The 50,870-nt window shown below is 56.3% G+C and carries 34 protein-coding genes, 1 tRNA gene, 2 rRNA genes, 1 other RNA gene and 1 other annotated feature; of the genes, 12 read left to right on the forward strand and 26 right to left on the reverse strand.

The features are described 5' to 3' along the window. Positions 1–43: 43 nt before the first annotated feature. From QRD42_RS19385 to rluD, 6 genes are all read right to left on the reverse strand, one after another. A 23S ribosomal RNA gene (locus QRD42_RS19385) occupies positions 44–2,949 on the reverse strand. A 208-nt stretch (positions 2,950–3,157) separates the two neighbouring features. Continuing rightward, positions 3,158–3,232, reverse strand: a tRNA-Glu gene (locus QRD42_RS19390). An 85-nt stretch (positions 3,233–3,317) separates the two neighbouring features. Continuing rightward, positions 3,318–4,857: ribosomal RNA gene (locus QRD42_RS19395) — 16S ribosomal RNA — on the reverse strand. Together the 16S and 23S rRNA genes with 1 tRNA gene alongside form the textbook arrangement of a ribosomal RNA operon. 455 nt (positions 4,858–5,312) lie before the next feature. Continuing rightward, positions 5,313–7,886, reverse strand: coding sequence for an ATP-dependent chaperone ClpB (gene clpB, locus QRD42_RS19400; protein ID WP_321987887.1), 2,574 nt, complete (start codon positions 7,884–7,886; stop codon positions 5,313–5,315). Positions 7,887–8,019: 133 nt separating this feature from the next. Further along, positions 8,020–8,751: a purine nucleoside phosphorylase YfiH gene (gene yfiH, locus QRD42_RS19405; protein ID WP_318364919.1), complete on the reverse strand. Its 732-nt coding sequence runs from the start codon at positions 8,749–8,751 to the stop codon at positions 8,020–8,022. After that, positions 8,748–9,728, reverse strand: coding sequence for a 23S rRNA pseudouridine(1911/1915/1917) synthase RluD (gene rluD / locus QRD42_RS19410; RefSeq protein ID WP_072571519.1), 981 nt, complete (start codon positions 9,726–9,728; stop codon positions 8,748–8,750). Before rluD ends, yfiH begins: the two co-directional genes overlap by 4 nt. A gap of 133 nt (positions 9,729–9,861) precedes the next feature. Between rluD and bamD the strand changes: the two genes are divergently transcribed. From bamD to pheA, 4 genes are all read left to right on the forward strand, one after another. Further along, positions 9,862–10,599 (forward strand): outer membrane protein assembly factor BamD, encoded by a 738-nt coding sequence (gene bamD / locus QRD42_RS19415; protein ID WP_072571520.1) that lies wholly within the window; start codon positions 9,862–9,864, stop codon positions 10,597–10,599. A gap of 273 nt (positions 10,600–10,872) precedes the next feature. Next, positions 10,873–11,214: a ribosome-associated translation inhibitor RaiA gene (gene raiA / locus QRD42_RS19420; protein WP_072571521.1), complete on the forward strand. Its 342-nt coding sequence runs from the start codon at positions 10,873–10,875 to the stop codon at positions 11,212–11,214. Between the two features lie 104 nt (positions 11,215–11,318). After that, positions 11,319–11,444, forward strand: a sequence feature (Phe leader region). Further along, positions 11,320–11,367 carry a pheA operon leader peptide PheL gene (gene pheL, locus QRD42_RS19425; protein WP_100250063.1) on the forward strand — a complete coding sequence of 16 codons (48 nt, stop codon included), beginning with the start codon at positions 11,320–11,322 and terminating at the stop codon, positions 11,365–11,367. Its footprint overlaps the feature before it by 48 nt. 25 nt (positions 11,445–11,469) lie before the next feature. Next, complete coding sequence (gene pheA, locus QRD42_RS19430) at positions 11,470–12,630, forward strand: bifunctional chorismate mutase/prephenate dehydratase (protein WP_321987888.1); 1,161 nt, start codon at positions 11,470–11,472, stop codon at positions 12,628–12,630. Here the strand turns inward: pheA and QRD42_RS19435 are convergent. The 3 genes from QRD42_RS19435 to aroF form a co-directional block, all read right to left on the reverse strand. Beyond that, on the reverse strand, positions 12,627–13,499 hold the full coding sequence (locus tag QRD42_RS19435; RefSeq protein ID WP_321987889.1) for an SMP-30/gluconolactonase/LRE family protein: 873 nt from the start codon (positions 13,497–13,499) through the stop codon (positions 12,627–12,629). The two genes, pheA and QRD42_RS19435, sit on opposite strands and share 4 nt — an antisense overlap. 68 nt (positions 13,500–13,567) lie before the next feature. Next, positions 13,568–14,689 (reverse strand): bifunctional chorismate mutase/prephenate dehydrogenase, encoded by a 1,122-nt coding sequence (gene tyrA / locus QRD42_RS19440; RefSeq protein WP_321987890.1) that lies wholly within the window; start codon positions 14,687–14,689, stop codon positions 13,568–13,570. Positions 14,690–14,698: 9 nt separating this feature from the next. Beyond that, on the reverse strand, positions 14,699–15,769 hold the full coding sequence (gene aroF, locus QRD42_RS19445) for a 3-deoxy-7-phosphoheptulonate synthase AroF (protein WP_072571525.1): 1,071 nt from the start codon (positions 15,767–15,769) through the stop codon (positions 14,699–14,701). Positions 15,770–15,986: 217 nt separating this feature from the next. Between aroF and QRD42_RS19450 the strand changes: the two genes are divergently transcribed. After that, positions 15,987–16,361 (forward strand): DUF2799 domain-containing protein, encoded by a 375-nt coding sequence (locus QRD42_RS19450; RefSeq protein WP_318364924.1) that lies wholly within the window; start codon positions 15,987–15,989, stop codon positions 16,359–16,361. 18 nt (positions 16,362–16,379) lie between these two features. On the opposite strand, the gene QRD42_RS19455 is transcribed toward QRD42_RS19450, so the two are convergent. The 9 genes from QRD42_RS19455 to QRD42_RS19495 all read right to left on the reverse strand — a co-directional run bounded on the left by QRD42_RS19455 (position 16,380) and on the right by QRD42_RS19495 (position 24,695). Further along, positions 16,380–17,741 (reverse strand): PepSY-associated TM helix domain-containing protein, encoded by a 1,362-nt coding sequence (locus QRD42_RS19455; RefSeq protein WP_321987891.1) that lies wholly within the window; start codon positions 17,739–17,741, stop codon positions 16,380–16,382. 58 nt (positions 17,742–17,799) lie between these two features. Then, a complete protein-coding gene (locus QRD42_RS19460) occupies positions 17,800–18,201 on the reverse strand; it encodes a DUF2946 domain-containing protein (protein ID WP_321987892.1) in 402 nt (133 codons plus the stop codon). A gap of 145 nt (positions 18,202–18,346) precedes the next feature. Then, positions 18,347–18,694, reverse strand: coding sequence for a 50S ribosomal protein L19 (gene rplS / locus QRD42_RS19465; RefSeq protein WP_002914145.1), 348 nt, complete (start codon positions 18,692–18,694; stop codon positions 18,347–18,349). A 40-nt stretch (positions 18,695–18,734) separates the two neighbouring features. Continuing rightward, entirely contained in the window at positions 18,735–19,502 is a 768-nt protein-coding gene (gene trmD / locus QRD42_RS19470) for a tRNA (guanosine(37)-N1)-methyltransferase TrmD (RefSeq protein ID WP_072571529.1), read from the reverse strand. 45 nt (positions 19,503–19,547) lie between these two features. Beyond that, positions 19,548–20,096, reverse strand: a complete 549-nt coding sequence (rimM, locus tag QRD42_RS19475) for a ribosome maturation factor RimM (protein ID WP_072571530.1) — start codon at positions 20,094–20,096, stop codon at positions 19,548–19,550. An 18-nt stretch (positions 20,097–20,114) separates the two neighbouring features. After that, the gene (gene rpsP / locus QRD42_RS19480) at positions 20,115–20,363 is read right to left on the reverse strand and encodes a 30S ribosomal protein S16 (protein ID WP_072571531.1); all 249 of its coding nucleotides are present in this window, start codon (positions 20,361–20,363) and stop codon (positions 20,115–20,117) included. 253 nt (positions 20,364–20,616) lie between these two features. After that, on the reverse strand, positions 20,617–21,978 hold the full coding sequence (ffh, locus tag QRD42_RS19485) for a signal recognition particle protein (RefSeq protein WP_318364490.1): 1,362 nt from the start codon (positions 21,976–21,978) through the stop codon (positions 20,617–20,619). A gap of 168 nt (positions 21,979–22,146) precedes the next feature. Beyond that, positions 22,147–23,484 carry an MFS transporter gene (locus QRD42_RS19490; RefSeq protein WP_321987893.1) on the reverse strand — a complete coding sequence of 446 codons (1,338 nt, stop codon included), beginning with the start codon at positions 23,482–23,484 and terminating at the stop codon, positions 22,147–22,149. A 38-nt stretch (positions 23,485–23,522) separates the two neighbouring features. Continuing rightward, on the reverse strand, positions 23,523–24,695 hold the full coding sequence (locus QRD42_RS19495; protein ID WP_321987894.1) for a glycoside hydrolase family 172 protein: 1,173 nt from the start codon (positions 24,693–24,695) through the stop codon (positions 23,523–23,525). A gap of 318 nt (positions 24,696–25,013) precedes the next feature. Here QRD42_RS19495 and QRD42_RS19500 point away from each other — a divergent pair, with 318 nt between their 5' ends. Both QRD42_RS19500 and QRD42_RS19505 read left to right on the forward strand, forming a co-directional pair. Further along, a complete protein-coding gene (locus QRD42_RS19500; RefSeq protein ID WP_072571535.1) occupies positions 25,014–25,805 on the forward strand; it encodes an inner membrane protein YpjD in 792 nt (263 codons plus the stop codon). A 19-nt stretch (positions 25,806–25,824) separates the two neighbouring features. Then, entirely contained in the window at positions 25,825–27,111 is a 1,287-nt protein-coding gene (locus QRD42_RS19505; RefSeq protein WP_072571536.1) for an HlyC/CorC family transporter, read from the forward strand. A 47-nt stretch (positions 27,112–27,158) separates the two neighbouring features. Here the strand turns inward: QRD42_RS19505 and grpE are convergent, their stop codons facing one another. Further along, positions 27,159–27,752 (reverse strand): nucleotide exchange factor GrpE, encoded by a 594-nt coding sequence (gene grpE / locus QRD42_RS19510; protein ID WP_158684906.1) that lies wholly within the window; start codon positions 27,750–27,752, stop codon positions 27,159–27,161. A gap of 121 nt (positions 27,753–27,873) precedes the next feature. On the opposite strand from grpE, the gene nadK reads away from it, so the two are divergent. From nadK to bamE, 3 genes are all read left to right on the forward strand, one after another. Then, a complete protein-coding gene (gene nadK / locus QRD42_RS19515) occupies positions 27,874–28,752 on the forward strand; it encodes an NAD(+) kinase (RefSeq protein WP_072571539.1) in 879 nt (292 codons plus the stop codon). Positions 28,753–28,837: 85 nt separating this feature from the next. After that, positions 28,838–30,499, forward strand: a complete 1,662-nt coding sequence (gene recN / locus QRD42_RS19520) for a DNA repair protein RecN (protein ID WP_321987895.1) — start codon at positions 28,838–28,840, stop codon at positions 30,497–30,499. A gap of 453 nt (positions 30,500–30,952) precedes the next feature. Continuing rightward, a complete protein-coding gene (bamE, locus tag QRD42_RS19525; protein WP_072571541.1) occupies positions 30,953–31,294 on the forward strand; it encodes an outer membrane protein assembly factor BamE in 342 nt (113 codons plus the stop codon). Positions 31,295–31,352: 58 nt separating this feature from the next. Here the strand turns inward: bamE and QRD42_RS19530 are convergent, their stop codons facing one another. Together QRD42_RS19530 and QRD42_RS19535 are read right to left on the reverse strand one after the other, a co-directional pair. Continuing rightward, positions 31,353–31,649, reverse strand: a complete 297-nt coding sequence (locus QRD42_RS19530) for an RnfH family protein (protein WP_072571542.1) — start codon at positions 31,647–31,649, stop codon at positions 31,353–31,355. Continuing rightward, entirely contained in the window at positions 31,639–32,076 is a 438-nt protein-coding gene (locus QRD42_RS19535; RefSeq protein WP_199775938.1) for a type II toxin-antitoxin system RatA family toxin, read from the reverse strand. The genes QRD42_RS19530 and QRD42_RS19535 overlap by 11 nt, the downstream gene beginning before the upstream one ends. A 156-nt stretch (positions 32,077–32,232) precedes the next feature. Here QRD42_RS19535 and smpB point away from each other — a divergent pair, with 156 nt between their 5' ends. After that, positions 32,233–32,715: an SsrA-binding protein SmpB gene (gene smpB, locus QRD42_RS19540; protein ID WP_072571551.1), complete on the forward strand. Its 483-nt coding sequence runs from the start codon at positions 32,233–32,235 to the stop codon at positions 32,713–32,715. A 52-nt stretch (positions 32,716–32,767) separates the two neighbouring features. On the opposite strand, the gene QRD42_RS19545 is transcribed toward smpB, so the two are convergent. The 5 genes from QRD42_RS19545 to QRD42_RS19565 all read right to left on the reverse strand — a co-directional run bounded on the left by QRD42_RS19545 (position 32,768) and on the right by QRD42_RS19565 (position 49,816). Further along, on the reverse strand, positions 32,768–33,937 hold the full coding sequence (locus QRD42_RS19545) for an HlyD family efflux transporter periplasmic adaptor subunit (RefSeq protein WP_072571544.1): 1,170 nt from the start codon (positions 33,935–33,937) through the stop codon (positions 32,768–32,770). 10 nt (positions 33,938–33,947) lie between these two features. Further along, positions 33,948–36,080, reverse strand: a complete 2,133-nt coding sequence (locus tag QRD42_RS19550; RefSeq protein WP_318374653.1) for a type I secretion system permease/ATPase — start codon at positions 36,078–36,080, stop codon at positions 33,948–33,950. 9 nt (positions 36,081–36,089) lie between these two features. Beyond that, a complete protein-coding gene (locus QRD42_RS19555) occupies positions 36,090–37,427 on the reverse strand; it encodes a TolC family outer membrane protein (RefSeq protein ID WP_321987896.1) in 1,338 nt (445 codons plus the stop codon). 72 nt (positions 37,428–37,499) lie between these two features. Next, the gene (locus QRD42_RS19560; protein ID WP_321988799.1) at positions 37,500–47,456 is read right to left on the reverse strand and encodes an Ig-like domain-containing protein; all 9,957 of its coding nucleotides are present in this window, start codon (positions 47,454–47,456) and stop codon (positions 37,500–37,502) included. Beyond that, positions 47,435–49,816 carry an Ig-like domain-containing protein gene (locus QRD42_RS19565; protein ID WP_321987897.1) on the reverse strand — a complete coding sequence of 794 codons (2,382 nt, stop codon included), beginning with the start codon at positions 49,814–49,816 and terminating at the stop codon, positions 47,435–47,437. The genes QRD42_RS19560 and QRD42_RS19565 overlap by 22 nt, the downstream gene beginning before the upstream one ends. A 574-nt stretch (positions 49,817–50,390) precedes the next feature. Between QRD42_RS19565 and ssrA the strand changes: the two genes are divergently transcribed. Continuing rightward, positions 50,391–50,753: a transfer-messenger RNA gene (gene ssrA / locus QRD42_RS19570) on the forward strand. Positions 50,754–50,870: the final 117 nt, after the last annotated feature.

Genomic DNA, 50,870 nt, shown 5'->3' on the forward strand with positions numbered 1-50,870 from the left:
AGCTGAAAATCTCTCAAATCCGCCAAAACATCTTCGGCGTTGTAAGGTTAAGCCTCACGGTTCATTAGTACCGGTTAGCTCAACGCATCGCTGCGCTTACACACCCGGCCTATCAACGTCGTCGTCTTCAACGTTCCTTCAGGACCCTTAAAGGGTCAGGGAGAACTCATCTCGGGGCAAGTTTCGTGCTTAGATGCTTTCAGCACTTATCTCTTCCGCATTTAGCTACCGGGCAATGCCATTGGCATGACAACCCGAACACCAGTGATGCGTCCACTCCGGTCCTCTCGTACTAGGAGCAGCCCCCCTCAATTCTCCAGCGCCCACGGCAGATAGGGACCGAACTGTCTCACGACGTTCTAAACCCAGCTCGCGTACCACTTTAAATGGCGAACAGCCATACCCTTGGGACCTACTTCAGCCCCAGGATGTGATGAGCCGACATCGAGGTGCCAAACACCGCCGTCGATATGAACTCTTGGGCGGTATCAGCCTGTTATCCCCGGAGTACCTTTTATCCGTTGAGCGATGGCCCTTCCATTCAGAACCACCGGATCACTATGACCTGCTTTCGCACCTGCTCGCGCCGTCACGCTCGCAGTCAAGCTAGCTTATGCCATTGCACTAACCTCCTGATGTCCGACCAGGATTAGCTAACCTTCGTGCTCCTCCGTTACGCTTTAGGAGGAGACCGCCCCAGTCAAACTACCCACCAGACACTGTCCGCAACCCGGATTACGGGCCCACGTTAGAACACCAGCCATTAAAGGGTGGTATTTCAAGGATGGCTCCACGCAGACTGGCGTCCACGCTTCAAAGCCTCCCACCTATCCTACNCATCAAGGACCAGTGTTCAGTGTCAAGCTATAGTAAAGGTTCACGGGGTCTTTCCGTCTTGCCGCGGGTACACTGCATCTTCACAGCGATTTCAATTTCACTGAGTCTCGGGTGGAGACAGCCTGGCCATCATTACGCCATTCGTGCAGGTCGGAACTTACCCGACAAGGAATTTCGCTACCTTAGGACCGTTATAGTTACGGCCGCCGTTTACCGGGGCTTCGATCAAGAGCTTCGCGTTGCCGCTAACCCCATCAATTAACCTTCCGGCACCGGGCAGGCGTCACACCGTATACGTCCACTTTCGTGTTTGCACAGTGCTGTGTTTTTAATAAACAGTTGCAGCCAGCTGGTATCTTCGACTGGTTTCAGCTCCGCGAGCAAGTCGCTTCACCTACGCACCAGCGTGCCTTCTCCCGAAGTTACGGCACCATTTTGCCTAGTTCCTTCACCCGAGTTCTCTCAAGCGCCTTGGTATTCTCTACCTGACCACCTGTGTCGGTTTGGGGTACGATTCTGTGTTACCTGATGCTTAGAGGCTTTTCCTGGAAGCAGGGCATTTGTCACTTCAGCACCGTAGTGCCTCGTCGTCACGCCTCAGTGTTAAAGTGAACCGGATTTACCTGGAACACACACCTACACGCTTAAACCGGGACAACCGTCGCCCGGCCAACATAGCCTTCTCCGTCCCCCCTTCGCAGTAACACCGAGTACAGGAATATTAACCTGTTTCCCATCGACTACGCCTTTCGGCCTCGCCTTAGGGGTCGACTCACCCTGCCCCGATTAACGTTGGACAGGAACCCTTGGTCTTCCGGCGAGCGGGTTTTTCACCCGCTTTATCGTTACTTATGTCAGCATTCGCACTTCTGATACCTCCAGCAGACCTCACAGTCCACCTTCAACGGCTTACAGAACGCTCCCCTACCCAACAACACATAGTGTCGCTGCCGCAGCTTCGGTGCATGGTTTAGCCCCGTTACATCTTCCGCGCAGGCCGACTCGACCAGTGAGCTATTACGCTTTCTTTAAATGATGGCTGCTTCTAAGCCAACATCCTGGCTGTCTGTGCCTTCCCACATCGTTTCCCACTTAACCATGACTTTGGGACCTTAGCTGGCGGTCTGGGTTGTTTCCCTCTTCACGACGGACGTTAGCACCCGCCGTGTGTCTCCCGTGATAACATTCTTCGGTATTCGCAGTTTGCATCGGGTTGGTAAGTCGGGATGACCCCCTAGCCGAAACAGTGCTCTACCCCCGAAGATGAATTCACGAGGCGCTACCTAAATAGCTTTCGGGGAGAACCAGCTATCTCCCGGTTTGATTGGCCTTTCACCCCCAGCCACAAGTCATCCGCTAATTTTTCAACATTAGTCGGTTCGGTCCTCCAGTTAGTGTTACCCAACCTTCAACCTGCCCATGGCTAGATCACCGGGTTTCGGGTCTATACCCTGCAACTTAACGCCCAGTTAAGACTCGGTTTCCCTTCGGCTCCCCTATACGGTTAACCTTGCTACAGAATATAAGTCGCTGACCCATTATACAAAAGGTACGCAGTCACCCCATAAAGAGGCTCCCACTGCTTGTACGTACACGGTTTCAGGTTCTGTTTCACTCCCCTCGCCGGGGTTCTTTTCGCCTTTCCCTCACGGTACTGGTTCACTATCGGTCAGTCAGGAGTATTTAGCCTTGGAGGATGGTCCCCCCATATTCAGACAGGATACCACGTGTCCCGCCCTACTCTTCGAACTCACAACATGTGCATTTTTGTGTACGGGAGTATCACCCTGTACCCTGCGACTTTCCAGACGCTTCCACTAACACACATGCTGATTCAGGTTCTGGGCTCCTCCCCGTTCGCTCGCCGCTACTGGGGGAATCTCGGTTGATTTCTTTTCCTCGGGGTACTTAGATGTTTCAGTTCCCCCGGTTCGCCTCATGCCACTATGTATTCATGACATGATAGTGCAACGGATTGCACTGGGTTTCCCCATTCGGGTATCGCCGGTTATAACGGTTCATATCACCTTACCGGCGCTTATCGCAGATTAGCACGCCCTTCATCGCCTCTGACTGCCAGGGCATCCACCGTGTACGCTTAGTCGCTTAACCTCACAACCCGAAGATGTTTCACTTCTGATTGCAAAAATTTGAGAGACTCGAACACACCGTTTTCTTTTCTTATTACGGAGAAAAGAAACAGCGTGTCGTTTCAATTTTCAGCTTGATCCAGATTTTTAAAGAGCAAATATCTCAAACGAGACCCNNNNGTCTGTTTTGAGATACTGATTGGTTGTGCCTTTCACTCACACCCAGCAAGTGGCGTCCCCTAGGGGATTCGAACCCCTGTTGCCGCCGTGAAAGGGCGGAGTCCTAACCGCTAGACGAAGGGGACACGAGGTGTCACGACTTCGCAGCCGTCTTGCTCATTACGTTCATCAGACAATCTGTGTGAGCACTGCAAGGCAGGTTCTTTCAGGTAAGGAGGTGATCCAACCGCAGGTTCCCCTACGGTTACCTTGTTACGACTTCACCCCAGTCATGAATCACAAAGTGGTAAGCGCCCTCCCGAAGGTTAAGCTACCTACTTCTTTTGCAACCCACTCCCATGGTGTGACGGGCGGTGTGTACAAGGCCCGGGAACGTATTCACCGTGGCATTCTGATCCACGATTACTAGCGATTCCGACTTCACGGAGTCGAGTTGCAGACTCCGATCCGGACTACGACATACTTTATGAGGTCCGCTTGCTCTCGCGAGGTCGCTTCTCTTTGTATATGCCATTGTAGCACGTGTGTAGCCCTACTCGTAAGGGCCATGATGACTTGACGTCATCCCCACCTTCCTCCAGTTTATCACTGGCAGTCTCCTTTGAGTTCCCGGCCGAACCGCTGGCAACAAAGGATAAGGGTTGCGCTCGTTGCGGGACTTAACCCAACATTTCACAACACGAGCTGACGACAGCCATGCAGCACCTGTCTCACGGTTCCCGAAGGCACTAAGGCATCTCTGCCAAATTCCGTGGATGTCAAGAGTAGGTAAGGTTCTTCGCGTTGCATCGAATTAAACCACATGCTCCACCGCTTGTGCGGGCCCCCGTCAATTCATTTGAGTTTTAACCTTGCGGCCGTACTCCCCAGGCGGTCGACTTAACGCGTTAGCTCCGGAAGCCACGCCTCAAGGGCACAACCTCCAAGTCGACATCGTTTACAGCGTGGACTACCAGGGTATCTAATCCTGTTTGCTCCCCACGCTTTCGCACCTGAGCGTCAGTCTTTGTCCAGGGGGCCGCCTTCGCCACCGGTATTCCTCCAGATCTCTACGCATTTCACCGCTACACCTGGAATTCTACCCCCCTCTACAAGACTCAAGCCTGCCAGTTTCGGATGCAGTTCCCAGGTTGAGCCCGGGGATTTCACATCCGACTTGACAGACCGCCTGCGTGCGCTTTACGCCCAGTAATTCCGATTAACGCTTGCACCCTCCGTATTACCGCGGCTGCTGGCACGGAGTTAGCCGGTGCTTCTTCTGCGGGTAACGTCAATTGCTGAGGTTATTAACCTCAACACCTTCCTCCCCGCTGAAAGTACTTTACAACCCGAAGGCCTTCTTCATACACGCGGCATGGCTGCATCAGGCTTGCGCCCATTGTGCAATATTCCCCACTGCTGCCTCCCGTAGGAGTCTGGACCGTGTCTCAGTTCCAGTGTGGCTGGTCATCCTCTCAGACCAGCTAGGGATCGTCGCCTAGGTGAGCCGTTACCCCACCTACTAGCTAATCCCATCTGGGCACATCTGATGGCAAGAGGCCCGAAGGTCCCCCTCTTTGGTCTTGCGACGTTATGCGGTATTAGCTACCGTTTCCAGTAGTTATCCCCCTCCATCAGGCAGTTTCCCAGACATTACTCACCCGTCCGCCGCTCGTCACCCGAGAGCAAGCTCTCTGTGCTACCGCTCGACTTGCATGTGTTAGGCCTGCCGCCAGCGTTCAATCTGAGCCATGATCAAACTCTTCAATTTAAGTTTGATGCTCGTGAATTAAACTTCGTAATGAATTACGTATGTTCACTCCAGAGACTTGGTATTCATTTAGCGTCTTTCGACGTTTAAGAATCCATGTCCTTGAGTGCCCACACAGATTGTCTGATAAATTGTTAAAGAGCAGTTGCGACGCGCTTTAGCGCTGTGTCGCGAGGTCCCGTATAATACGTTTTCCTCATTCAGAGTCAAGCGATTATTTTGCTTTTCTCTGCTGGTCATTCCCGGAGGAAGACCTTCTGACCCGGTGGCCTGTAAGCCGTTGTTCCGTGTCAGTGGTGGCGCATTATAGGGAGTTATTCCGGGCTGACAAGTCTAAAATTAAAAAAACTTATCGTTCGCACAATATTCATACAAAACGAGCCGGTGAAGCGTATTTTCGCCTGGTTTTTAAACAAAAACGAGCCCCGCAGGGCTCGTTTTCTTCGTTTTGTGAATTACTGCACGGCAACTATTTGCTCATCTTTAACCACCAGCTGGATGGTTTTGCCAGGAATAAGCTCCCCGGACAAGATTTGCTGTGCCAGCGGGTTCTCAATCTGCTGCTGGATGGCACGTTTTAATGGCCGCGCCCCATAAACCGGATCAAACCCATTGGCACTGAGCAATTTCAGTGCCTCATCGGAGATATGCACATCATAGCCCCGATCTTCCAGACGCTGATACAGACGTTGCAGCTGGATCTTCGCAATAGAAGCAATATGGTTTTCACCGAGCGGATGGAAGACCACCACTTCATCAATACGGTTTAGAAATTCCGGACGGAAGTTCTGGCTGACCACGCCCAGCACCACATCCTTCATATGACTGTAGTCCAGCTCGCCGAAACGCTCCTGAATCAGATCGGATCCCAGGTTCGAGGTCATAATGACAACCGTGTTACGGAAGTCGACCGTCCGCCCCTGACCGTCTGTCAGCCGTCCATCGTCAAGTACCTGCAGTAAGATGTTGAACACATCCGGATGCGCCTTCTCGATTTCATCCAGCAGGATGACAGAGTAAGGACGACGACGAACCGTTTCGGTTAAGTAACCGCCTTCTTCATAACCGACATATCCCGGAGGCGCGCCCACCAGACGTGACACCGAATGTTTCTCCATAAACTCGGACATATCGATGCGCACCATGGCGTCATCACTGTCGAACATAAAGTTAGCCAGCGTTTTACAGAGTTCGGTTTTACCCACCCCGGTCGGCCCGAGGAACAGGAACGAACCAATCGGGCGATTCGGATCTGATAATCCGGCGCGGCTACGACGAATAGCGTTAGATACGGCTTCAACCGCTTCGTTCTGGCCGATTACGCGCCCGTGCAACTCCTGCTCCATACGCAGTAATTTGTCACGCTCACCTTCCAGCATTCTGGCTACCGGGATGCCGGTCCAGCGCGCCAGCACTTCTGCGATTTCCGCATCCGTGACTTTATTACGCAGCAGACGCATGGTTTTGCCTTCTGACTGTGTGGCGGCTTCAAGCTGTTTTTCAAGCTCAGGAATTTTACCGTACTGAAGTTCAGACATCCGCGCCAGATCGCCGACACGACGCGCCTGTTCAATGGCGATTTTCGCCTGCTCCAGCTCCGATTTAATGGTCTGCGTACCCGACAGCGACGCTTTCTCCGCTTTCCACTCTTCTTCCAGTTCGGAATACTGACGTTCTTTATCGGACAGCTCATCATTGAGCATTTCCAGACGTTTTTTACTGGCCTCGTCAGATTCTTTCAGCAGTGCCTGCTGTTCCAGCTTCAGCTGGATAATACGCCGGTCGAGACGATCCAGCTCTTCGGGTTTGGAGTCGATCTGCATACGGATGCTGGACGCCGCTTCATCGATCAGGTCGATGGCTTTATCCGGCAACTGGCGATCGGCAATATAGCGGTGTGACAAGGTCGCCGCAGCGACAATCGCCGGGTCCGTAATCTGCACATGGTGGTGCAGCTCATAGCGCTCTTTCAGACCACGCAGGATCGCAATGGTGTCTTCGACAGATGGCTCAGCGACAAACACTTTCTGGAAACGACGCTCCAGCGCGGCATCTTTTTCAATGTACTGACGATATTCATCAAGCGTGGTCGCCCCGACGCAGTGCAGTTCACCGCGTGCGAGCGCCGGTTTCAGCATGTTCCCGGCATCCATCGCGCCGTCGGCTTTACCTGCGCCCACCATGGTGTGCAGTTCGTCAATAAACAGGATCACATTACCTTCCTGTTTAGAGAGATCGTTGAGCACCCCTTTCAGGCGTTCTTCAAACTCTCCGCGATATTTCGCGCCCGCCACCAGCGACCCCATATCCAGCGCCAGTACGCGGCGACCTTTCAGCCCTTCCGGCACTTCACCATTGACGATACGCTGCGCCAGCCCTTCGACAATGGCGGTTTTACCGACGCCAGGCTCACCGATCAGCACCGGGTTGTTTTTGGTACGACGTTGTAACACCTGGATAGTGCGGCGGATCTCTTCATCACGACCGATCACCGGATCGAGCTTGCCCTGCTCCGCCCGTTCGGTCAGGTCGACAGTAAATTTTTTCAGGGCCTGACGCTGGTCTTCTGCCCCCTGGTCATTCACGCTTTCGCCTCCACGCATTTGTTCGATTGCCTGCGTCACATTAGCGGTATTCGCACCGGCGGCTTTCAGTAAGTCTGCCAGCGTACCGCGCGACTCCAGCGCCGCCAGAACAAAGAGTTCTGAGGAAATAAAATTGTCGCCGCGCTTTTGCGCCAGTTTGTCGCACAGGTTCAGTACGCGAACCAGATCCTGCGACGGCTGCACATCGCCGCCGGTGCCTTCCACCTGCGGTAAACGGCTTAACGCCTGCTCAATAGCGGTGCGCAGTTGGCCCGCATTGACGCCAGCAGAGGTTAATAAAGGACGTACCGATCCCCCTTCCTGATTCAGCAAGGCGCTCATAAGATGAAGAGGTTCGATAAATTGATTGTCTTGCCCCAGCGCCAGAGACTGGGCATCGGCAAGAGCAAGCTGGAACTTATTGGTAAGACGATCCAGACGCATAACTCCTCCCATAGAAAACAGGTCAAATTTGCTACTGGAGATTAAATGAGGTCATCCCTCAATTATTCAAGGTTAATGACCTGAATAATATGGAAAGAAAATGACGCGCACTGGATCGTCTTGATTCTTTAGGTTATCTCAGCCAAATGAAACTTGCCATACGCCCGGTGGTCTTGTCGCGGCGATATGAGTAAAATTCGTTCGTTTCTGTGAAGGTGCACCGGTCACCGCCGAAGATCTGGCTAACGCCTGCGCGCGCCAGACGCTGACGCGCCAGCAGGTAGATATCGGCAAGATACTTTTCATCGCGGGCGACAAATGCGGCGTCCGCATTCGGATCTGCTGCCATGAAAGTCTCACGGACTTCCGGCCCCACTTCAAACGCCTGCGGACCAATCGCCGGACCAAGCCAGGCCATAATATTGTCCGGGCTATCGTCAAAGCAGGCCAGGGTGTTTTCAAGCACACCGGCGCATAAACCACGCCAGCCAGCATGAGCTGCCGCGACTTCCGTTCCGGCACGGTTACAGAACAACACCGGCAGGCAATCCGCTGTCATCACGGCGCACACGGTTCCGGGCGTATTGCTGTATGACGCATCGGCACGTTTTGAGGCATAAGGCCCGCCGTCCAGACGCAGCACCTGATCACCGTGGACCTGTTCCAGCCAGACCGGTTTCGATGGCAAACCGCCCGCGGCGAACATCCGCTGACGATTTTCCTCGACGTGCTCCGGGTTATCACCGCAATGCGCACCCAGGTTCAGTGAGTGCCAGGGCGCGAGGCTCACGCCGCCGATGCGGGTCGAACTACAGGCCGCCACGCTCTCAGGCTGCGGCCATTGCGGGATAATCACGTGTGTCATAGCCAGTCTACGCTGTCCTTATGGATCTGGAAGTCAGCTCGCATCGCCTCGATCAAATCGACCATGTCCTGTGGGATAGGCGCATGCCATTCCATTTCGATGCCAGTGATCGGGTGATAAAGACGCAGCATGGTCGCGTGCAGCGCCTGACGGTCAAACTGACGCAGCGCGGCAATAAATTCATCCGACGCGCCTTTCGGCGGACGCGGACGACCACCGTACAGCTGATCGCCCACCAGCGGATGGGTAATGTGCGACATATGCACACGGATCTGGTGTGTACGTCCGGTTTCCAGACGCAGACGCAGACGCGTGTGCACACGGAAGTGTTCCATAATGCGATAATGCGTAACCGCCGGTTTGCCCATCGGATGCACGGACATATGCGTACGTTTGGTCGGGTGGCGGCTGATAGGCTCTTCCACTGTACCGCCTGCCGTCATATGGCCAATCGCGACCGCTTCATATTCACGGGTGATCTCGCGCAGCTGCAGCGACTCCACCAGGCGCGTTTGCGCAGGCACGGTCTTGGCGACCACCATCAGGCCGGTGGTGTCTTTATCCAGACGGTGCACGATACCGGCACGGGGGACATCAGCAATCGGCGGATAGTAATGCAGCAGCGCATTCAGCACGGTGCCATCAGGATTACCAGCACCCGGGTGAACCACCAGATCGCGCGGCTTATTGATCACCAGAATGTCATCATCTTCATAGACGATGGTCAGCGGAATATCCTGCGGTTCAAAACGCGCTTCTTCTTCGATTTCAGCATTGATGGTGACGCGTTCGCCCCCCAATACTTTTTCTTTTGGTGTGCTGCACACCTTGCCGTTTATCTCGACGCGCTGGTCAAGGATCCACTCTTTTATTCGCGATCGTGAATAATCAGGGAACATTTCGGCCAATGCCTGATCTAAGCGTTGACCGAGTTGATTTTCGGACACCGTTGCGGTGAGTTGTACTAGTTGTGCCATAGACAGCTTCTTCGTTAACCTTGGGTTTTTACGGCTTTGCCGTTTAATATAGTGTGCTATTGTAGCTGGTCTTAATCGGGAGCAGGAACAGAGAATCCTCCCGCATAAACATTTTGAGGAAAGTCAAAACGTCATGACGCGCATGAAATATCTGGTGGCAGCCGCCACGCTGAGCCTGGCTTTGGTGGGTTGCTCCGGTTCAAAGGAAGAGGTGCCTGATAATCCGCCTAATGAAATCTACGCGACTGCTCAGCAAAAGTTGCAGGACGGTAACTGGAAACAGGCAATAACGCAACTGGAAGCGCTGGATAACCGCTATCCGTTCGGCCCGTATTCCCAGCAAGTACAGCTGGATTTGATCTATGCGTACTATAAAAACGCCGATCTGCCGCTGGCTCAGGCCGCGATTGACCGTTTCATGCGTCTGAACCCGACTCATCCGAACATTGACTATGTCATGTACATGCGCGGCCTGACTGATATGGCGCTGGATGACAGCGCACTGCAGGGCTTCTTCGGCGTTGACCGTAGCGACCGCGATCCGCAGCACGCGCGCGATGCCTTCAATGACTTCTCAAAACTGGTGCGTGGCTACCCGAACAGCCAGTATGTCACGGATGCCACCAAACGTCTGGTGTTCCTGAAAGATCGCCTGGCGAAGTATGAATACTCCGTCGCGCAATACTATACCGATCGCGGCGCATGGGTGGCGGTGGTAAACCGTGTTGAAGGCATGCTGCGTGATTATCCGGATACCCAGGCGACGCGTGACGCGTTACCGCTGATGGAAAATGCATACCGTAAACTGCAGCTGAATGCGCAGGCGGACAAAGTGGCGAAAATCATCGCCGCCAACAGCAGCAATACCTGATTTTCCTCCCCAATGTAAAACGGCAGCTCCTGTGAGCTGCCGTTTTTTTATGCGTTTTACCTGCCGCCGGAGCGGGTTTCCGTGCAGGCCATCCGGTCAACTATGCCCCCTATTATGAGTATCAACAAGGTAAAAATTCCGGGTTCACGTTTTAAATCACAAAAAGCTGTCGTTGACAAAAAGTGACGAAATAATGTGATTCAAATCACACATTTTGACACTATGCAGGTTATGCTTGTTAATACCAAGACGGAAAGACAAGAGGTAACATCTATGACAATGAACATTACCAGCAAGCAAATGGAAATTACTCCGGCAATTCGCCAGCATGTCACAGACCGTCTCGCCAAACTGGATAAATGGCAAACACACCTGATTAACCCACATATCATTCTCTCTAAAGAGCCGCAGGGCTTTACCGCGGATGCCACCATCAATACACCTAACGGGCATCTGGTCGCCAGTGCGAAGCATGAAGATATGTATACCGCGATTAACGACTTGATCAACAAGCTGGAACGGCAGCTCAATAAAGTGCAACACAAAGGTGAAGCGCGTCGCGCCACCACCTCGGTGAAAGACGCCAACTTCGCTGAAGTTGAAGAAGAAGAGTAATCCTTTACATTGAGTGTATCGCCAACGCGCCCTCGGGCGCGTTTTTTATTGACAGGGTGAAAACAGTACGGTTACTTTACTCAGACACTTGTTCAGGATCGCACCATGAAACTTGTTCCGTTTTTCTTCGCATTCTTTTTTACCTTCCCCTGACCGGGAGGCGTTTCGTCGTGTGATAAAGAATGCGAAGACGAACAATAAGGCCTCCCACACCGGGGGGCCTTTTTTATTGATAACTATAAAAAAGGCAACACTATGACACCGGAAAACCCGTTACTGGATCTGCGCGTAAAGATCAGCGCTCTGGATGAGCAATTACTGACGTTACTGGCGGAACGCCGTCTGCTTGCCGTGGAAGTGGGTAAAGCGAAGCTGGCGTCCCATCGTCCGGTTCGCGATATCGATCGCGAGCGTGATTTGCTGGAGCGCCTGATTACGCTTGGCAAAGCGCAGCATCTGGATGCGCATTACATTACCCGCCTGTTCCAGCTAATCATTGAAGATTCAGTGCTGACCCAGCAGGCCCTGCTTCAGCAGCATCTCAATCAAACTAATCCGCACTCGGCGCGCATTGCGTTTCTCGGCCCCAAAGGTTCGTATTCACACCTTGCGGCACGTCAGTATGCGGCCCGCCACTTTGAACAGTTCATCGAAAGCGGCTGCGCAAAGTTTCACGACATCTTTAACCAGGTGGAAACGGGCCAGGCGGATTACGCGGTGGTGCCCATTGAAAACACCAGCTCGGGGGCGATCAACGATGTCTACGATCTGTTGCAGCACACCAGCTTATCCATAGTGGCGGAAATGACGGTGCCTATCGACCACTGCGTGCTGGTTTCCGGCCCCACCAGCCTGGATCAGATCCAGACGGTCTACAGCCATCCGCAGCCCTTCCAGCAGTGCAGCCAGTTTTTGAATCGCTATCCGCACTGGAAAATTGAGTATTGCGAAAGCTCCTCGGCAGCCATGGAGCGCGTGGCGCAGGCACAGTCGCCGCATGTGGCGGCGCTGGGCAGTGAAGCGGGCGGCGGGCTGTATGGATTGCAGGTGCTGGAGCGTAACCTCGCGAACCAGACGCAAAACATTACGCGTTTTGTCGTGCTGGCCCGTAAAGCGGTGAAAGTGTCCGATCAGGTGCCGGCGAAAACCACGCTGCTCATTGCCACTGGTCAGCAGGCGGGCGCGCTGGTAGAGGCCCTGCTGGTCCTGCGTAATCACAATCTGATCATGACCAAGCTGGAATCCCGTCCGATTTACGGCAACCCGTGGGAAGAGATGTTTTATCTGGATATTCAGGCCAACGTCGAATCCGCCGCCATGCAAAAAGCCCTGCACGAACTGAGCGAGATCACCCGCTCAATGAAAGTGCTGGGCTGTTATCCGGGGGAAAACGTTGTGCCGGTCAATCCGGCTTAACGTTCCACGAAAAGGGCCTTTTTCACCCCTGCCACCTGCACCGGCAGGGTGAAAATGGCGCCCGACAGCGGATATTGCGCCGTTTCTTCCGGGGTCATGTTTTCCCTTGTAGTGGTAATAAACAGCGTTTTCATGTCCGCGCCGCCGAAACAGACCATCGTCGGGCAGCGTACCGGCAGGCGATATTCTTCCAGTTGCTCGCCCTGCGGCGAGAAGCGCGCGATGCGCCAGCCATCATAGAGCGCGCTCCAGTAGCCGCCTTCCACGTCCACCGCCGCGCCATCCGGCATTCCCTCTCCGTCAGTAAAGCGACGCAGCACCTTACGCTGCCCCGGTTCGCCGTCGGCGTCGAGCGGCGTGCAGTAAATCACCTTCTCCGGCGTGTCCGAGGTGAGCATCCACTTGCCGTCAGGACTGAAGGCCAGCCCGTTAGCACCCTTGATGTCACACTGGATCACTTTCGGCGTCAGATCGTTATCGATACGCATCAGCTGCGCGCCATTGTAATCCCCCGGCGCCCAGAAGGTTCCGGCGTAGAAACGCCCGCGCGGATCGGTGCCGCCGTCGTTGAAACGCGCCAGTTGCGGGTTGGACGGATTATCGCAGACTTTATTGGTCAGCAGCCCGCGCTTATCGGCAAGCCATATCGCAGTGCGCATGGCGACAATAAAACCGCCCTTCTCGCGTAGCGCAAAGCAGCCCACTTCCTCCGGAAAGCGCAGCACAGTATGCTCGCCCGAGGCGAGATGGTAACGATGAATTTCGCCTTCAATAATATCGGCCCAGTAAAGCGCCTGCTCCGCCTCACTCCAGGTCGGGCATTCCGGCAGATGGCCGGTATAATCAAACAGCGGTTGCGGTTCAGCCATAACAAATCCCTTCTTATAAAAAAAGCCAGCGGATCACCCACTGGCTTCAAGTATATGCAGCTTTTCAGTTATTGACGGCTGTCGTTCGCCTGGCGGAGCAATACGCGGCTTTCGCTCTGGAAACGCTCAGCGTAATCGCCGAACCAGTGCTCTACCTTACGGAAGCTGTCGATGAAGGCCTGCTTGTTGCCCTGCTCCAGCAGGCCAATCGCCTCGCCAAAGCGCTGGTAATAGCGTTTGATCAGCGCCAGATTATTTTCTGACGACATAATAATGTCGGCATACAGCTGTGGATCCTGGGCAAATAGCCTTCCGACCATCGCCAGTTCCAGCCGGTAAATTGGCGACGAGAGCGCCAGCAACTGTTCAAGCTGAACGTTTTCTTCCGCCAGATGCAGGCCATAGGCGAAGGTGGCGAAGTGGCGCAGCGCCTGAATAAACGCCATGTGCTGATCGTGCTCCACGGCGCTGATGCGGTGCAGCCGCGCGCCCCAGACCTGGATCTGCTCCAGGAACCACTGATACGCTTCCGGCTGGCGACCATCACAGTACACCACCACCTGCTTAGCGAGGCTGCCGCTGTCCGGGCCAAACATCGGGTGCAGACCCAGCACCGGGCCGTTATGCGCTGTCAGCATCGCCTGCAATGGCCCGCTTTTAACCGACGCCAGATCAACCAGAATGCAGTCATCCGGCAACGGCGGCAGTTTAGCAATTATGGATTCCGTCACATGAATAGGCACGCTGACAATCACCATACCCGCGTCCGCCACAATGGATGCGGCGCGCGACCAGTCCTCTTTTTCCAGAATGCGCACTTCATAGCCGGAAAGCTGGAGCATTTTCTCAAATAGCCGCCCCATCTGCCCGCCACCGCCGACGATCACCACCGGGCGCAGCGTCGGATGCAGCGTCTTAAAGCCTTTGTCGTTTTCGCTGGAATAGGATTCGCGCATTATCCGGCGCAATACATCTTCAATCAGATCCGGCGGCACGCCCAGCGTCTGCGCTTCTTTCCGGCGCGATGCCAGCATTGAGGCTTCGCGCTCCGGCACGTAAATCGGCAAACCGTATTTGCTTTTCACTTCGCCCACTTCGACGACCAGCGCCAGACGGCGCGCCAGCAGATCCAGCAGCGCCTTATCCACTTCATCAATTTGATCGCGCAACGCGGTCAATTCTGCAACCATGACAACCTCTTAAGCGTGACGCGTCGCCAGATGCGCGCGCAGGTCCTTATCGATCTCGCGCAGCAGCGCATCGGTCGTTTCCCAGCTGATGCAGGCATCGGTAACGGAAACGCCATACTTCATTTCGCTGCGCGGCTGCTCGGATGACTGATTGCCTTCGTGAATATTACTTTCAATCATCAGACCAATAATCGAACGGTTGCCATCTTTAATCTGTGCGACGACAGACTCTGCAACCGCGGGCTGGCGACGGTAATCTTTGTTGGAATTACCATGGCTGCAATCTACCATCAGCGACGGCTTCAGTCCCGCCTGCGTCATCTCTTTTTCACACTGCGCCACGTCTGCCGGACTGTAGTTTGGCGCTTTGCCGCCGCGCAGGATCACATGCCCGTCCGGATTGCCCTGCGTCTGTAACAGGCAAACCTGTCCCGCCTGATTGATCCCCACAAAACGGTGCGGCATGGCTGCGGCGCGCATGGCGTTAATTGCCGTCGCCAGGCTGCCATCGGTGCCATTTTTAAAGCCCACCGGCATGGATAAACCGGAGGCCATTTCGCGATGCGTTTGTGATTCGGTGGTGCGTGCGCCAATCGCCGACCAGCTGAACAGATCGCCCAGGTATTGCGGGCTGTTCGGATCCAGCGCTTCGGTCGCCAGCGGCAGGCCCATACCCACCAGTTCTACCAGCAGACGACGCGCAATCTTCAGGCCCGCTTCCACATCAAAAGAGCCATCCATATGCGGATCGTTAATCAGCCCCTTCCAGCCAACGGTGGTACGGGGTTTTTCAAAATAGACGCGCATCACCAGATAGAGGCTATCGCTGACCTCTGCGGCAAGGGCTTTAAACCGACGCGCGTATTCAATGGCCGCTTCCGGATCGTGAATGGAGCACGGACCGCAAACCACCAGCAGACGCGGATCGCGCCCGGCAATAATGTCAGACAGCGTCTGACGGGATTGCTCGATTTGCGCCTGTTGTTCCGCCGTCAGCGGGAATTCCGCTTTCAGCTGATCGGGCGTGATTAATACGTGTTCGTCGGTAATATGTACGTTGTTCAGCGCGTCTTTTTGCATGATGGCGATCCTGTCTGGCTCGTTTGCGATAGTGTCTCGTTGTGAGAGTGATTTAACGATACCACAAACGGTAAACATTTCAATCCAAAATACGTACACTTTACTTTACAATATGCATTTTAAGGCCATTTAAATGCTTTTAATGTGTAAAGATAACAATACACAGCAGCATGTACCGTTATTCGGGCTACGCTTACCTAACACACAGGAGGACGTAATGAAGACAGGTATGGTTTTGCTTTTATCCATTTTCTTGATCGGCTGTTCCGTAGAACCTTACAGCCATGCCCCGACCTGGACCGGTACGGACTGGTACAGCGCCGGTAAAGACGATGCCCTGTCCGGCGCGGTCATAAAGAATAATGAGACGCTGGCGCTCGAGCACAACAGCAAAGAAATTAACCGTCCCCGGTACGCAGAGGGTTACGCGGATGGCCTGAAAAAGATCTGTCAGGATGATTTTCTGTATGCCTGGGGCCGCGCCGGGAAAATTTACCCGGCGGGCTGTGACACGCTTGAAAATGCCAGCACTTATCGTGCGCACTGGCAAAAAGGCATGGAAGAAGGCGCACGCGACAGCCGGCTTAATTAAGCTATCCGCGTGCGGTGTTTACTCCGCGACGGGTCGCCGGGCGCAGGCTTTGCGCCAGCGCAGCACGTCCACCGCCAGAAACAGCAGCAGGCTGACGCCCAGCACCGGTAATGCCAGCGCCAGCAGCAGCGCCACCACGCTGACCACAATACGTCCTGCCACGGGCAGCGCCAGCCAGCTTTGCATCAATGTCTGTACCGGGCTGACGTTCGACCCGGCAGGCCTGCGCAGCCACCAGAGCCGGTAACCCATCACAATCATCACGCACAGTCCAAGGCCAAAGGCGATCAGCACCAGTTGATTGGGCAGCCCGAACAGCACGCCCATATGGAAATCCACGCCCCAACGGGTCAGTTTCGCCATCAACGGGAAATCCTCAAACCGGGTGCTGTCGATCACCTGCATAGTATTTGCGTCCACCGCCACGGCATCCACCTGGGTCGGCCAGCTACGGTCGATTTCGGTGACCGTCCAGGCGCTGTTGGCATCCCGCGGCGGGCGGATCTCAAGCTTCGCCGCATTGATGCCAGCCGCACGCGCGACCTGCAATACTTCATCAAACTGTACCGAGTCCTCAACGCTGGCAGGCATCTCCATGCCATGATGATGACCATGATGTTCCGCATGGGGATCGGCTGCCTGCGCCGGGCCGTGCAACTGGGTGTTCACCTGCGGCGTCATCCAGCCGAAGGCAGCGCGCATTTTGTCAACGTTCCCGCCCGCCCACTGGGACCATGTCAGCCCGGTGACGGAAAACAGCAGCATGCCCGCCAGCAGGATCCAGCCGAGGGTGACGTGTACACGCCGGGTGTTCTGGAAGCTGTTGTTCAGGCGGCGCTTAGGGCGCGTATAAAACCACAGCACTATGCCGCCCAGCGCTGCGGCCCACATCCAGGACGCCGCCAGTTCGCTGTACAGCCGCCCGGTATCGCCAAGCAGCAGCGAGCGATGCGCGTAGTCAATGATTTGCCGGAACGGCAGGATGCCGCTGGTGCCATAGACGGTGTGATCCCCTTTCACCGCCAGCGTTACCGGATCGATAAAAATCGCCCGGTGCTCCGACACGCCGAGCGCCGGATCGGCAAACATTACGCGGGTAGTGTCCGCATCCGCGAGTCCCGGACGCACGGCATGCAGACGCAGATGACCGCCGGTAACCTGTTCCGCCACCGCGATCTGTTCCGCCAGCGGCTGACGTTCGCCGGTAGTGGTACCGTAAAGCGTATCGGCATAAAACAGGTTTTCCAGCTGTGGGGTGGCAACGTACAGCGTCCCGGTCAGGGCCGCCACAAAGATGAACGGCCCGACAAACAGACCAATATAAAAATGCAGGCGTCGCAGCAGGTTTAACCAGGCCGCGCGCGGGGTGCAGGTAGTCATACTTTTCCTTACTGAAAGCAAAGGTTCGCCTTGTGCGCAGGCACAGGCTTAATGGGTTTTAACAGGAAAAAGCAGACTGGCGCGGCGGCGCGCGGGTTTGAGGATAAAGCCAGGGAATAAAACGCCATGCCCGTTCGGGCGGGGGAAGCGGTGCGATATAAATACGGGTAAGCGTAGCGGAGAGAAAAAGCACCGCCAGCAGGATCAGGCCCGGCACATGCGCCAGCAGTACGCAGTAGCCGCAGGCTTCGGCATGATCGACCGGAATAACGTCCGGCGCGCTGTCGTGGTGTTCAGCCATCATGCTCATGTCATGATGCATGCCCGGCATGCTCGCCATGGGATCTTTTTGCAGGCTGACAGAGATAAGCGGCGCGACCAGGATCAGCAAAATAGCAAACAGGGCGAGCCATGCTGCTTTACGCTTGATGCTGATATGATGAAATGCGCTCTGTGTCACGACTCCTCCGCATGCAGGGGGTCATTGTAAACGATTTATTGGTTTTTGGTTAATCTGGCGGGCAGGTTTTGGGCATGCGGGGAATAAAAAAAGGGCCGACCCGGAGGTCAGCCCTTTTCTGATGGGATGTCGCGAAAGCGATATCTTAGTTAAGACGCTCTTTGATACGAGCAGACTTACCAGTGCGCTCACGCAGGTAGTACAGTTTAGCTTTACGTACAGCACCACGACGTTTAACAGCAATGCTGTCAACTACCGGAGAGTGAGTCTGGAAGACACGCTCAACGCCTTCGCCGTTGGAAATTTTACGAACAGTGAATGCAGAGTGCAGACCGCGGTTACGAATAGCGATAACCACGCCCTCGAATGCCTGCAGACGTTTTTTGGAACCTTCAACAACCCATACTTTCACTTCCACGGTGTCACCCGGACGGAAGGAAGGTACGTCCTGCTTCATCTGCTCTTGTTCAAGTTGCTTAATAATGTTGCTCATAATTTAATCTCTTATCCTGGGTAAACTGATATTTGGGGGCTTACGCCTGCCCATCATGTTTATGCTGCTGTTGTGCGTGCTCTTTTTTGAACTCCGCCAGCAACTTTGCTTGCTCTTCAGTCAGAGCCAGGTTTTCCAGAAGTTCAGGTCTTCTAAGCCAGGTACGGCCCAACGACTGTTTCAGACGCCAGCGACGTATCTCGGCATGGTTCCCCGACAGCAATACTGCCGGTACTTCCATCCCTTCCAACACTTCAGGACGGGTATAGTGCGGACAGTCCAGCAATCCATCGGCAAAGGAATCTTCAGTTGCCGAGGCTTCATGTCCCAGTACCCCCGGAATAAACCGGGAAACCGAGTCAATCAGCGTCATTGCGGGTAACTCTCCACCGCTGAGAACGTAATCGCCGACAGACCATTCTTCGTCAATCTCGGTTTTGATTACGCGCTCATCTATCCCTTCGTAGCGGCCACACACCAGAATCAGCTTCTGATGCGTTGCCAGCTCGCTGACGCCCGCTTGATCAAGCTTGCGTCCCTGAGGTGACAGATAAATCACCTTTGCGCCTTCACCCGCCGCGGCTTTCGCTGCGTGGATGGCGTCCCGCAAGGGTTGTACCATCATCAGCATCCCCGGTCCGCCGCCGTAAGGACGTTCGTCCACGGTACGGTGCCGGTCATGAGCGAAATCACGCGGACTCCAGCTCTGGATGCTCAGCAGGCCATTTTTTACAGCCCGGCCAGTTACCCCGTAATCAGTAATCGCACGGAACATCTCAGGAAACAGGCTAACGATACCAATAAACACGCGCCAATCCCCTTAGCACCGACTTTTACTATTTATCCGGAGGTTTTAAAAACCAGGATCCCAATCTACTTCAATGGTGCGAGTAGTGAGATCGACATTCTTGATAACCTGCCCATCGAGGAACGGAACCAACCGCTCCTTGATACCAAATGCATCTTTCAGGTTTGCCTTGATGACGAGAACGTCATTGGAGCCGGTTTCCATCATATCAATGACTTTACCCAGCCCGTACCCTTCGGTGGTCACTACCTGGCAGCCAATAAGGTCTTTCCAGTAGTAGTCGCCATCGGTGAGGGCCGGCAACTGCGAGGTATCTACCATAATTTCGCAATTAGTCAGTAGATTCGCGCTGTCACGATCGTCAACGCCTTTCAGCTTGATGATCAGATCCTGATTGTGGTGCTTCCAGCTTTCCAGCTGTACCTGCTCCCACTGACCCGCCTTCTGGATAAACCAGGGCTGATAGTCAAAAATGCTTTCGGCGTCTTCGGTGGAGGAAAACACTCTGAGCCAACCACGAATACCGTAGGAAGAACCCATTTTGCCCAGTACAACCGGTTCAACAGGGACTTTTGCGGCGAGTTGCTTGCTCATCATGACCACCGTGACAGATTAAGCTGCTTTTTTTGCTTCTTTGATCAGCGCAGATACGCGATCAGAGATAGTTGCGCCCTGGCCAACCCAGTGAGCGATGCGATCCAGATCCAGGCGGGTGCCTTCTTCTTTTTCGCTGGCGATCGGGTTGAAGAAACCAACGCGCTCAATGAAGCGACCGTTACGTGCGTTACGGCTGTCAGTAACAACAACCTGGTAGAACGGACGCTTTTTAGCGCCGTGACGTGCTAAACGAATAGTTACCATAACATCCTCTTGTGTGAATAAAACACCGGGCCCCCTCGGAGGGACGGAGCCCGGTGTTATATTAAAAGCCCGAAAATTTTACTGATTTCTGGGGGAAATGCAATCAAGATATAGCAAAGGGGAGATTTAAGGCCGTCGGCGGTGCAGGCAGTTTGACGTCGGCGTGCGCGGAGTCGCCGGAGCGTACACGTAGTACGTGACGGTGACGAGCACACCCCGGTGTCAAAATGGTAAACAAGCCAGGCCGGGATATTTATCGACCCGGGAATCCTGGGGGCATCATCCCTTTCATGCCTCTCATCATTTTCGCCATCCCGCCCTTCTTCATCTTCTTCATCATGCGCTGCATGTCGTCGAACTGCTTCAGCAGGCGGTTAACGTCCTGCACCTGCATGCCGCAACCGGCGGCGATGCGGCGCTTGCGGGAACCTTTAATGATTTCCGGCTTAGCACGCTCTTTCAGCGTCATTGAGTTAATGATCGCCTCCATACGCACCAGCACTTTATCGTCCATCTGCGATTTAACGTTGTCCGGGATCTGCCCCATGCCCGGCAGCTTGCCCATCAGGCTTGCCATACCGCCCATGTTTTTCATCTGGCGCAGCTGCTCCAGGAAGTCGGTCAGATCGAAGCCGTCGCCTTTTTTCAGTTTGGTCGCCAGCTTTTCAGCCTGCGCGCGGTCAACTTTATTTTCGATATCTTCGATCAGCGACAGCACGTCGCCCATGCCGAGAATACGGGACGCGATACGGTCCGGATGGAACGGCTCCAGCGCTTCGGTTTTCTCGCCGACGCCGAGGAACTTGATCGGCTTACCGGTAATATGACGAATGGAGAGCGCCGCACCGCCGCGGGCATCGCCGTCCACTTTGGTCAGCACCACCCCGGTCAGCGGCAGCGCTTCGTTGAAGGCTTTGGCGGTATTCGCCGCATCCTGACCGGTCATCGCATCGACGACAAACAGCGTTTCCACCGGCTTGATCGCGGCGTGAACCTGTTTGATTTCGTCCATCATCGCTTCGTCAACGTGCAGACGACCGGCGGTATCCACCAGCAGTACGTCGTAGAACTTCAGCTTCGCTTCTTTCAGCGCCGCATTAACGATTTCCAGCGGTTTCTGGGCAACGTCGGACGGGAAGAAATCCACGCCTACCTGCTGCGCCAGGGTTTCCAGCTGTTTGATCGCCGCCGGGCGATACACGTCCGCCGACACTACCAGTACTTTCTTTTTATGCTTCTCGCGCAGGAATTTACCCAGTTTACCGACGCTGGTGGTTTTACCCGCACCCTGCAGGCCCGCCATCAGCACCACGGCTGGCGGCTGCGCGGCCAGGTTAAGCACCTGGTTTTCTTCACCCATCGCCGCAACCAGTTCGCCGCGTACGATTTTGATGAACTCCTGGCCCGGGGTCAGGCTTTTATTCACATCCTGGCCAACCGATTTTTCTTTAACCCGGTTGATGAAATCGCGCACAACCGGAAGGGCAACGTCCGCCTCGAGCAGCGCCATGCGCACTTCGCGGAGCGTTTCTTTGATGTTTTCTTCGGTGAGGCGTCCACGGCCACTGATGTTGCGCAACGTGCGCGACAAACGATCGGTTAAATTATCAAACATTGTCTCTCGCCTGAGTCAGAAACGTTGGCCGCATGAAGCGACACATACATACGATTTTGCCGCAGTATAACATGAAGCCTTCTTTCGCCATATTGCAGCGCGACATGTTATGCCAGCTCACCTCAGCTATCCGCTAAACGGCCCGATAAGCGCCGTTTAGCGGTGACTTCACTCCACTTTTCCAGCCAGACGGACCTTAATCTGCTTATAGTAATAGTCATTATTAATGATGTATTTACGCATCAACAGGGTAACCAACAGGTTAAAAATGGCCGGGATGATGGTCATCAACAGCGCAATGCCCATCAATGATTGTGCTGACTGAGTCTGTCCGGGTTGATAATCAAAGCTGCTCAGCATCAGTCCGACAAAGCCCCCTGCCAGCCCCATACCAAACTTCTGGAAGAATAAGATGCCGCCAAACGCGAGGCCGGAAACCCGCACACCGCTTTTAAGTTCACCGTAATCAACCGCTTCCGCAATCGCCGCCCAGTAGACCGGCAATTGCATATCGCCGAGCAGACTCAGTAAAAAATAAAAGACAAATGCCAGCCAGATGTCATCTTGTCCGACGACAAAATACATCGCGACACCGAAAGCAAAAGTCAGAAACTGGGTAATGCGAAACATCTTAATTTTATCGTAACGGTTAGTGATATAAGTGGCGAAAAAGATAGCAATGCCTGACGCCACGACGCCCATGGTCAGAAAGGACGCAATAAGATCTTCGCCACCATTAAGATAATATTTCGCATAATAGGCAGAAACGGAACTGCGGATAATGCCGCCGAACATAATAATGGCAATCGCAAGGCCAAGGATTAACCACTGGTCGTTTTTAAATAAATGGCTAATTTGCTGTTTAAAAATAAAGGGCTTTACCGGATGAACAATCCGCTCTTTCACCGTAGCAAAACAGAACAGACAAAGCAGCGTGGCGGCAACGGCCATCACCCCCATTGTCATTTTATAGCCTCTTGCCAGGTCATTCCCCCCTAAATAAACGGCCAGAATGGGAACGGCACTGGCTACGACCAGCACCGCCGTTTTGTTCATCACAAACCGGAATCCGTTAGCGGTAAGTCGCTCCTGTGGATCGTCAGTAATCACACCGATGAGCGAAATATAAGGAATGGAGATCAGGGTATAGGCAAGCGTTAACAGAATATAAGTAAAGAATGCCCATGCCAGCTTTCCGGCGTAAGTATAATCCGGTGTAGAAAACATCATCCAGATCGTCAGACCAAACGGAATGGAGAAAAAGAGCAGATAGGGGCGATAACGCCCCCAGCGTGTTTTTGTTCTGTCGGTAATAATACCTACTAACGGATCGCTTATTGCGTCAACAAACCGCACGACAATAAGTAAAATGCCGACGTGGCTCGCCTTGAGTCCATAAACATCGGTATAAAAATAGGTGACGATCATGGCCATGGATCCCATCACCAGGCCAATAGCCGTATCGCCAGCGCCGTAGCCAACCTTTTCGCTGAAAGAGAGTTTCATATTATTATCTCGTCAATTTGTTGTGTCAGATCTATTTTTTAGTGATTTTCTGCCGTCGCAAAAAGTGCTCCAGGGCTTGCCGCAATTCGCGCGTCAACAGGCTGCATTGTCAGTGGCGGCGTGGGTAATTTTTGATACCAGTACAGGGTGGAGGAAAGAGGGTTGGCGTGACCATGCTGCAGGGTGACGAGAATACGTTTTTTAAAATGAATCGGATCGGTGAGATGGAAGCGATAGCGGGTCTGGATACCTGCAACATGAGAGTCGTGTAACGACGAGCCGCAAAATAAGCTTTCCCGATCCTGTATCCCCCACGCCTGACTGAAATAATCTTCCGTTCCCGTCCCCTGGATCCTGCGCTCCAGCGGGGGATCATCATCAATAAATATCATCTCATCCCCTTCACCCCACTCTGTGCCCTGCCAGTGACGTACCGAGAGATTACAGCCGATATAATGTCCCTCACCTTCAATATCTAAAAGCCGGTAATGATACTCTGCACTGGTACAGGGAATATTCACTTCCGGGCTGTTGTCCTGCAATTCCGGTGCCCAGCCACGGCAGGGGTTTCCCCGCTTCCACCATGCATGGAAGTAAGCCACATCCGCAGGGTGTTTATCCGGATAACATTCAAAATCGATATTAAAGAACTGCCCGTAGGGAATATCGTTTTGATTTTCCACTTCAATAATCGCCCGTTCATTAAAAGGCATCGGCAGGTAACAGTTAAAGGCGGCGCTGCCGCCATTGCGATAACGCTCTTCCGGGCGGACGGTAACGGTAAAGGGCAGCGAATTGAAACCGGCGGAGATTGAATGACCGAGGCAAAAAAAATCGCCTAATGGCGCGATCACGGAGGGCTGCGTCTGATTATCCCAGTATATTTTTAACAGCACCTTGCGATAATAATCGGCATCATGTTCTTCCCAGCTAACCCCGAGAGCATTATTGATTTCGTTAATCGCCCCAACATATTGCCCGGCGACTGGATCAATTAACGCGGCGCCTTTAAGACGGCGACAAAACTGGGTCATCCAGATATGCGTAATGCACCCACTGCCCTGGATGTCCGCCAGCCGAATAGTTTCGCTAGGTGGAATGATCCAGTAATCCTGATTACGTCCACTTTGATCCCAACTGGATAACCTCCCGCTACGGGCGTTTCTTATCCGACAAATACCCTGCAAAAATCCTGACGTTTGCGCAGTCATAACTCACCTTTACTATATTTATCAAAAATAATAAAAGGCGTTAAAACGGATCAATCATCTTCCCGGACCACTCAACGCCTGGAGGAAAACCCATGCTAACTCGAGAGAGCAAATTAACCAGTGATTATATAGCTGGCAAATTGTTTCACGATGGAATGTGATTACACTCACCAAAAAAGGCTTATATTTAATCAGTGAATATATTTAAAGGCCATTACGGTACCCCTGGTGCCGCATGCAAAGTCTGATGCAACGGTTGGAGCCAGCGACACGTAACGTTATACTCCCTCTTCTGTCTTGCTTACTGTCGACACCACTATGCCCGTTTTTGCTCTGCTCGCTCTTGTCGCCTATTCCATCAGCCTGGCGCTGATTATTCCCGGTTTGCTGCAAAAAAACAGTGGATGGCGGCGCATGGCTATCGTCTCAGCCGTCGTTGCATTAGTCAGTCACGCCGTTGCGCTTGAAGCACGCATTTTTCCGGCGGGCGAAGGCGGCCAGAATTTAAGCCTGCTGAACGTCGGCTCGCTGGTCAGCCTGATGATTTGCACGGTAATGACCATTGTCGCCTCAAAGAATCGTGGCTGGTTGCTGCTGCCCATCGTCTACGCCTTTGCGCTGATCAATCTGGCCTTTGCCATTTTTGTGCCTAATGAATACATCACGCATCTGGAAACCACGCCGGGCATGATGGTACATATTGGCCTGTCGCTGTTCTCTTACGCGACGCTGATCATTGCCGCCATGTATGCCCTGCAACTGGCGTGGATCGACTACCAGTTGAAGAACAAACGCCTCGCCTTCAGCAGTGAAATGCCGCCGCTGATGAGCATTGAGCGTAAAATGTTTCATATCACCCAGATTGGCGTCGTGCTGCTGACCCTGACCCTGTGCACCGGGCTGTTCTATATGCACAACCTGTTCAGCATGGAAAATATCGATAAAGCCGTGCTGTCGATTATCGCCTGGTTCCTCTATATCGTGCTGCTGTGGGGCCACTATCATGAAGGCTGGCGCGGACGTCCCGTCGTCTGGTTTAACGTCGCGGGCGCAGGTCTGCTGACGCTGGCCTATTTCGGCAGCCGCGTGTTACAGCAGCTGGCAGGCTAACGAAACAAAGGATTTTCCCCTGGAACATATATCAACCACCACCCTCATCATCACGCTGATCATCATGGTAATCGTTTCGGCGTACTTCTCCGGCTCTGAAACCGGCATGATGACGCTGAACCGCTACCGCCTGCGCCACCTGGCGAAGCAAGGCAACCGCGCGGCTAAGCGCGTCGAAAAGCTGTTGCGTAAGCCGGACCGCCTAATCAGCCTGGTGCTGATCGGCAATAACCTCGTCAACATTCTTGCCTCAGCCATCGGCACCATCGTCGGTATGCGCCTGTACGGTAACGCCGGGGTAGCCATCGCCACCGGGGTGTTGACCTTTGTGGTGCTGGTGTTTGCGGAAGTGCTGCCGAAGACGATTGCCGCGCTCTATCCGGAAAAGGTCGCCTTCCCGAGTAGTTTCCTGCTCGGTCCGCTGCAAATCATCATGATGCCGCTGGTGTGGCTGTTAAATATGGTGACGCGCCTGCTGATGCGTATGGTCGGCATCAAGGCGGATGTGGTGGTCAGCGGCGCGCTCAGTAAAGACGAACTGCGTACCATCGTGAATGAATCGCGCTCGCAAATCTCCCGCCGTAATCAGGATATGCTGCTGTCGGTGCTGGATCTGGAAAAGGTCAGCGTTAACGACATCATGGTGCCGCGCAACGAGATTGTGGGGATCGATATTAACGATGACTGGAAGTCGATTGTCCGTCAGCTGACACACTCCCCGCATGGCCGCATCGTGCTGTGGCGGGATTCGCCGGATAACGCCATCAGCATGCTGCGCGTGCGCGAAGCTTATCGTCTGATGACCGAGAAAAACGAGTTTACCAAAGAAGTAATGCTGCGTGCGGCGGATGAAATTTACTATATCCCCGAAGGGACGCCGCTGAGCATTCAGCTGGTGAAATTCCAGCGCAATAAAAAGAAAGTCGGCCTGGTGGTCAATGAGTATGGCGATATTCAGGGTCTGCTGACCGTGGAAGACATTCTGGAAGAGATCGTCGGCGACTTCACCACTTCCATGTCACCGACGCTGGCAGAAGAAGTGACGCCGCAGAACGACGGCTCGGTGATCATCGACGGCACCGCCAACGTGCGTGAAATCAACAAAGCGTTTAACTGGCACTTACCGGAAGAAGAAGCGCGTACCGTCAACGGCATGCTGCTGGAAGCGCTGGAAGAGATCCCGGCCACCGGCACGCGGGTGCGGATCGGGCAGTATGATATTGATATTCTGGATGTGCAGGAAAATATGATTAAGCAGGTGCAGGTGATCCCAGTGAAACCGCTGCGGGACAGCGTCGGGGAATAAACTGGCCGGGTGAGGCGTTAGCCGCCACCCGGCACTAAAAACCCCGCTTAAGCTTTCGCTTTAGCGACGGTAACCATCGCCGCGCGCAGCGTGCGACCGTTCAGCGTATAGCCTTTTTGCATCACGCCCAGCACGTTACCGGCAGCCACTTCATCGGATTCCACCATGGCAATGGCCTGATGCACGTTGGGATCCAGCGGCACGTTAGTATCCGCCACGACGCCCACACCGAATTTACCCACCACATCCAGCATCGATTTCATGGTCAGCTCAATACCTTCGACCATCGGCGCCAGATCCGGGTTGGATTTATCGGCTACCTCAAGGGCGCGATCCAGGCTGTCGACCACCGGCAGCAGTTCGTTGATAAACTTCTCCAGCGCAAATTTATGCGCCTTTTCAACGTCCAGCTCAGTACGGCGGCGCAGGTTTTCCATTTCCGCTTTGATACGCAGCACGCTCTCGCGCTCGCGATTTTGCGCTTCGGCTAATTGCGCTTCGAGGTTCGCAATCTGTTCATCGCGCGGATCCACCTGCTCAACAGAAGCGTCTGACTCTGTCGCCTCGACCTCTTCGTGCTGTTCCGTGATAATTTCTTCCGGGGCTTGCCCCTCAGGCGTTTTCTGTTCTTTACTGCTCATGAATTTCTCCGCGTTTTTTTGCATTCATCTCGCTAACTTCGCTTATTATGGGGATATGTTTCCGGGATTCAAGGGAAGCAGCGAGATTGTCATCATCATCCGGCACAAGGATCTCCAGAATATGAATAATCATTTCAAGTGTATTGGTATTGTGGGACATCCCCGCCACCCTACCGCCCTGACCACACATGAAATGCTCTATCGCTGGCTGTGCGGTAATGGCTACGATGTCATTGTCGAGCAACAGATTGCCCAGGAACTTCGTCTCAAAAATGTGAAGACGGGCACACTTGCCGAAATTGGTCAGCAGGCGGATCTGGCGGTGGTGGTAGGCGGCGACGGCAATATGCTGGGAGCGGCGCGCACGCTGGCCCGCTATGACATCAGCGTCATCGGCATCAACCGTGGCAACCTGGGTTTCTTAACCGATCTCGATCCGGACAATGCTCAGCAGCAGCTGGCTGACGTATTAGAAGGCCATTACATCGCGGAAAAACGTTTTTTGCTGGAAGCGCAGGTCTGTCAGCAGGACTGCCAGAAGCGCATCAGCACCGCCATTAACGAAGTGGTGCTGCACCCTGGCAAAGTGGCGCACATGATTGAATTTGAAGTCTACATCGACGAAGTGTTTGCCTTTTCACAGCGCTCGGACGGCCTGATCATTTCCACGCCCACCGGCTCGACCGCCTACTCGCTCTCGGCGGGCGGCCCTATTCTGACGCCGCAGCTGGACGCCATTACGCTGGTGCCGATGTTCCCGCACACACTCTCGGCAAGGCCGCTGGTGATCAACAGCAGCAGCACCATTCGCCTGCGCTTCTCGCACCGCCGCAGCGATCTGGAAATTAGCTGCGACAGCCAGATCGCTCTGCCGATTCAGGAGGGTGAGGACGTGCTGATCCGCCGCTGTGACTATCACCTGAATCTGATCCATCCGAAAGATTATAACTATTTCAATACATTAAGTTCCAAGCTCGGCTGGTCAAAAAAATTGTTTTAATTTCAGTGCCAGGGCTTTACTGGATATAAAACCAGTTTATACTGTACGAAAACACAGTTATGGTTTTTCATACAGGAAAGCAGCTATGTTGGCACAACTGACCATCAGCAACTTTGCAATCGTACGTGAGCTTGAAATTGATTTTCACAGCGGGATGACCGCCATCACCGGGGAAACCGGTGCCGGTAAGTCTATTGCTATTGATGCGCTCGGTCTGTGCCTCGGCGGTCGCGCCGACGCCGACATGGTGCGCACCGACGCCTCGCGCGCCGATCTCTGCGCCCGCTTCTCCCTTAAAGACACTCCTGCCGCGCTGCGCTGGCTCGAAGCTAATCAGCTTGAAGACGGACGTGAGTGTTTACTTCGTCGCGTGATCAGCAGCGATGGCCGTTCCCGTGGCTTTATTAACGGTACGGCTGTCCCCCTCTCGCAGCTGCGCGAGCTGGGACAACTGCTCATCCAGATCCATGGCCAGCACGCCCATCAGCAGTTAATCAAACCTGAACATCAGAAATCCCTGCTAGACGGCTATGCCGGTGAGTCGGTGCTGATGCAGCAGATGGCGGAGCATTATCGTCAGTGGAATCTGAGCTGCCGCGAACTGGCGCAGCATCAGCAGCTCAGCCAGGAGCGCAGTGCGCGCGCTGAACTGCTGCACTATCAGTTGAAAGAACTCAATGAATTTAACCCGCAGACGGGCGAATTCGAGCAGATCGACGAAGAGTACAAACGTCTGGCTAACAGCGGCCAGCTGCTCAGCACCAGTCAGAGTGCGCTCAATCTGCTGGCGGACGATGACGACGCCAACCTGCAAAGCCAGCTGTATACCGCGCGTCAGCTGGTGACAGAGCTGGCGGGTATGGACACGAAACTTTCCGGCGTGCTCGATATGCTGGAAGAGGCTGCCATCCAGATCAGCGAAGCCAGCGAAGAGCTGCGCCATTACTGCGATCGCCTCGATCTCGATCCAAACCGTCTGTTCGAGCTGGAACAGCGTATCGCGAAGTATATTTCGCTGGCGCGTAAGCATCACATCAGCCCGGAAGAACTGGCGCAGTTCCATCAGAATCTGCTCGACGAACAGCAACTGCTGGACGATCAGGCCGACTCGCAGGAAACCTTATCGCTGGCGGTGCAAAAACATCATCAGCAGGCGCTGGCTACCGCGCAGCAACTGCATGCCGAGCGCGTGAAGTATGCGCAGGAGCTGGGTGGGTTAATCACTGAAAGTATGCACTCACTTTCGATGCCGCACGGCGTGTTTAACATTGACGTCAGTTTCGATGATCGCCATTTAACCCAGGAAGGCGCGGATCGCATCGAATTCCGCGTGACCACTAACCCGGGTCAGCCGTTGCAGCCGATTTCAAAAGTGGCCTCCGGTGGTGAGCTTTCGCGTATCGCGCTGGCCATCCAGGTGATCACCGCCCGTAAAATGGAAACCCCGGCGCTGATTTTCGATGAAGTGGATGTGGGGATCAGCGGCCCGACCGCGGCGGTGGTTGGCAAACTGCTGCGCCAGCTGGGCGAATCCACGCAGGTAATGTGCGTCACCCACCTGCCGCAGGTGGCGGGTTGCGGGCATCACCACTTCTATGTCAGTAAAGAGACGGACGGCGCCATGACCGAAACGCACATGCAGCCGCTGGACAAACGCGCCCGTCTGCAGGAGCTGGCGCGTCTGCTGGGTGGCAGCGAAGTTACCCGTAATACGCTGGCAAACGCCAAAGAGCTGCTGGCGGCCTAAACTTTTTCAGCAATTCAGAGTCATAGTGAAACATTAAATCGCCGTAAGACCGGATACTGCTACACATACACCTTCAGGCAGCCAACGATGAGGCAGTCTGAAGGATGAAGTGTATACACAAAAGCATTCAGGTTGCATCAAGGCGGCAAGCGAACGAATCCCCGGGAGCATAGTTCACTATGTGACTGGGGTGAGTGAACGCAGCCAACGACGAGGCAGCCTGAAGGATGAAGTGTAATTACACAAAAGCATTCAGGTTGCATCAAGGCGGCAAGCGAACGAATCCCCGGGAGCATAGTTCACTATGTGACTGGGGTGAGTGAACGCAGCCAACGATGAGGCAGCCGGAAGGATGAAGTGTATAAAGGTTTTAATGTGACTAAAGGTCTATTATCATCGGCATATTACCAATGAGCCGCGTACTGCTCTGGCCCGAAAAGGAATGAAATCACTATGCGCTGTAAAACGCTGACTGCTGCCGCAGCGGTTCTTCTGATGTTGACCGCAGGTTGTTCCACTCTGGAGCGAGTGGTGTACCGTCCTGATATTAATCAGGGCAACTACCTGGCACCTAACGACGTATCTAAAATCCGTATCGGTATGACGCAACAGCAGGTTGCTTACGCGCTCGGCACGCCGATGGTGACCGATCCGTTCGGTACTAACACCTGGTTCTACGTCTTCCGTCAGCAACCCGGCCATGAAGATGTGACGCAGCAGACCCTGACGCTGACCTTTAACAGCAACGGCGTTCTGACCAACATCGATAACAAGCCTGCCCTGACTTCGCAGTAAGGGTACAGAAAAACAAAAAGGTGCTCATGAGCACCTTTTTTTATGGCCTGCGAAACCCTTACTTCTCTTTGTCCGCGCTTTTTTCTGCCCGCTTGCGACGCAGCTCTTTCGGATCGGCGATCAGCGGGCGGTAAATCTCAACGCGATCGCCATCGTGCAGCTCGTCGGCCAGCTTCACCGGGCGGCTGAAAATACCGACTTTGTTTCCGGTCAGCGAAATATCCGGCCGCAGTTCCAGCAGCCCGGAGGCGCGGATTGCCTCTTCAACGGTTGCGCCCTCGTTCAGCGTAACCCGTTGCAGATACTGCTTTTCCGGCAGCGCATAGGCCACTTCCACCACCATCTTACCCGGCACTGTAAACCTCTTTGGCGCGATGGGTAAAGGCCTGCACCATGTTCATCGCCAGCTCTTTAAAGATGCGGCCAAACGCCAGTTCAATGAGCTTATTGGTGAATTCAAAATCAAGCTGAAACTCGACGCGGCAGGCCTCGGGGCTGAGCGGGGTAAATTTCCAGCCGCCCATCAGCTTTTTGAAAGGACCATCGACCAGGTGCATCAAAATGCTTTGATTGCTGGTCAATGTATTGCGTGTGGTAAACGTTTTACTGATGCCCGCTTTCGAAACATCCACGGCAGCGGTCATCTGCGTCGGACCAGACTCCAGCACGCGGCTACCGGTGCAGCCGGGCAAGAACTCCGGATAGGACTTCACGTCGTTTACTAACTGATACATCTGTTCTGCGCTGTAAGGCACTAACGCAGATCGGCTAATCTGAGGCATAGCGTTTTCCTGGGATCTACACCTTATAAATAATAACATCTCCCTCCCAGGAAAGGAAAACGCTTAGCCGCAACTCGTGCTAATATAACGCGTTACACCTCGCAGGACGGAATGGGGTGTTTTTATAACATCAGATTACCTATACTGAGCGGCATTATGACCAAGAAAAAAGCACACAAACCTGGCTCAGCCACCATCGCGCTCAACAAGCGCGCCCGCCATGAATATTTTATCGAAGATGAATTTGAAGCGGGTCTGGCCCTGCAGGGCTGGGAAGTTAAATCGCTGCGCGCCGGCAAAGCCAACATCAGCGACAGCTATGTCATCCTGATCGATGGCGAAGCTTTCCTGTTTGGCGCCAACTTTACGCCGATGGCCGTCGCCTCCACCCATGTGGTTTGCGATCCCACCCGTACCCGCAAACTGCTGCTGAACCAGCGCGAGCTGGATACGCTGTATGGCCGTATCAACCGCGATGGCTATACGGTGGTGGCGCTGTCACTGTACTGGAAGAACGCCTGGTGCAAAGTGAAAATCGGCGTGGCGAAAGGTAAGAAGCAGCACGACAAGCGTAACGATGTGAAAGATAAAGAGTGGGCGGTGGATAAAGCCCGCATTATGAAACACGCGGGCCGTTAAATCCGTGCTTCTCCCCTCACCCCGGCCCTGATTTGCCGGGAGGGGGGCGAAATTACCGCTCCCGCAACGCCTCGTTGACCTTGTTCAGCGGCTTGATGAGATAATCCATAACCGTTTTCTGTCCGGTCTTGATCTCCACGTTCGCCACCATACCCGGTAAAATCGGGAAGCTTTTGCCGCTCTTGTTATGCAGCTCGGCTTTTGAGGTGCGCACATACACCCGGTAATAAAACTGATCCCGCTTCACCTCATCCTGCAAGGTGTCCGGCGATACCACTTCCACCTTGCCGCTTAAATCCCCGTAAATTGACGAATCATAGGCCGTCACCTTTACGGTAGCCGGTAAGCCCGGACGGATATAGGCAATATCCCGCGGATTGATGCGCGTCTCAACTAACAGCTGATCTTCTAACGGCACGATCTCCATCAGCTTGCCGCCCGGTTGCAGCACGCCGCCGACGGTGGTCACCTGAATGTCTTTTACGATGCCGCGCACCGGCGAAAACAGCGAGGCGCGATCCACCTGGTCCGCTTTACCGGACATCACCTGGATCTGCGCGTCCAGATCGGCATTGTTTTTCACCTGCTCCTCGCGGGCGCGCACCGCAAACTGGTTACGGGCATCGTCGATTTTGCCCTGCAACTCGGCGGCCTGCCGTTGCAGGCGGATCACCTCCACCTGGCTCGCCGCCCCTTTGGCCACCAGCGGCTGCGTCAGACGCAGCTCCGACATCACCAGCTGATAGGTTTTTTGCAGATTCGCTACCGTCTCATTGAGGTTTCGCCGCCGCGACTCATACAGCTGCCGCTCACGGGCCACCAGGTCCGGCTCGCGCATTGACTCGGCGCTAAAGCGCAGCGGCTCGCCGGTCAGTTCGGAACGCAGACGCTCGCTGGAGGCGCGCAACGTGCGCACCCGTGACGCCGCCTCGCCGTAGTTCGACTGAAAACGGGTAGGATCGAGGCGCGCCAGCAGCTGCCCGCGTTCGACAATATCCCCCTCTTTCACCAGCAGACCGCTGACGATGCCGCCGTCGAGGCTGTCGATCACCTGCGCGTGGCTGGAGGGGGTGATCTTGCCGGTACCGACCGTCACTTCATCCAGCACCGCCCACCAGGCCCAGACGACAAAAAACAGCAGGCCGATCAGCGTCAGCCAGATCACCGAGGAGTAAAAGCGGCCCTGGCGCGCCAGATCGTCCTGCATACTTAATTGACTCATGGCGTTCTCCTTATGCGACTGACGAGACGCTGCTGTTGCGCACCGCCTGCTTGATCAGCGTATCGCGCGGCCCGTCGGCAACGATTTTGCCGTTCTCCATTACCACAATGCGGTCCACCAGATTGAGCAGCGCCGGACGGTGCGTTACCAGTACCAGCGTGCGCCCGGTCAGCCACTGGGAGAGCTGGCGGATCACCCAGGCTTCCAGTTGCTCATCCATCGACGCGGTGGGCTCATCCATCAGCACAATCTGCGGATTGCGCACGATCAGGCGGCTTAACAGCACCATCTGCCGCTGTCCGCCGGACAGCCCGCGCCCGCCCTCGTTGATCAAACGGTCGAGGCTGGCGGCATCCTGCTGCACCATACCGATCGCCCCGCTGATGCGCAGCGCCTGGATCAGCTCCGCTTCGGTGGCGTGGGGATGGCCGAGCATCAGGTTTTGTCGCAGCGTGCCAAAAAACAGCCGCGAATCCTGGGAAAGGTACCCCAGCTGGCGACGTACATCGCCAGGATCGATATGCGCCATATCCACGCCATCAATGATCACTTTGCCTTTACTGGCCTGCGCCTGACCGGAGAGCAGTTTCAGCAGGGTGGATTTTCCGGCGCCGGTTTTTCCGAGGATCGCCACGCGTTCCCCCGGTTTGATCGTAAGTTCGGGGATCTGCACCGCCTGCTCGCCCTTTTCCACATCGTAGCTGTACTGCACCTGCTGCATCTGGAAATGGCCTGCCAGCACCGGGCAGTGCGCCATTTTTTCCCCCGCGGTTTTATCCAGCGGTTTTTTCAGCAGATCGTTCAGGCCGTTCATCGCCGTTTTGGCGTGCTGCCAGCGGGAGAACACCATAGTGAGCTGCATCAGCGGCGCGATGGTACGCGACGACAGCAAGCTACAGGCCACCAGCGTCCCGGTGGTGATACTGCCTTCCATCACCAGATAACAGCCGAACACCAGCATTCCGGCGTAGGTAATTTGCTGCACGGTGGAGGCCCAGCCGCTGAGCCGTGCGCCCCACACGCGCTGCTTCATGCCGATCCCCGCGCCTACCGCATGAGTGTGTTCCCACTGGCGCTGGAAATAGGGTTCCGCCTGGAGCGCTTTGATGTCCTCCACCCCTTCGATGGACTCCACCAGCACCGCGTTACGAATGGCGCTTTCGCGCATCCCCTCTTTGGCCAGTTTCGCCATTGGCCACTGCACCAGGATGCCGGGGATCACGATCAGCGGAATAGCGATCAGCGGGATCGCCACCAGCGGGCCGCCCACCAGCGTCATAATGCCGAGGAACAGCAGCACGAACGGAATGTCCATCGCCGCACCGACGGTGGTGGAGGTCAGCAGCTCGCGCACCTGATCGATTTCACGCAGCTGGGAAATAAACGAACCGGTGGATTTCGGACGGGCATCGTTTTTGATCGCCAGCGCGCGGGCAAAAAACAGCGACGAGACGTTGAGATCGATATGCTTACCCATAATGTCCGACACATGGGTACGGGCGAGACGAATAAAAAACTCCAGCATGGCGGCGAACAGCACGCCGATAAACAGCACCCACAGCGTGGGGATCGACTGGGCCGGGATCACCCGGTCGTACACCTGCATAGAGAATAAAATCCCCGCCAGCGCCAGCACGTTGCCGAGCAGTGAGGCGAGCGCGATCTCCGACAGCTTGCGTCCGCTGTGGCGAAAGTGCCGCCAGAACCAGTGCGCTTCCCAGGGTTTGGTGAAATCATCAATGCGTGCATCGCGGCCACGGGCGGCAATGCCCAGCATCACCACCTCCGGCCTGACGCGGGTGAGCAGCGTTTCCAGCGGCTCTTCGCGCACCAGATCGCCCCCTTCCGACAACCAGTAGGTCGCCAGCCCGTCGGCGTCAATAGACTCCAGCAGCATCAACTCCCCGGACTCCAGCTGGACGATCACCGGCAGGTTTTGCGCGTTCCAGCGCATACGCTCCAGCGGCACCGTGCGCACCTGTAGCCCCATCAGGCCGCTTAAGCGCTCCAGCCGGGCGCTCTGCGGCAGCGCTTCAAACCAGCGCATTTGCTGGCGCACCGCGGGGGCATCGGCAGGCAGGCCGAATCGCCCCGCCGCGCGCACCATGACATTGATCCAGCTTTCGGTATCAGGCTCTTGCATTACTGCTCCTTAAAGTGAAGGCAGGGTATCGCCAATAGTGCGGCTGCGTTCAATGCCCAGCATATCCAGCAGATTATCTGCGGCGCCGGCATAACGGACGGCGGCGTCCCAGGCGTCATAGCGCGCGGTGATCGAGGCCGTGTCTGCCTGAAAGACATCCTGTTCAATACTCAGAAGATCGTTGAGGCTGCGCTTGCTGAGACGATACTCATCGCGGTACACCTCGCGGGCGCGATCGGCGCTGATAAACTGCGCGTCTCCTGCCCGCTGGCGCTGCTGCGCCCCGGTGAGATCCGCCCAGGCGGTGGCGGCGCGCTGATTCATCTCCAGTTTGCTGGCCTCCACCTGGGCGCGGGCGTTGGCGCGGTCGCCTTCTGCCGCATCCACCCGCGCGCTGACCGCACCGCCCTGATAGAGGGGCGCGTCCACGACAAGCTGCACCTGGTCATCCCAGTAGCTGCTATTTTCGTTCTGATAACGGGTTCGCCCCGCCTGTACCGACACCGTCGGCCAGTGCTGGGCCTGCACCTGACGGATGCGCTGTTCCGCCGCCAGCTGTTTCGACTGGGCGCTGCGCACGGCATTGCTGCGCTCGTACGGCAGCGATTTGAGGGTAATTTTTTGTTTCATCAGATCGTCAGGCAGATCCGGCAGCGTATCCGACACCACGCCGGTCAGCACGCTCAGGGCAGCCTGCGCGGAGCGGGTCTGGGCTTCGTACTGTGCGAGCGTGGCGTTCAGCCCGGCGATGCGCGTCTGCGCCTGTAAAACGTCAGACTGCGAGCTCAGCCCGGCCTGGGCGCGCAGATCCGCCATCTCCTGCACCGCCTTCAATGAGGCGATATTTTTACGCGCCGCGTCCGCCAGCGCCTGATGACGCTTGACCTGCAAGTAGGTTTGCAGCGTCTCCATGCCGACTTCATTAAGTGCATTGTAGAGATCGTAACGCCAGGCATCCGACAGCTCATGCTGCTCGTCAATGCTGCCGCCGGTTTTACCAAAGTCGTAAATCAGCTGTTTTAAGCTGACGCCCCCCGCGCCGTTACTGCTCAGCGATCCGGCCGAATCGGTACGGTGCGAACGTCCGACGTTCCCCTGTAAAGACACCTGTGGAAACCATGCGCTTTCCGCTTCGGAAAGATTGGCTTTCCCCACCTGGATTTGCGCCGCCGCCTGAGCAATTTTTGGATTGCGGGCGAAGGCGCGCAAAATAGCCTCTTTGATGGTCAGCTGCGCCTGGAATTGTTCGCCGGGCGCGGTCTGCCACTGATACTCCTCAGCCCAGGCTGGCAGTATCGCTGTTCCGGGCACTGCCAGCAGCAACAGCCCTATCGTCGCTAATTTCATGATCCCACCTTTGGCTGCCCGTGGTGATATTTTACGTTCCCTCGCCTCGTCCCTGAGGCTGCGATCCGGTCATCAGACCATATTGACGTGCAGACCCTGCTGCACCAGTACATCGCCTAAGGTGTTGCTTTGTGAACTGTTGTGGTAGATGTCGAACTGCATACCATCCACCTCCCGCTGGCCGCTGATCGCCCAGATGTCGCTGTTGCCATGCACCAGATTCACGCTGTCGCCTTTACTCCCCTTGATGATCAGGTCATCTTCCGGTTTATCGGTCACCGTCAGCGCCTCGTTCAGATCCAGCGTGATGCTGTTGGTGCCCGATTTGCCCAGATCGATGATCTCAATGTTGTGCACACGGGTGGCGGCGTCGATCAGGTTAAGTACCAGATCCACGCCGTTGAGCACCAGCGTATCGGTGCCTGCGCCGCCGTCGATCTCCACAAAGCCCAGGGTCGTAAGGTGAATGGTGTCATTGCCCTCGCTGCCCTGCACGCTATCGCCGCTGGCTTCGGTGCCGTCCGCCAGGGTGATGCTGACGCCTCCAATAGTGTAGGCCGCCTCCTCCGTCTGGTTGAGCGTACTATCACTTTCGGTAGTGGCAGCCGTCGCGGTAGCGCGTGCGGTCAGGGTGCTGGCCGGTGCGCTGTCAGTCTCCTGTACGGTGTTGATACTGTCTGAATGCAGCACGAAGCTGGAGTCATCCGTCGCCAGCGCCATCAGAGTGGCAGGCGGCGTGGTGGAGATGATATTCCCGCCCAGGCCGACGTTCAGATAGCCGGTGTTGCCAGCGGCATCGGTGGCGTACAGGTTAACCACGCTGGTGAGCGACAACAGGTTCAGGATGTTCAGACCGAGGCTCAGTGTGGTGGACCAGTTGCCGTTGGCGTCCGTTATCGCGGTGGTGCTTACCGTGCCGTTAAGCAGCGATAAATGCACCACTGCATTTGCCCCCAGATTGCGCGAACCGCCGCTTAACGTCAGCCCTTTGGTCAGCAGCGTCAGCGGGTTCAGGGTCGCCAGCGGGTTCCAGGTCAACTCCGGCGTGGTGAGTTTGACCGTCACATCCGTGCTGGTGCTGTTGGTGTTGCCGACTTTATCGATGACCGACACGCCCACTTTCAGCGCGCCACCGGTCAACCCTTTCAGCACCGTGCTGCTGACCGGTAACGACCAGCTGCCGTCCGGGTTCACCGTGGCGTTATAGCTGGTGCCGCCCAGCGATACCACAACCCGCGAGCCGTCGGTGATGCCACCGTTAATGCGCCCGGAAATGGTCTGCGTACCGTTCGACTCCGCCACGTTCAGGAAGCCATCGTTGCCGAACAGCGAGGTCAGCGAAATAGACGGCAGGCTGTGGGTGATCACGTTCAGCAGCCCGCTGGTGCCCGCGACGTTGCCCGCCGGGTTGGTCAGCGAGGCGTTAACCGTCAAGGTGCCGTCGAGCAACGCGCTGAGATCGGCTTTCGGCACCGAGACCGACCAGTTGCCGTCGGATCCGACCAGCGCCTGGTAAACCTTGTTGCCGAGCGTCACGTTCACCAGCGAGCCGACCGCATTGGTCGCCGAGCCGGTAATGGTCTGGGCGCTGAGAATATCCGTCGCGTTCAGCCCACCGTCGCCAAACAGTGAGTTGATCACCAGCGTCGGCGCCTGCTGGATGGCTACCAGCAGATTTTTGGTATCGGTGGCGACGTTACCCGCCACATCCCGCGCGGTGACGCCCACGGACAACGTACCGTCCGTCAGCCCCTGCAGGGTGGCGGTCGGCAGCGGTAAACGCCAGGAGCCATCACTGCCGACGGTGGTGTTGAAGGTCAGGCCGCCGAGGGTGACAGTCAGGGCAGTGCCTGCCGCCAGGTTAGTGGTGGTACCGTTAAGCACCTGCGCGCCCAGCAGATCCGAGAGGCTCAGATTCCCGTCGCCGAACGGCGTATTGAGGCTGACAGAAGGCAGCGCGTTGATCACGGCGTTAATCAGTTGCGAGCTGGAGCCAGGGTTTCCAACATCATCACGCACGCTGGCGCTGACGGTGACGTTACCGTCCGCCAGTCCCTGCAATACAGATGGCGGAACGTTCACCGACCAGGTACCGTTGTTGATGGTGCCCGTCAGCGTGGCAGTGCCGACGCGCACGGTCACCGTGCCGCTGGCGAGACTGGTGACGCCGCTGATGATCTGGCCTGCATCCGCTTCCGCCCGGCTCAGATAACCGTCGCCGCCAAACAGCGTGCCTGTGTTGACGCTCACCGTCGGCAGACCGGTCAGCCCCACTTTGATGGCCGGGCCATTGGTGGTGGTGGTATTGCCGTCCGGCGTCTGAATGGTGATCACTGGCGTCAGCACGCCGTCCGCCAGCGAAGCTAAATCCGCCGGGCTGACATTAATGCTGAAGGTACCGTTACCCGCCAGCACACCGGCGAAGGTTTTAGTGCCGATCTGCACGCTCACCGTGGAACCGACCGGGGCCTGCCCGACGCTACCGGTAATGGTCTGCGTCAGCAGCGCATCGGCGGCGTTCAGCAGCCCGTCGCCAAACAGGGTGACGGCATTCAGCACCGGCGCGAGCAGATCCAGCGCCACGTTTGCGCCCACGGCCGCATTGTTGCCGTACTGATCCGTCGCCTGCACGCTTACCGCCACGTTGCCGGTGCCCAGCCCCTGAAGCGCTGCCTGCACCGCCTCCGGCAGCGCAACGGACCATTTCCCGTTGCCGTCCACATTGGTCGTGAATGCAGTGGTATCGCCGACTTTGATGCTCAGGGTGCGGCCATTCAGCCCGGTCGCCGTACCGCTGATCACCCCGCTTAACAGTTCCGAAATGCTCAGCATACCGTCGCCAAACAGCGGGTCGAGCACAATAGAAGGCTGTGCTTTTACCGCCACCGTCAGATCGGTACTGCCATTTACTACGTTGCCAAATTTATCCGTTACGCTGACCGCAACCCCTACGGTACCGTCCGGCAGCGCGCCGAGTAACGACGGCGGCAGCGTGGCGATCCAGTTCCCCAGCGCATCCTGCGTTCCCTGAATGGTGCGCCCGGCAATGGTGACCACCACGCCCGCGACATTGGCCGCATTATTCAGACCCAGCGACACTACCTGGCTGGTGGTACTGTCGACCAGGTTGATGATGTTATCTGCCGCCACCGTAATATCGCCGATCACCGGCAGATCGGTCAGCGCCGTGCCGACGTTGATGATCTGATTAGTGGAGTTACCGTAAATATCGGTGACATCCACCTGCAATTGCAGGGTTTCCTGCGTCAGCCCAGTCCACAGATCGGGCGGCAGCTGGATGCTGAATTTGCCATCGGCGCCCACCGTGGTGGTCGGGATAGTGGCGCTCACCCCGGCGATGGTCACTTTCACCGTCGCGCCGCGATAATCGCCGCTTACTTGCCCGGTCACCAGCTGCGTGAGCAGCGATTCCGCCACGTTCAGCACGCCATCGGTACCAAAGACATCGTTAACCACAACGCCAAGGCCCTGGTTGAGGGCGACGTTCAGCCCGACATTATTACTGGACGTATTACCTGCCGCATCGGTGGAGGTGATGTTAATCACCTGCGCCCCGTCGGTCAGCGTGCGCAGATCCAGTTCCGGGAAGGTATGGCTCCAGTTACCGTTACTATCGACCGTACTGCTCCAGCTGAGCGGCCCGAGCGTCACTGTTACAGTATTCCCCGGCTCGCCGCGTCCCGCCACCAGCATACCGGTGGCGGCTTCCACGGTATTCAGCACCGCCGGCACACTAAGCGCGTTGACCTCCAGCAGCGGCTCATCGCGTTGCACGCTGAGGATCCTGCCGTCCACCGCCGGGTTGCCTGCGACATCGCTTAGCTGCGCCGTCACCGGCGTACTGCCCGACGGCAGCGCGGCGACATCCGCCTGCGGCACCACCGTTGACCAGTTGCCGTCCGATCCTACAACCGCATAGTAAGTCTTGCCGTTGAGGGTCACCGACACCGTGCGCCCGGCTTCCGACAGGCTGGCAGTGCCGCCCAGCGTCAATGGCTGACCGCTTTCGGCGGCGTTGATAATATCGTCACCGGACACCGGATTCAGGGTCAGCGTCGGGGCGAGCGTATCCACCTGCACCACCACCGAGGAGGTGGAGTTCGGCGCAGCCTGACTGGTGGCTTCAATGGTATAGCTCGTCTGGTCCGGGAAGGCGCTGACCGGCACGCTGGTCGTCCAGGTGTTGTTGCCGTCCACCGTTGCCGTTCCCACCAGCACGCCATTTACGGTGATGTTAAGCAGCGTACCTGCCGGGTACCCATTGCTCTGGCCGTTGACCGTGATCGCAGGCCCGGCGCTGAACTCGCTGGCGTTGATAAAGTTATCGCCCGCCACCGGGTTGACCGTCACGCTGAAGGCTGGCGGTACGGTATCAATGGTGACGCCCACCGGCCCGGTGGTGGCCGGGTTGCCTGCGATATCCTGCACCGTTGCCTCAAGGGTCGTACTGCCGTTGGCGAGCGTCGCCATCTGCAACGGAGTGAGCTGTAGCGCCCAGGTATTGCCCGGCTGTACGGTGGTGGTAAAGGTCTGTCCCCCCAGCGTCACGGTGATGGTGCGCCCCACCTCCACATTGCTGGTGGTACCGGTGAGGGTTTGCAGCTGCTGGCTTTCCGTCCAGTCGAGATCGCTGTTGCCGAACGGCGCGTTCACTGAAATGGTCGGCTGGTTAAGGGCGATCACCACCGGCGTGCTGGTGCTGCCGGTATTCTGGGCATCGTCAGTGATGGTGACGATCACGCTCTGCTGACCGCGATCGACACCGTTCCAGCTGTCGCTGTCCAGCGCCAGCGTCCAGGTATTGGTCAGCGGATCGACGGTGGCGTCAAAGATTTTGCCGCCGATGGTGACCTGTACCGTGGTGGCCGCCGGATCCCTTGAAGTAAAGGTGCCTGACAGGCTGGCCGGCGCGGTGGATTCGCTGATGTTGAGATAATTATCGCCAAAGATCGGCGTGTTCACCGTCACGGTCGGCGCGGTAAAGGCGACGTCAAATGGCACCTGGGCGGTCTGCACGTTACCGTACTGATCTTCGGCACGCACGACGATAGTGTGCGCCGTCGCCGGATCCAGCCCCTGAAGGGTGCCAGCCGGCAGCGACACCGTCCACTGACCCGCCGGATCGACATCAGCCACATAGGTGACGCCGTCAACATCAATGGTCACGGTGACAAACTGATTGCCGCCGCTCAGACCCGTGCTGCCGGTCAACGTCAGCGGGCCTGCCGCCTCGCTGATATTCAGCGTCTCATCGCCGCCGAACAGGTTAGTCACGCCCGGTGTCGGCAATGCCAGCTGCGGCACAAAGGTCTGGGTGGCGGAATCCACGTTGCCATAGGCATCGCTCACCGTCACCACCACGGTCTGCGTCTGGCCGTTGGTTAAGCCGGTTAACGCCGACGGCGGCAGGGTAACGCTCCACTGGCCGTTTGCATCCACAGTCGCGCCGGTATTGTAAGGCACGCCGTTCAGGGTAACGGTGACCGTCTGCCCTGCACCCGTGACCCCGGTGTTGCCGGTCAGCACCTGGCCTGCGGCCGCTTCCGAATTATTCAGCACGCCATCGGTAAAGAGCGTGCCCAGCGTAACTTCCGGCACATTATTGATCACGGCCTGGAAGTTACCGTCGCCGTTCACGATATTGCCCGCCGTATCGGTGACGATGATTTTCACCGGAATGGTGCCGTCCGGCAATGTGCCCAGCGTCCCGGCGCTGACTGGCAGGGTCCACTCGCCGTTCGCGCCAATATTCGCGTCGGTGATGGTGATAAAGGGACCGTTATTAATACTGACCTGGATAGTCTGAATACTGGCTTTATCCAGCCCGGTGGTGCCGGTGAGCGTACTGTCTGCCACTTCACTGCTGATCAGCACGCCATTACCGAAGGCCGTATCCAGCGTCGGCGTCGGCAGCACACCCGCGCGGACGTCAAAGTCCTGAGCCGGGCTGGTGTCGCTGTTGCCGGCTTTATCCGTTACGGTCACCGCCAGGGAGTAAGCGCCGTCGCTCAGCCCGGTTAAGACCGTCGATGGCAGCTGTACCGTCCAGTTACCGTTATTATCCACGGCGCCGTTAACCGTGATCGGATCGGTCAGGCCATTGCCGGTAATGGTGATCGCCACGGTCTGCCCGCCGCCGGTGAGGCCGGTGGTGCCGGTAAGGATCTGCCCGGTGCTGGCTTCCAGCTGATTGATGATGCCGTCAGTAAAGAGCGTCGCAGGCAGCGTCGCATCCGGGGCCGCGCGCACCACTTCTATCCCCAGATTGCCGCTGGCCGGGTTAGCATAGGCATCGGCGGCGCTGGCGGTAATGGTGTACGGACCGTTAGCAAACTGGTTAAAGGTGCCCGGCGCGATGGTCGCCGTCCAGTTGCCATCACTGCCAACCGAGGCAGTACCAATCTGCACGGTACCAATAAACAGCGTGATCGTCGCCCCGGCAGGCAACCCCGTTGAGGTACCGGTGATCTGCCCCACATCGGTCGCTTCTGCGGTGTTTATCATGCCATCGGTCAGCATCAGCGTATTGCCGATGGTGATGGCAGGCAGCGTCGTGTTGCCCACATTAATGGGCAGCGGCGTGCTGGAAATGTTGCCGTCCGGATCCGTGGCGGTAAGGGTCAGCGTGGACGGGCCCTGCGGCAGCGCCTGCAACTCCTCTGCCGGAATGACAATGCTCCATTGACCCAGCTGATCGGCCCGGGTTTCGACAGGGGTACCGTTGATCGTCAGCGATACGATGGAGCCTGGCGTGGTAGTGCCGCTCAGGGTCTGGGCGACGGCGGATTCACTGATGTTAACCAGCCCATCGGACAGGAAGCTGGGATCCAGATTGATGTCCGGCCCGACGGTATCGACACGCACCTGCTGCGTGCTGGTTGCCGGGTTGCTGGCCGCATCGCTGGCGGTGGCGGTGACCGTATAAGTCTGATCCGCCAGCCCGCTGACCACGCTGGCGGGCACCTGCACCGACCATCTGCCGTCCGCGCCAATGCTGGCGGTATAGCTGCCTCCGCCCGGCGCCAGCGTCACCGTTACCAGTGTGCCCTGCGCCAGATTGGTGGAGACACCGGTAATGGCAACTGCGCCGCTGCTTTCCGGATCGCTGATAACGTTATCCCCCGCCACGCTGTCGATACTGAGCGTCGGCTGGCTGCCTGGCTGGGTGATAAAGGTGACGTTCTGCGTGGCGTCGTCGAGGTTTCCCGCCGCATCGGTGACGGTCACGCGGATCGGCTGCACGCCGTCCTGCACCGCCGCCAGGTCAGTCGCCGGAACTGCCACGCTCCAGCTACCGTCGGCCTGCACGGTGGCCGGATAGTCAACGCCATTCAGCGTAACGGTAACGATCTGCCCCTGTTCCACATTCACCGTCGAGCCGGACACCACCAGCGGCGAACCGGCTTCGCTGGCATTAACATAGTTATCCGTCGAGATACTGTTCATGGTGACCTGCGGCGCATTCACCGGCGAGGCGTCGAGGGTAAAGCTCTCTTTGATGACGGCACTGTTCCCTGCGCTGTCAGTCGCGATGACCGTCATGCTTACCGGGCCATCCGGGATGCCGCTCAGCGCCCCGGCAGGCAGCGTCACGCTCCAGTCTCCGTTGGCCTGGATCAGGGCATTATAGGTCTGGCCGTTAATCTGCACGACGACGGTTTGCGGCTGCGCCGGATCGTAAGGCGTGGCGGTGCCGGTCAGCACTATCGGTCCTGCCGCTTCGGCGGCATTCACCGTGCCGTCGCCCGCCACATCGCCCAGGGTGAGTACCGGCGGCGTTTTGTCCACCAGGATGCTGCTTTCCAGCACCGCCGCGTTACCCACGCCATCCGTAGCGGTGATCACCACCGGCACGGTGCCGTCGGTTAAACTGTTCAACAAGGTGGAAGGGACGTTCACCGACCAGTTGCCGCTGGCATCGACGGTGGCCGTCAGCGTCTGCGCCTGAGCGCCGGAGCCGATCTGTACCTGTACCAGCTGGCCTGCGCCGCTGACGCCGGTCGTACCGCTCAGCGTGCCGCCCGTCAGCGCTTCGCTGCTGTTCACAATACCGTCGGTAAACGGCTGATTCATGGAAACGGCCGGCAGGGTGGTGGTGACAATAGTGAACTGATGACTATTACTCACGACATCGCCGCTGCCGTCCTGGGCCGATACGGTGAGAGTGGCGGTGCCATCGCTGATGGCGCGCGCCTCCTCTGCCGGGACGGTTACGCTCCACGCCCCGCCTGCGCCAACGGCGCCCGCGTATAGCTTGCCGTTCAGCGTCACCGTGATCGGCGTTCCTTCCGCCAGTCCGACGGAGCTGCCGCTGACCACCAGGCCACTGGCGTTATTAATATCGCTGAGGCTCACCCGATCGTCGCCGGTGAGCGGCGCAATGGAGATCGCGCTGACGGTGGTGTCAACGGTAAACGGCCGGGTGGCGCTGGTGCTGTTACCCGCCGAATCGCTGACCTGTACGCTCAGCGCATAGTCACCGTCAAGCAGACCGGCCAGTTCGCCCGGCGGAATGGTGACCTGCCAGCTGCCATCGGCGCCCACGGTGCCGGTCCAGCTGGAGCCGCCCTGGGTGACGGTCACCGTCTGGCCCGCTTCAACGTTCAGCACTTTACCGGTCAGGGTGATGGCTTCGCCGCGCTCGGCGGCGTCAATCACGTTATCCCCGGCGACCGGATCCACGGTAAGCAGCGGCTGTTTCTGCGGATCGATGCGCACGCTGATGTTATGGCTGGCGGTGGTGCTGTTTTGCGCCGCATCCGTCACGGTAACGGTAAAGGTCGCCTGCCCGTCCGGCAGCGCCTGTAGCGCCGAAGACGGAATATCGACAGACCATACGCCGTTCGCGCCTGTTGTGGTGGTGTAAGTCTGGCCGTTAAGCACAACAGTGACCGGCTGGTCTGCGCCCGCGCCGCTGGCGACGCCGGAGAGCGTCTGGGTCGCGCCCGCTTCCGCCAGGTTAAGCGTGTCGTTAGTGGCAAAAGGATCAAAACTCAGCACCGGCGGTTCAACATCAATGTTGACGTTGATCGGCGTGCTGGTGGCGGTGTTACCGGCAATATCAGTCACTGTGACCGTCACCGGCAGCGGCGAATCGGTATTGGTTAAGCTGTCCAGCGCGCCGGAAGGAATGGTCACGCTCCACTGCCCGTTCTCATTCACCGTGCCGGTAAAGGTGTTACCGCCAAGATTGACGCTCACCGTCTGCCCCGGCCCGGTGACGCCGGTTTCCCCGGTCAGGGTCTGGTTCTGCTGAATTTCCGCGCCGTTCAGCACACCATCGCCAAACAGCGGGTCATTGTTTGCCTGCGGCAGCGCATTGAGGATGAGATTAACCGTATGGGTATCGCTCACCGTCACGCCGTTAACCACGGCGCTCGCCGTGATGGTCAGCGGACCATCCGCCGATCCGGAAAGCGCGCCCGGTGCCAGCGTGATGCTCCAGTTGCCGCTGGCATCGACAAAACCAGGATAGGTCACGCCGTTCACCAGCACCTGCACCTCGGTGTTGAGCGGCAGACCGGCGCTGGTACCGTTGATGGTCACCACGCCCGCTGCTTCCTGCACGCCAATATAGTCATTGCCGGAGATGATGCTGATCGCCACCGCCGTCGGGGCGCTGTCCACCGTCACCGGATAGATGCTGTTCGTTGTCTGGCCGTAAATATCGGTGACGCTGATCTGCACCGGGTTTTCCCCCGGCGTCAGCTGATAGAGCGTGCCGGACGGGATCAGTACCGTCCAGCTACCGTCGCTGGCCACCACAGACTGGTACGTATTACCGCCCAGCGTCACCACTACCCGGCTGCCCGACTCGGCATCGGTCGTGGTACCGCGCAGTAACTGGTCAGTTTTGATTTCTGCCGCGTCCAGCCCGTTATTACCGGCAAAGGAGGTGACGGTGGCGGTCGGCGGCGTGGTTTTGACGTTGATGGTCTGCTCAATAACGCGTGGGTTACCGGCGGCGTCCGTCAGGGTGACAGTCGCTAAATTCGCGCCGTCCGCCAGTTGCCGTCGCTGCCCACCGTTGTGGTGTAGGTTTTATTGTTCAGCACCACGGTAACCGGACGCCCGGCTTCCTCCACCGATGAGATACCGCTCAGCACCTGTGCAGTATTCATATCTTCGAGGCCCAGACGTCCGCTACCGGCAACCGGCAGCACCGCCAGATCCGGCGCCAGGGTATCGACAATGGCGCTGCCCGGCAGCGTTGCGGTATTGCCCGCCGCATCCGACGCGTTGACCGTCATCGATACCGTTCCCTGCGGCAGGGTTTGCAGATCGGCAGGCGGCACGGTGATCGCCCAGTTGCCGTCGCTGTCGACGGTGGCGGTGTAGGTTTTTCCGCCAAGCAGCACCGAGACTTTCTGCCCCGGCCCGCTGATGCCGGTATTGCCCGCGATGGTCTGCGCCACATCCCGCTCGCCTGCGCTCAGTATACCGTCAGCAAAAGGCGTGTTCAGCGAGGGTTGCGGAACATGGTTAACCGCCACGTTCAGAATATGTTCATCAGAGGCAGTCTGCGTGCCGAGCGTAACGGTGGCGGTGATTTCACGCGGGCCGTCTTTCAGCTCCGCCAGATCTTCGGCGGGGATCACCGCGCTCCAGTTACCCGCGTTATCCACCACGGCGTTATAAACTTTGCCGTTGAACTCCACCAGCACCGACACCGCCGGACCAAATACCGTGGTGACGCCGCGCACTTCCAGCGGCTGGGTCACTTCCGCCGCATTCAGGTAGTCATCGGTGGAGACGATGGCGATAGCAATGCCGGTCTGTGCGGTATCAACCGTGATCGGATGATTGCTGGTAATCGTCTGGTTATTTTTATCCACCACGCTGACGGTGATGGTGTTGCTGCCATTGGCAAGCGCCAGCAGATCGCCTGAGGGCAGCGTGACGCTCCAGCTGCCGTCGCCCTGCACCACCGCATACCAGGTTTGTCCGCCCAGGGTGATAGTCACCGTCTGCCCGGCGGCGATATTTTGCGTATTGCCGGAGAGCGTTTGATCCAGCTGGATCTCCGCGCTGTTAAGCACATCATCGCCGGTGAGCGGGTTAACGCTGATTGCCGGCGCGGTGAGGTTAACCGTAAAATCACTGCTGCCGGTGGTAATGTTACCCGCCAGATCGGTGATTTCGTAGCTGATGGTGTAGCTTTCGCCATCGCTCAGCGCCTGAAGATCCGTAAGCGGGATAGTCGTTTGCCAGTTGCCGTTACTGTCAACGATAGCAAAGTAATTATTACCATTCAGGGTAATTAAAACGGTGCTGCCTTCATCAGCGGCGTCTGCAAATCCGCGAAGAATTTTATCCCCGCCAAGCTGAGAACTGTCAAATACCTGGTTCGGTACGAACGGCACCGTGTCCAGCACAGGCGGAACCGTATCCACCATCACATCCATTGATGTTTCAACGGTGCGTCCCCTGAAATCAAGCAGCCGTACGCGCAGCGTGCCCGGCCCCTGCGACAGGCTTTGCAGCACTTCCGGCGGGAACATAAATGCCCATGAGCCGTCGGGATTAACGGTCGTGGTCCAGACGTTGTCGTCCCACATGATGGTAATGACACTACCGGCGTTCGCCGCCTCGGTCGAACCGCTCAGCACCTGATTGCGCGCCACCAGTAGCTGATTGAGCAGGTTATCCTCAGCCAGGGGTTCCACTGTGAGGGTTGACGTCCCGGGAGTGCTACCGCCTCCATCAGGAGGTGTGGTACCGCCGCCGTCAGGGGGAGTCGTACCGCCGCCATCCGGCGGAGTGGTACCGCCGCCGTCAGGGGGAGTGGTTCCGCCACCGTCCGGCGGAGTGGTGCCGCCGCCATCAGGGGGAGTCGTACCGCCACCGTCCGGAGGAGTGGTGCCGCCATTGTTATTGTCGTTATCCCCACCACCGCCACTACCACCGGAAGCGGCAGCAATACCTACAATGCCCCCTACGGCAGCCAGCCCACCCAGTACCGCCAGCGCTGAAATACCGCCTGCGCCAATCAACGAGTCGACGGCGACCTCAGACATCGCCGGGACAATAGCTTCAGCGGTCATTGGTCCGGCTTCGGCGGCAAAGGGGAACACCGCGTGGTGCGCACCGAGATCATCCTCGAACACCAGCTCACTGTGCAGACCATTTTCATCAAGGAAAAAGAAGCGTTGATAGCGAACCGTAGAGCCATCTTTCATATGGACGATCAGGTCATTGCCTTCGCGCTCGTAAAAGTTTACCGAGGCGGGAGAAGCATTTACGCGCACAATACTTGTCTGCGAGAGATTAACGACGCGATCGGCGTTTTGCGGATATTCCATCACGATATCGCCGGTCTTTTGATTTATAATATCCACGGATCCGGGAAGGCCATTTTTCGGCGCCATATTATATTCCTCTTGCAGCAAGTGCCTTATGTCACGCACCTGACGTATTTATTTTGGGTAAGCCAATGGGAGCCAAAGTTATCTGGCAGAATTGGGCTCGGTATGGTTTCTGGAGCAATTTATGGGGCAAAACGTTGATTTTACTGGGCTTGATTTTTCATCCATTGCAGAAATACGAAAATCATCTGCTTAAAATATATAATCACTTTTTCGTAATAGGCAAATTCCAATATCACAAATTAATACATATTTTTTTGGGAAACAGGATATATCCTTTATCACTAAAATAAAGGTTAAGCCCTACTTAAATGAACACTCAAGTGATTACTTAGAATTTGAATAATGCAATGTGAAGCTAAAAATTAAACTAGAATATATCCTGTATTCTCTTATTATGATAATTACCATCATTTATTATTTAATATTCAGGAGCGCTTCAGACGGATGAAGCGCTGCTTACACTCTGTCACTACCGTGCTGTTCACACTTTGAGCGAACGCGCTTCTCCAGCGTCCGACAGGCTTATGGAGTGGTGTGCTGGGTCAAAAATCTGTTATACTCAGTTCAACACATTGGGGCTGATTCTGGATTCGACGGGATTTGCGAAACCCAAGGTGCATGCCGAGGGGCGGTTTGCCTCGTAAAAAGCCGCAAAAAAATAGTCGCAAACGACGAAAACTACGCTTTAGCAGCTTAATAACCTGCTAAGAGCCCTCTCTCCCTAGCCTCCGCTCTTAGGACGGGGATCAAGAGAGGTCAAACCCAAAAGAGATCGCGTGGATGCCCTGCCTGGGGTTGAAGCGTTAAAACTAATCAGGCTAGTTTGTCAGTGGCGTGTCTGTTCGCAGCTGGCAGGTGAATGTAAAGACAGACTAAGCATGTAGTACCGAGGATGTAGGAATTTCGGACGCGGGTTCAACTCCCGCCAGCTCCACCAATCATGATTGGACAGTGCAAGGACAGCACCTTGAAAAACAGGAAGTTAGGTGTCACGGTAGGACTCTGACCAGACAGTAACGTGACCTAAAAGGATACGCAAAGGAGCCACGGCTCC

Source organism: Enterobacter sp. PGRG2 (genome assembly GCF_030291195.1).
GTDB lineage: Bacteria > Pseudomonadota > Gammaproteobacteria > Enterobacterales > Enterobacteriaceae > Enterobacter_D.

Coding starts and splice junctions, on each gene's coding strand:
- QRD42_RS19435 (WP_321987889.1), bottom strand. CDS start 13,499: ATGGCTGAACCGCAACCGCTGTTTGATTATACCGGCCATCTGCCGGAA.
- QRD42_RS19535 (WP_199775938.1), bottom strand. CDS start 32,076: ATGCCTCAGATTAGCCGATCTGCGTTAGTGCCTTACAGCGCAGAACAG.
- smpB (WP_072571551.1), top strand. CDS start 32,233: ATGACCAAGAAAAAAGCACACAAACCTGGCTCAGCCACCATCGCGCTC.
- aroF (WP_072571525.1), bottom strand. CDS start 15,769: ATGCAAAAAGACGCGCTGAACAACGTACATATTACCGACGAACACGTA.
- nadK (WP_072571539.1), top strand. CDS start 27,874: ATGAATAATCATTTCAAGTGTATTGGTATTGTGGGACATCCCCGCCAC.
- recN (WP_321987895.1), top strand. CDS start 28,838: ATGTTGGCACAACTGACCATCAGCAACTTTGCAATCGTACGTGAGCTT.
- rimM (WP_072571530.1), bottom strand. CDS start 20,096: ATGAGCAAGCAACTCGCCGCAAAAGTCCCTGTTGAACCGGTTGTACTG.
- rplS (WP_002914145.1), bottom strand. CDS start 18,694: ATGAGCAACATTATTAAGCAACTTGAACAAGAGCAGATGAAGCAGGAC.
- QRD42_RS19565 (WP_321987897.1), bottom strand. CDS start 49,816: ATGGCGCCGAAAAATGGCCTTCCCGGATCCGTGGATATTATAAATCAA.
- bamE (WP_072571541.1), top strand. CDS start 30,953: ATGCGCTGTAAAACGCTGACTGCTGCCGCAGCGGTTCTTCTGATGTTG.
- QRD42_RS19495 (WP_321987894.1), bottom strand. CDS start 24,695: ATGACTGCGCAAACGTCAGGATTTTTGCAGGGTATTTGTCGGATAAGA.
- QRD42_RS19450 (WP_318364924.1), top strand. CDS start 15,987: ATGAAGACAGGTATGGTTTTGCTTTTATCCATTTTCTTGATCGGCTGT.
- ffh (WP_318364490.1), bottom strand. CDS start 21,978: ATGTTTGATAATTTAACCGATCGTTTGTCGCGCACGTTGCGCAACATC.
- pheA (WP_321987888.1), top strand. CDS start 11,470: ATGACACCGGAAAACCCGTTACTGGATCTGCGCGTAAAGATCAGCGCT.
- QRD42_RS19500 (WP_072571535.1), top strand. CDS start 25,014: ATGCCCGTTTTTGCTCTGCTCGCTCTTGTCGCCTATTCCATCAGCCTG.
- QRD42_RS19545 (WP_072571544.1), bottom strand. CDS start 33,937: ATGAGTCAATTAAGTATGCAGGACGATCTGGCGCGCCAGGGCCGCTTT.
- grpE (WP_158684906.1), bottom strand. CDS start 27,752: ATGAGCAGTAAAGAACAGAAAACGCCTGAGGGGCAAGCCCCGGAAGAA.
- clpB (WP_321987887.1), bottom strand. CDS start 7,886: ATGCGTCTGGATCGTCTTACCAATAAGTTCCAGCTTGCTCTTGCCGAT.
- rluD (WP_072571519.1), bottom strand. CDS start 9,728: ATGGCACAACTAGTACAACTCACCGCAACGGTGTCCGAAAATCAACTC.
- yfiH (WP_318364919.1), bottom strand. CDS start 8,751: ATGACACACGTGATTATCCCGCAATGGCCGCAGCCTGAGAGCGTGGCG.
- QRD42_RS19555 (WP_321987896.1), bottom strand. CDS start 37,427: ATGAAATTAGCGACGATAGGGCTGTTGCTGCTGGCAGTGCCCGGAACA.
- QRD42_RS19550 (WP_318374653.1), bottom strand. CDS start 36,080: ATGCAAGAGCCTGATACCGAAAGCTGGATCAATGTCATGGTGCGCGCG.
- tyrA (WP_321987890.1), bottom strand. CDS start 14,689: ATGGTTGCAGAATTGACCGCGTTGCGCGATCAAATTGATGAAGTGGAT.
- bamD (WP_072571520.1), top strand. CDS start 9,862: ATGACGCGCATGAAATATCTGGTGGCAGCCGCCACGCTGAGCCTGGCT.
- QRD42_RS19455 (WP_321987891.1), bottom strand. CDS start 17,741: ATGACTACCTGCACCCCGCGCGCGGCCTGGTTAAACCTGCTGCGACGC.
- QRD42_RS19490 (WP_321987893.1), bottom strand. CDS start 23,484: ATGAAACTCTCTTTCAGCGAAAAGGTTGGCTACGGCGCTGGCGATACG.
- raiA (WP_072571521.1), top strand. CDS start 10,873: ATGACAATGAACATTACCAGCAAGCAAATGGAAATTACTCCGGCAATT.
- rpsP (WP_072571531.1), bottom strand. CDS start 20,363: ATGGTAACTATTCGTTTAGCACGTCACGGCGCTAAAAAGCGTCCGTTC.